This window comes from Phenylobacterium sp. (genome assembly GCF_024508875.1).
Taxonomy (GTDB): domain Bacteria; phylum Pseudomonadota; class Alphaproteobacteria; order Caulobacterales; family Caulobacteraceae; genus Phenylobacterium.
This window is the reverse complement of sequence record NZ_JANINU010000092.1, coordinates 1-44,167: the sequence shown is the minus strand read 5'-3', so window position 1 is coordinate 44,167 and position 44,167 is coordinate 1. Positions and strand designations below refer to the sequence as shown.

Here is a 44,167-nt window from a genome sequence, read left to right as displayed (position 1 = left end):
CGTTGGAGGCGCGAGATGGACAAGAAGAAGCTGATCGTTGCGGGGGCCATCGGGGCGGTCCTCAGCGTGGCCGCCGCCGGCGGCGCGGCCTGGGCGCACCACGCCTTCGCTGCGGAGTTCGACGGCAAGGCGCCGGTGCTGCTGCGCGGCAAGGTGACCCGCGTCGAGTGGATCAACCCGCACGCCTGGGTCCACATGAACGTCGTGGACTCCAAGGGCCAGACCACGGCCTGGATGGTCGAGGGCGGGACGCCCAACACCCTGATGCGTTCGGGGATCACGAAGGCCTCGCTGCCGGCCGGCACCGAGATCATCGTCCGCGGCTACCAGTCGAAGGACAAGCTCTGCAAGCCGGCCTGCAAGGCCAACGGCCGCGACGTGACGTTCCCGGACGGCAAGAAACTGTTCATGGGCTCGTCGGGCACCGGCGCGCCGCAGGACGGCGCCGATCCGACCGAGAAGAAGTAGTCCCGGCGCACGCCGGATACGGAAAGGGGAGCCGCGAGGCTCCCCTTTTTCGTTCGGGCAGTGTCGACCTGGAAGATTAGCGGCTCTGGATCTTCAGCAGCGAGTCCCACATGTCCTGGGCGAAGCCGATGACGCTCAAGTTGGCCGAGAAGGCGGTCTTGGCCTGGATCATGCCCACCGTCTCCTGCGCGAGGTCGACGTCCGGTTCGCCCTCCACGCCCATGCGCGCGACGTTGGTCGCGGACGTCTCGAAGCGGCGGCTCGCCGCCATCAGGCCGTAGCGGGCGGTGGAGATCGGGTCCATGCCAGCACGCTGCGCCCGGCGCAGTTAAGGCCGCGCTCAGGAACGTGGTGAACGACCGCTGTTTTTCCGGGGCTTGGGCGGCCTGGGCGCCAGGCTGGCGGTGAAGGCGCACGCGGCGGCGAGAAGCGCGCCGAACCGGTCCTCGTCCTCCATCACCGTCTCGGGCAGGGTGAGGTAGTCGCGCATCGGGCGGCCGGGCATGGGCTCGAACGGGCGGACGCCCTCGACCTCCAATTCGGCCCGCACGGTCGGCGGCGGGCGGATGAACGCGCTGTCCTGGAAGAGCCCGGCGCACATGTGGCCGTTCACGAAGGCGACCGGGTAGCCGAACATCTTGCGGCGCTCCAGGCCCGGCGTCTCGGGAAGGCTGATCTCGAACAGGTCCACGAGGCTCTTCGGCGATTTGGTCCAGGCCATGCGACGAACTTGCGACGAAGCCGGCCGGAGGTGAAGGCCTCTGGCCCCCAACCGCGCTATCCTGCCTGCGAAAGGAGCGCCCCCATGCGTTGCAACATCCTGGTCCCGCTGGTGCTTGCCGCCCTGGCCGGCCCGGCCCCGGCCCAGCCCATTGGCGAGAACCCGCCCACCAAGACCATCCAGTGCATCGACGTGGGCGGCCAGTCCGTCCCGCCCGTGTGCCGGGTCCCGGCCAGCCGCCTGGACCCGCGCGAGGACATCTGCACATGCCCGATTGGCGGCCAGCGGGTAGAGGCCTCGGTCTGCGCCAAGGGGCAGACGCCGCCGCCCGAAGGCAAGGCGCTCAACATCGCCCGGCGCACGGCGGCGCGCGACGGATCCCTGGTGGGCGACACCGTGGCCGGCAAGCCGATCTGTGTCGCCCCGCGGAATCCCCGCTAGGCGCGGCGGCCTCAGCCCAGCGCGCCGTAGACGATCTTCTGGAACATCGGGCAGCCGATGCGGCCGGTCGGGCGCTGGCCTTGCATCGCCGTCACCGCCTCGGGGCCCAGCGGCATGGAGTCCTGGATCAGGTAGATCAGGATCATGTCGTTCACCGGGTCGGCCTGCCACCAGGTGCCGAAGGCGCCGGGCCAGCCGAACGAGCCCTCGCCGCCGGCTCCCATCCACTGGTGCTTCTCGGCATCCATGATCATCGAGGTCCCGAGGCCGAAGCCTTGGGACAGCCAGTAGGGCATGCCAAGGAACGCATGGCTGCGCTGTTCCTCGGTGAGCCGGTTGGAGGTCATCAGGTCGATGGTCTCGGGCTTCACCAACCGCACGCCGTCGACCTCGCCGCGGCCCAGCATCAGGCGTGCGAACTTCAGGTAGTCGTCCGCCGTGGAGATGAGGCCGCCACCGCCGGCCTCGAAGGCGCTGGGAGTCTCGGGATCGGACCACGAAACGTCCTTTAGGCCGCCTTCGGGCTGCGCCTGGTACAGCTTCGCCAAGCGGCCGCGCTTGTCGTGCGGTGTCCAGAAGCCGGTGTCCTTCATGCCCAGCGGGTCGAAGATCCGCTCCTTCAGCACCTGTCCCAGCGGCTTGCCCTCGATGGCGGCGACCAGGAAGCCCAGCACCTCGGTGGCATGGCTGTAGTGAAAGCGTTCGCCCGGCTGATAGCTGAGGGGCAGGGCCCCCAGGCGAGTCATCCACTCGTCGGGCGAATGGGGGTGACCGAGCGGCGAGCCCAGCTTCTCCTCGTGCGCATGGGCGATCGGGCCCATCGAGGTGAAGCCGTACGCCAGGCCCGCGCGGTGGGTCATCAGGTCCTCGACCGTGATCTCCCGCCGGGCGGGGACGGTGGAGTCCAGTGAGCCGGTGGCGTCGGTCAGGACGCTCATGTCCTTGAAGTGCGGCAGCCACTTGGTGATCGGGTCGCTGAGCTTGAGCTTGCCCTCTTCGACCAGCATCAGCGCCGCCAGCGTAGTGATCGGCTTGGTCATCGAGGCGATGCGGAACATGGTGTCCCGCTCCATCGGCAGGCCGGCCTCGATGTCGCGCTGGCCCACGGTGTCCACCTGGACGACCTCGCCCTTGCGCCAGACCAGGGTGACCATGCCCGAGAGCAGCCCCTGGTCGACGAGCCCCTTCAGCGCTGGCGCCAGGCCGGCCAGCATCTCGCGATTGAAGCCCGTCGGGGCCTGAGCGCCGTCCATGGTCGCCTCCCTTATCGTTGTTCACTCACATACCGCCTCGGGGACAAGGCCGGCGTCAAGCCACCGCCGGCGGATGCGAATGGAAAACCTGCGGCGCTGCGGCCGCCCGGCGCCTGCATCCCCGTCACGGAATCGTCCGTAGAGACGGCGGGGGCCGACGAGAGTTGCGCGCCGGTCCCCGCGTTCGTATCGGGGAGCCCATGCCGCCATTCGCCGCGACAACGCGCCTGACCCTGCGCCTGACCCTGGCCGGCGCTGTCGCCGCCCTGACGGCTGCCTGCTCGCCGCTCAGCCTGTTTGCGACGCTGTCGCCCAAGGACCCGGCCCTGCTGGTCGCCCGCGACGAAGCCTACGGCGCAGGACCCCGGCAGCGGCTCGACGTCTATGCGCCGCGGGGCGGACGGACGCAGGCGCCGGTGGCGGTCTTCTTCTACGGGGGCTCCTGGGACTCGGGCCGGCGGCAGGATTACGGCTGGGTGGGCCGCGCGCTGGCCTCGCGCGGCTTCGTCACCGTGATCGCCGACTACCGGATCTATCCCGAGGTCCGCTATCCAGGCTTCCTGGAGGACGGCGCCAAGGCCGTGCGATGGGCCAGCGAGAACGCCGCGCGCTTCGGCGGCGATCCCGGCCGCATCGTCCTCCTGGGCCACTCCGCCGGCGCCTACAACGCGGTGATGCTGGGCCTGGACGGCCGATACCTCCGCGCCGCCGGCGTCGATCCCGCGCATGTGAAGGCCGTGGCCGGTCTCTCCGGACCCTACGACTTCCTGCCCATCCGCAGCGAGATCACCGAGCGGATCTTCGGCGGGACGCCCGACCTGCCAGGCACCCAGCCGATGGCCTATGTGACCAAGGCCTCGCCGCCGGCCTTCCTGGCTACGGGCGACGACGATCAGATGGTCTGGCCCAAGAATACAGTCGCGCTGGCCCGCGCGCTGCGCGAGGCGGGCGTCGAGGTGGACGAGCGGCACTATCCAGGCGTCGACCACGTGCGGATGGTCCTGGCGCTGTCTCGGCCGCTGCGGGGGCGGGCGCCGGTGCTGGACGAGATGACCGAATTCCTCAGGCGGCACGCAAGCTGATCGTGCTGCGGCCGCGAAGGCCGGCGCAGGGTGCGCGCGCCTGACCGGCGACATTCCTTACGTTGTAAGGGCCTGCTTCGCCGGGCGCCGCAACGGGAGGCACGCTGCGATGCCGCATTGAACGTGGTTCGCGTCGTGCGTATATGCGCGCCGCTGCTCCGACAGGGGGCGAAGGCTGCAAGGACGCGACACCGCCCATGTTGCTCACGCTGATGAAGGCCAAGCTGCACCGCGCCACGGTGACCCAGGCCGACCTCGACTACGAAGGCTCCATCGCCATCGACCGCGACCTGCTGGACGCCTCGGGCATCCTGCCGCACGAGCAGGTGGACGTCCTGAACATCACCAACGGCGCGCGCTTCACCACCTACGCCATCGAGGCGCCGCGCGGCTCCAAGGTGATCGGCGTCAATGGCGCGGCCGCCCGGCTGGTGCAAAAGGGCGACAAGGTCATCGTCGTGACCTATGGGATGCTGCCCGCCGAGGAAGCCCGCAACTATGCGCCGACCGTGGTCCTGCTGGACGACGCCAACGAGATCAAGAAGGCCGCCTGAGGTCGCGGCGGCCCTCGTGGCCGCCCTCGGCCTCGCCGCCTGTTCTCCCACCGCGCCGCCCGGCGTGGACCGCGACGAACTGGACGCGGCGATCTCCAAGGCCGTGGGCGATCCCAACACCTGTGTGCTCATCGCCGAGGCCGACTCCGGCAAGCGGCTTTATCGCTACAACTCGGCCACCACCTGCGCGAAGACGTTCCCCGCCTGCGACGGGCCAGGAACGCGCAAGATCGCCGACCTGCTGGACGAGACGGCGAAGGACCGCCGGGCGCGGCAGCTCTCCTGCAACACCCTGGCCGACGCCTCGCGCGGCGTGGGCTGGGCGGCCGGGCCGATCCAGGGCACGAACCTGGTCTACGCCGCGATGATGGAGGGCGACCGCGCCTTTCCCGGCCGCATGATGGCCGAGCGCCTGGACGGCGCGTTCCGCAGGGCCAAGGTCAGCAAGCCATAGGGACGCCGGCGGGCCGGCGTCCCGTCTCGCCGTCTAGCGTGCCAGTTCGTACAGGCCGCTGATGTCGATGCGGACCTTGAGCTCGCCGCCCGAAACCGAGGTTCCTGCGTCCATCTCTGCGCCACGCTTGGCGGCGTAGGCCATCATTGGCACGGGCGGCGGAGGCGCATAGCCGCCGCCCTCACTGAGGCTGACCAAACGCGCGATCTTGTAGCCGGTCGCCCGGGCATAGAGATCGGCCTTGGCGGCCAACGCCTTCACCGCGGCCTCGCGCGCGGCGTTCTCGGCGGCGGTCGAGTCCTGGAGACCGAAGCTGATCCCCTGCACCTGGTTGGCGCCGGCGTTGACGGTGGCGTCGACAGCCGGGCCCAGCTTCTTGAGGTCGTTCACCGTCACCGTGACGTTGTTCGAGGCCTGGTAGCCGACCAGCAGCGGCGGCTGGTTCTCCTGGTACTTGTATTGCGGGTTGAGGTTGAGGTTCGAGGTCTGGATGTCCTTGTCGGCGATCCCGGCCTTGCGCAGGCTGGCGACGACGGCGTTCATCCGCGTGGCGTTGGCCTGCATGGCCTCGGCCGCCGTCTTGCCCTCGGTCATTACGCCCAGGGTGATGGTGGCCATGTCCGGCGCCACCTTCGCCTCGCCATAGGCCGAGAGGTTGAGTGTCGTGGCGCGGAACATGGTGTCGGCGGCCGGCGGGGCCGCCTGAGCCAAGGCCGCGGGGGCGGCGGCGGAAGCGGCCAGCACCAGGCCGAGGCCGGCGGCGCGCATCAGGGTCTTCATGGATCGTCTCCAGTCCAAGGGGGAAGCCAACCGTGGCAATTCCCACCTGAACGCAAGCTTTAAGCCGCGTGCAGCCCATGGTAACGCGACGGTCCGCGCGAGCTATGGGCCTGTAGCTCAATGGTTAGAGCCGGCCGCTCATAACGGTCTGGTTGCAGGTTCGAGTCCTGCCGGGCCCACCAGCGCTCCTCCGCTGACCTCCTCTGAGGCCCGGACGACCATTGAATCTCTTCAGAGAATTGCCTATCCAAGCCCCAGCGGATGTCGGCGGGCGTGGCCGCATCCTCGAAAATTGGTGGTACGAGTTTAGGTCATACCAACGCCGATTTCGGGATACCAACCAGATGCCTCTGACGGATGCAAAGCTCAGAACCCTGAAGCCGGCGGCCAAGCCGTACAAACTTAGCGACTCGGAAGGCCTCCATATCCTCGTGACGACCACGGGATCGATGCTTTGGCGCCTCGCCTACCGCTTCGGCGGCAAGCAAAAGCTCCTGGCGCTGGGCTCCTATCCCTTCGTCACATTGGCCGATGCTCGGGAGGCCCGCTTCCAGGCCAAGAAGCTCCTCAAGGATGGCAAGGACCCCGGCCACGAACGAAAGATGGAGAAGCGCCGAAAGCGGGTCGCTGAGGGGCATACGTTTCGGGCGGTCGCGGACGAATGGTTTGAGCTGCGGAAAGACACCTGGGCCAAGTCCTACGCCGATCGGCTGCGTAGCAGGCTGGATGCGGATCTCCTGCCAGAACTTGGGGCGCGGCCGATTGCGTCGATCGAGCCGATCGAAGTCCTGGATGTCATCCGCAAGGTCGAGAAGCGCGACGCCGTGGAGATGGCCAAGCGCATCATGCAGATGGCCAGCGCGATTTTCCGATACGGCGTCGCCACCTCAAGGTGTCCGCGGGATCCGACCTTCGATCTCCGGGGAGCACTGAAGCCGGCCAAGGAGGTCAAGAGCCGCTCAGCGCTGGCGGCGTCGGAGCTTCCCGACTTCCTGCATCGGCTCGATGCATACGAAGGCGATGAGCTGACGCGGCTCGCTTTGGAGTTGGTGCTGCTGACGTTCGTCCGTACCGCAGAGCTCCGGTTCGCTGCGTGGGCGGAATTCGAAGGACTGGATGGCGACGAGCCGCTGTGGCGCATCCCCCCAGAGAGGATGAAGATGCGCCGCGCCCACCTTGTCCCGCTCGCTCCTCAGGCGGTCGCGGTGCTCAAGAAGCTTCGCAAAATCAGCGGACGGTTCGATCAAGTATTCCCTGCCCCGACGCGCTCGAAGGTCATTTCGGAGAACACGATGCTCTATGCGCTCTACCGCATGGGCTACCACGGCAGAGCGACCGTTCATGGCTTCCGCAAGACCGCTTCCACCGTGCTCAACGAGCAGAACTACAACCGTGACTGGATCGAGATGCAGCTCGCTCACGCAGAAGGCTCTGTTCGGTCGATCTACAATGCCGCGGAATGGCTTCCAGGCCGCCGAGACATGATGAAGTGGTGGGCTGATTACCTGGATCGCCGCCGCGCGGAGGCAGCGAGACCTGAGTGACACAGGGTAAGCTACCTCAGCGCGGCTGGATCGCCGGCGGGCTTCGCCTTCGCGTTGTCCTCTTCGAAGCGTGCCTGCGACGCTCAAAGCGCCTGCGGCATAAGCTTACGCCAGAGTTACTCGACACCGCTAAAGACGCGGTGCGGGCCGCACTAGAGCGCTATGGCGAAAAGAGAGTTCGTACCCCCTATGTCACGGCGACGGAACAGCAACGGCGCCTTCGGAAGATCGCAGTTGCCGCACGGCGCTTGGCCGCTTCTCCCAAGAACGCAAAGTGGCGGGAGCGCCTAGTTGCGGCCACCGATCCCCTCTTTCTGCGGGATCCCTCGACGGCTGATTTCGCCAACCACGTTCTCGTCCAGTTTGAGGCCGAGCTAGGCTTGGTGAAGGCGCGCGGGCTCCCCCAATTTGTGCGAACCCTGAAGTCAAGGAGACCGTTGGGGGTAAACGACGTTGGGAGATGCAGAGCGCTTGCTGCCGTAGAGTCCAGGAAGTGGGGGCCTGACTCAAAGCGGCGGTACCTGGCCAAGCAGATTTCCAACGACGCGCCTGTTCGCGATCCGCACGAACCTGACGTTCGCGACCAATATCTGATCGAACTGATCCGAGACTTAGAGAGCGTCTGGTTCGATCTGACAGGCAAGGGCGTCTTGGCTGAAGACCCAGTCGATAAGCGGGTATATTTCGCAGACTGGCTCTCGCTTGTCGTGAGGAAGGCGACGCGAGGGAGGCTGCGCATCCTGCCAGGCACCGTGATCGACGCCGCGGAGGCACTCCGAAAATCGAAAACTAAAGCCGGTGTAGCGATGGTCACGCCTGTGTGAATCACCACTGACGCCCGCCGGATTCCGGGCGGAGCCAATTGGAGATACGCACATGTTTGAAGAGCGTGAGGACCCCTTTCCCAAAGCAGTCCTTTCCGTGGCCGAGTTCTGCCGCACCTGCGCAATCGGCAAGAGCTCATTCTACACCCTCGTCGCGGCGGGCCGCATCCGCATCAAGAAGCTCGGGCGGCGCACCCTCGTGTCCACCGATCAGGTCGCGGCCCTGCTCGAGAGCCTGGACTAAGGCCGCAGAGATGTCGGAGCCCAAGCGCTTTGGGGCGACACCTAAAGTCTGGGCGCATTTCAAGCGCCTGGCGAAGCGCGATCTCCTGCCGGTGGTGAGCAACCCCAACCTCCCGCTGTCGCCGCACTCGAAGATGAAGGGCGTAGGGAAGACGCCCTCGGTGCTGAATCACAAGCGCGAGGTGATCGGGTTCAAGGAGTGGACGGATCACGAGGCGACCGTCCGCAACATCGAGGCCTGGGCCGAGGAGCCCGACTTCGGCATCTGCATCCAGACCCGGCGCGTGCGCGGCTTCGACATCGACGTGGAGGACGCCAACCTAGCCCGCAAGATTAGGCGCGGCTTCCTACAGGAGCTGGGGCGCGACAGCTTGCCCCGCCGTTGGCGGGCCGACAGTGGCAACGAGCTGCTCGCGTTTATCGTCGAGGGGGACCTGGAGAAGCGCTCCTTCGCCGTCAAGGAATGGCGAGAGTGGGACCGGGAGAAGGGTCGGGAGGTCACTAAACGATGGATCGTCGAGTTCCTTGCGGACGGACAACAATTCGTCGCGGTCGGCACCCACCCCAAGGGCGAGAGCTACCAGTGGGACGACGGCCTCCCCTCCGAGTTCCCGGTGATCTCGGCCGCCGACTTCGAGCGGGCCTGGGATGCGGTGGTCGCCGAGTTCGCCCGGGAGGGCCGCGACCGCCGCAGCTCCAGGCGCGATCCGACCCTGCCCGAGGACCTGGACGTTGACGATCCGGTCGCCGAGCACCTGATCGAGACGTGGGACACCTACGGCATCCACAAGGGGATGCTCTACATCGACTGCCCCTGGAAGGAGAACCACTCCAGCGACAACGGCGAGACGGAGACGGCCTGGATGCTGGCCGGGACCGGGAAGTACCGGAACGGTCACTTCGCCTGTCGCCATGCTGGGTGCGCGGAGCACACCGACGCCGACTTCCTCCAGGCGGTCGCGTACAGGCCCGCCAAGGCCGAGAGCTTCGAGGACCTGACCAAGGACGACCTGGCGCTCGCCGCCTACGAGAAGCTCGCTCCTGGGGCCTCGGCTAAGTCGAAGGAGCTGAAGGCCGAGCGCAAGGCGATGGGGTCGCCCCTGCCTGGGTTCGACCGCGACGACAAGGGCCGCATAGAGACGAACCTGAAGAACATCAGGGCGGCGCTGCTGGCGCCGCAAGCCTGCGGTGCAGTGCTGGTCTATGACGAGTTTAGGGGCGATCTGCTCGTTGGGTGGGACGGGGGTTCGCTTCAGCCCTTCGACGACAGCGACGCAGTCGAACTGCGCATCCGGCTGGAGGATCTGGGTTTCAAGGAAAAGATCGGTCGCGAGCTAATGCGCGACGCCCTCACCAAGATCGCCCGTGAGCGTCGCTTCGACAGCGCCAACGAGTGGCTGCGGAGCTTGCCCGACTGGGATGGGGTCGAGCGGATCGAGCGGTTCTGGCCCGATTACATGCAGACCGACGACACGCCCTACACAAGGGCGCTCGGGCTCTACACCTGGACCGCCCAGGCAGCGCGGGTGCTCGATCCAGGCTGCAAGGTCGACATGATTCCAGTGCTTGTCGGGCCAGAGGGCGTTCGCAAGTCGACCGCGGTGCGCCTGCTATCCCCCAGTTCTGAGTACTTCGGCGAATTCAGCTTCCACGAGGATGACAAGGAACTGGCCCGCAAGATGCGGGGGAAGCTGGTCGGTGAGCTGGCCGAGCTGCGCGGGATAACCGCCCGTGACGGCCAGGCCATCCTGGCTTGGATCACGCGCCAGGAAGAGGAGTGGAACCCGAAGTTCAAGGAGGCGAACACCAAGCTAAAGCGTCGCCTTCTCTTCTATGGCACCACCAACGAGCAGGACTTTCTTCAGGCCCACATGGGCCTGCGGCGCTGGCTACCAGTCATGATCAACAGCCCTATCGCCACGGGGGCGATCCAGCGCGATCTCCATCAGCTCTGGGCCGAGGCGCGGGACCGCTACTGGGCCGAGGGCATCGAGCTCGAGGTAGAGCAGCTCGCAAAGGCTGAGCGAGCCAGCTACGAGTACACCGATCCCTGGCACGACCAGATTGCCAAGTGGCTAGACGAGGACGTCCACGGCGACGGTCACCTGACGCCGCGCGCGAGCGGCAAGCTGCGGACTGAAGACGTGCTCGTCGAGTGCTGCGGAATGGAGCGCTCGAAGATCCGGAAGGCCGACCAAATGCGTATCGCGGCGGTCCTATCCGCCTTGGAAATGGTGCGCGTCCAGAAGTGGGTAGGCGGTCGCAATCAGAAGGTCTGGGTCGATGCGAGGCGGGGGTCGTGATGCGCAAGCTATCCACCAAGGCAACCACCTCTAGCCACCTCAAGACTGGCGAAAAGCCTATGGAAAACAGAACTCTATCCACCTCATCCACCTACTCTCCAGAAATAGACTGGGGAGGGGGAATGAAAGAAATATGGCCCAGGGGACAACAATGGGGACTCAGGCGGATAGGCGGATAAGCGGGGGCCAGAAGGGGACCCCTGGCGGGCGCGCCCAGGTGGGCCACCCACACCCGGTGAGACGCTTCGTGGCGTTCAACGAGGAGGGCACCCAGCGGATCGGCGAGTACCATGGGCGGGCCAAGCTCAGCGACGCCCAGGTGGAGCAGATCAGGGACATCTACGAGGCGGGGGTCGAGGGCACTGGCCCGCGCATCGGCTACCGGCTCCTGGCCAGGGAGTTCGGGGTGAGCAAGCGCACGATCCGCGACATCGTGAGCTACACCTCGCGGAACCGGTGGGCGACGCGGTGGAAGCGCGTGCGGTAATCGCGTTTGTTGCAACTCGACCCGGGGCGAAGTTTTGAGACCTGCACGCGCACGCGCACGCGCACGCGCGCGCGAGGATTCACTGAAGAATTTCGCCTGGCGGCGTTGGTTGCGACGAAAGCGCCGCTAGTTTTCAGACAGGTCGCGCGGGCGCGCGCGCGAGCGGGGCTTTCGCGAAACAAGCTGCCGTCGTCGGGAGCTCCAGGTGACGCAGGCGGATCCCAAGCGTGCAGAACCGGCCGACTATTCGCGAAGCAACTCCGATGGGCTCACGTTCAACGCCGCGGCGAGCCGGGCTATCGCTTTCACGCTCGGGTTCCGGGTGCCGCGCTCAAGATCGCTGACGTAGCTGCGCTTCATGTCTGCTTCGAACGCGAGCTGTTCCTGGGACATGCCGGCGCGGTGCCGAGCCTCGCGCACGTTCCGCCCAAGAATCTCCGGCAGTTCCATACGCGGAGTTGGCGAAACCTGACATCTAGATGCTGTCCCCTAATCGTGTCATTTTTCCGGGGTCGGAATGGGCGAAGGCGTCAGCAACATGGCGGATCGGCAAGGTCCTGTTGGAGGGCCATTCCTTTCAGGTGAGGAGGCCGTGGCGGCCCTGTCCAAGCTCCCCGATGAAGCGCTCCAGTCGCTCCTGGACAAATTCGCCGAGATTTCCGCGGCCGCGGCCGCCAACCCCGGGACTGGACCAAAACAGCACGACGAGCATCGGAGGTGGCAATTGCTGAGCGCTGCATTGAAGGAGGGCCGGCCCGGTGCAAGCGCAAGCGTGCGAGGTGAGCTGAACGCGTGGGTGTCCGGCCCCAGCTCGCCCTTCAACCCGCACGGGGCCAAGGCCATCCCTTCTCCGATGCTGACCCGGGGACGTCGCCTTCTGATCGCAGGCTTGGGTTTGTGGACCGTGTTCGTCTTCTACCGGACCAGCAGCAGCCACACCCTCGCCGGCATCTATCTGCAACAGTGGGATGAGGGCGACCTGATTTCCAACTGGCTTGTCCCGCCAGCGATTGCCTTGGGGCTCTACCTAATTGCTCGGTGGGTGGCGGGAGGGGGCGGCGGGCTCCGGATCGGGGGACGGTTTGTAACCTTCAAGCGACCTTCGTCCCTGAGGCCATCAGAGCGGATGCTGCACCTTATCGTCTACCCGCTCCTGCTTGTTCCCCTGGGGATCTATCTCGTTGTGACTGGCATGGCGGACGAGAGCCTCGGCAGGATGCTTTTGGGTGGGCTGGTGGGGTCGTCGCCCTTCTGGGTCCTGCTGAGGCTCCGTGAGGCCAGTCCGAACAACGTCCCGGCCCGGCGGTAGCGCGAACCCCATGTGGGGGCCCAGGCGACCGCTCTGCGTCACCGGCTAAGTCGATAAGGTTGGTAGTTGAGATGGTATCGAGATCCATGTCCAAGGCACATATCCCTATGAATGTGGGTCCCGGCATAGAAACCATCGCCCTTCAGGTGGGTTGTGGCTCGGCGGTGGTCGACCTGGGCCGGAACCCCAGCTGCTGACCGGGAGATCGTCCGGATGTCGACCGACAAGCGCCTGAACGAGGTCCGGAGCCTGCTCTTCGAGTACACGCGGAGCCCCTCGATCCAGCACATCAAGGATCCCTATTCGCTGGACGTCCTGGCGCAGCGGATCATGCGCGCCGTCGATGGGCCCAACACCATGTGGCGACGTTGGACTGGGCCTCGCGAGGATCTCCTGAGGGCCGCGGCGACGTGTTGGATCCCGACCGGGGACCTCCGCGACTTCCTGAACGAGATGGACGGGCCGCCGCTTACCAACACGGACGTGGCCCAGCGCCTGCGCGCCTACCTCGAGGAGGACTATTCGCCCTACCCGAAGGAAGCGCTGAAGGCGGGGTGCTTGGCGCTCTACGAGAAGGAGAAGGCGCTCGGGACGGAGTTGCCGGCCATCGTGGGCGCCATCCAGGAATTCGCGGAAGAGGAGAGCGAACGGCTCCGCATGGAGCAACAGGCGGAGTGGCGTCGGCAGGTCGAGGAGAGCCGGCTCAAGCTGGAGCAGCGCTTCCTGTCAGGTGCGGATTGCAAGTGGACCCCGTTGGGGAAGTCGCCCGACGTCTACTGCCGCACGAACGGGCGGGCCTATCGACTGTCGCCGACCAAGGACAAGCGCTGGAGGCTGCTCCGGATTGCCTCTGTCGAGGACCAGGAGGGCAAGGAGATCGGCGTCTACCAGTACCGGCGCGACGCCAACAAGGCGCTGGCCGAAGCCGCCTTCCAGCCTGAGCCGCGGTGGTAGCGGCAGGGCGGAGGCAGGACCTATTGCGCACGCTGACGCGCCAGGAGCTGTTCGAGGCGGCATGGGATCGACCGCTCACCAAGGTCGCGGCTGAGCTGGGCGTCACGTCCACGGCTCTCCGGAAGACCTGTGACCGCCACCTGATCCCAGTGCCTCGGCGGGGCTACTGGGCTGCGGTCGCCAGCGGCAAGGTCTTCCGCCGTCCCAAGCTCAAGCCGGTCAAGGATGGCCGGCTCGAGCAGATCCTGATCCGCGGCGCGACGCCTGCCATGACCGCGGCCATGGCCATCCGGAAGGCGCGGAAGGCTCCGCCCGCGAAGGACACGCCACAGGATCCTCCGCTCGAAGAAGCAGCGCCCGCCGCGCCTCAGCGCGAGGTGCTCCACGTCGTCGTCCCGACGCGTTTGAAATCGCCTCATCGCCTTATTGCAGCCTGGATCGACGGTGATCGCCGGATGCGAGAGTCCTGGGGGCGCCTGGGTGGGCGCGAGGTCAGTGAGCAAGAGGCCTTCATCAACGGCCGCCGCCAGCTCCTCCTCGACGCGCTCTTCAAGGTCCTCGAGCAACGCGGTCACAAGGTCGAGGCGGATCAATGGCTAAGCTACCAGGGGCAGCTTAGGATCGACCGCCAGGGCCTGGACTTTACGCTCCTGCCCCGCGTCACTTACCGGCGTGAGCCGCTCACGGCCGCGGAGCTGGCCGACCCCACGTACGGGAACGGCCGACGGCGATATCGGCAGATCCGAGAAGAGAACGGGGAGCTCGAGCTGGTCGTGAAGGACACCTTCGGCACGAAGGGAGCCTGGCATGACGATGGCGAACAGTTGCTCGAACTCCGACTTGGCGAGGTGGTCCTGGGGATCGAGGACCTCGGCCAGGCCGCCGCCGCTGTACAAGCGCGACGCAGTGAGGAAGAGCGCGTACGGCGAGAGGCGGAGCACCGTCGAGCTGAGCTTGAAAGTCAGAGGCGGCGTGACGCCAACCAATGGCGACGGCTACGGGAGCTCGCCCAACGGGATGAAGAGGTGCAGCGGGTTCGTCGCTTCATGGTCACGGTGCGAGCGCGCGCCGAAGCCGAGGGCGGGCTCGACGAGGAGATGCTGGCCTGGCTGTCGTGGGCTGACGCATGGATCGCGGCCTGGGATCCGCTGACGAACGGCGCGGGCCAGCTCATGCAGCGGGTCAAGCAGGTCGGCGAGCGTGACTATCGGGACTGACGTGGCGGCTACGGGGTTCGGACCCGGTTTGCGATGGCCGCAACGGCCGCGAGATTCAAACTGTAAAGCGGTGTGAAGATGCCGTCGTGACCGCGCTCGGTTCAGATCGCGACCGTCGGCTAGGGCAGGCAGCGTCGGGGAGGCGAATCAGCTGAGCATCATTGGATGCCTGGGTCTCAGCGAAAGGCGATCCCTCAAGCGGTGCAGTCGGCCGTGCTGGTCGGCAATCGGCATGCGTGCTGCGTCTGCCAGCAGCCTCGTGTGCAGCTGCATCACATCGACGGCAACCCGAACAACAACGACCCCGCGAACATCGCGGCCCTCTGTCTCACTCACCACGACATGGCCTCGATGGTCATCGGCCTTACGAAGAAGCTGCAGCCGGACCAGGTGCGACATTACAAGGCGACGTGGGAAGCCACCTGCGCCCGAGACATCTGGGCTCTGTCGCGAGAGCGCTTCACCTTCCACTACTGCGTCTACAAGAACCCACCGCGCATCCGCGAAGCGCTCATGTCGCTGTCGATGCGTGAGCGGCGGCAGGCCGTCGCGCGGATCAGGGACGCCCTCATCGACGAGCAGGACCCGAAGGATCGTGACGAGATCTGGGGGTACAATCTTGCGCCCGCTACGACTGAGGCGACCCACGTCGCTCTCACGTCGCTCTTTCATGGCGAGGACGCCCCGTCTTACCTGCCCGTCAAACACCCTCACCCCGAGGACCCGTACTATCCGTTCGGGATGTCCACGCAGGAGGCCATGACCACCTTCCACCACTATGACCTCTGGTGTCAGGTAGCATGCCAGGTATTGGCGGCGGCTCGCGGCGCACTTCCGCTGGAAGATGTCTACGACTGCGAGAGCGAGGAAGAGACGGACGGTTACGCTGGTCGGCTCGTCAGTTTCCGTCTCTCAATCCGGGGCGCCGGTATCAAGGTTCCTCGGATGTGGAAGACTCACCCCACCAGCTCAATCCGCGCTCGGGCGAAGCGCGGGGACCGCGTGATCACGGTTAAGATGGCGCTGCGGACCATGTACCTGTTCTCTGACACTGCGGCCATCAACCTCAGGTCAGGGCGGGTGTCCGGTCTCGGCATCTTCTCAGGCGCCACAGAGGGTCAGAGCGGTGGCTTGGAACTCTCAGTCGTACCCCTGCTGATCGGTACTGGCGGTTGGGTCACAGATCCCCAGCACTATCCGAAGGATTTCGCTGTTTCGCGATCGGCAACGACGGAAGAGGGCCGTGAGTAAGTGACGCCTTCGGGGCCGCAGTCAGACCAGGCAATCCGGGGACCTAGTTGACCTGCGCGCTCAGCCGGCTGTTCTAGGTCAGGGCGTGGGGACGACGGGGTGGACGCAGGTCTTCTCGAGTGGGCGAAGGTGATCCTCGCCGCCGTGGGCGGCGGGGCCGTCGTGAAGGTGCTGGACATCTTCTACGTCGAGGCGCGCCGGCGCGACGACAAGACTGCGGCTGCGACGTCGTTCGTCGACGAGCACCTTGATCCTTTGCTCAAGGCGGCCGACGAACTGGTCGGGAAGTTGCTGTCCCTGGGCAAGGAGGACTTCGTCAGCTTCTCACGACTGCCTCGCAATCCCCTGCAAGACCCGGACTTTGCCAGTACCACCTTCTTGGTGGCGCGGTTCTGGGCGCAGATCGAGATCCTGCGGCAGCAGGCGCTCTATGTGTCGATCTCGCAGGACGAGCGGGGACGCCGGCTGCAGATCTTCCTCGACACGCTGGAGGCGCGTCAGGTTCGGCTGATCGATCGTATTTCGCAGCGCGCGGCCGGCGAGACGCTGATCGTCGATGATAGCCCCAGCACCCTGCGCTACGTCGCCTTCATGCGCGCAGCGGCGGATCCTGAGGGCGATGTGGGGCGCTGGCTCGAGCCGTTGACGAGCCTGTTGCGGCGGGCGAACGGCACCGCCAGTCGCCAGCAGTTGCTGCAGTACGCCATCGTGCTGCACGCCATGATCGACACGCTAGATCCCGAGCATTCGGTGACCCGCGACCGGCCCGGCATGGTGGACGGCAAGCTCACGAAGCGGACCTGGCAGCACCTGCGCTACCGCGTCTTCAAGGTCTATCTGACGTTCGTGGAGGCGCCCGAAAAGTACATCGGCCGCCCGAGGCGCCCGGGCGGCCGACGAAAGGGGGAGGCGGCGCGTTGAGACTTTTTGCTCCGCGGGCTTAGCTGTTGTCAGCTTGCCGAAGAGGTTACGTCTGGTGCGTCGCCTTTATATCGTTGCCGTCTCTCGACGACTTACCCGCCTTTTAGCGCGATCGGCCTGAAAAGTCCAGAAATGGCGGGGCCCTCAGCGTCGCGGCGCAGGGCGCGGAGGCGCGCGTCTTACCGGCACCTGGCGCGCGTGGGGGTCGAACAGGGTCTGGCAGCCGGCCCGGGGCGCGGAAGGCGGCGCCGACCGATTCGGGTAGCGGCTCGGTTCCGACTTGAACGTCCTTCGGCCACCAGGAGGCGAACCCTTCGTTCAGGGCCGCCATCGAGCGGCCAGTGGCGGCCACGAGGGTCGCGACGCGGCCTTGCGCAGTGTCGAGTGGCTAGCCGCCCGGTCGGGGTGTCGCGGAGGCTGGCGTAGTAGCGCACCGTGCGGGCGAGGAGGCCTTCCTGCTGGAGGTAGCGGGCGAAGTAGCGCTCGGCAGCATTGGCCGCGCCCGCCCGGTCGCCGGTGGCGGTGGTCACCCCGGAAGTCCGTCACTTCGCCCATGAGTTCGCCGTCGAGGTACCAAACCTGATGGATGATGGCTTCGGCCAACGGGACCAGCGTGGGTCGGCACTTCAGCCAGGACCCGCGGTCGTTGCGATCGCCGACGACCTGACCGTTCACCACCACAGTCTGTACGGGATCCTCGTCGGTCTAGTCGGGCGCCTGGGACGCGAGCGTCGGTTCGCCGGCCGCTGGGAGTTCGGGTGGAAATCGCATCGTGTGCTCTCCGCCTCGGAAGGAGAGATAGTCGCCGCGGAATCCCAGGCCCGCGAGCACGAAGCGGATGAAGAGCTCGCGCAGAAAGATCACATGATCCCAGAGATCGCGCTCGGCGGGCGGGGGCGCGTCGGGATCGTAATAGTAGCCGCGGTGAACTACGCTGTTGCGCGCCTTGATCGCGGCCTCGAGGTCCTGGCGAGTTAAATCCAGCATCGGGACGTCCCAGCGCACGGCGAGGGCCAGGATCTTGTCCAGGAGTGGCCGACGATTGAGATCCGCCATTTTAGCGGGCAGCCCTTCCAGGAAGGCGGCGACGGTCGCCGTCGGCTCAGCGCCATCCGGGGCCAGGCGCCCGCGCGCCGCGGCGCGCATGTCGCTGGCGACCTTGCTGAAGCGCTTGGCGGGCAAGGCGAGGCGGTCCGTGTCCGGCAGGTTGGACTCCACGAGGTTCTCGAGCGCCGTCATGACGTTCAGGAGGCGAGTTTCGTTGTAGGTCGTCGCCATGCAGAACCACTCGAGGGCATGCGGCAGGTTTCGCACTGGGCGTGGCGGATCGAAGAAGGACGCGACCGCCGTGTCGAAGATCGGCTGCAGGCTCATGGGATGAAAGACCTGCGGGTAGGTCCGCGGGTGGGTCGACTGGTCGTAGACGGTGGCGGTCCAGATCTCGTCTCGCCAGAGATGCTCCACAGGCGCTCGGATCATCGCCGAACTGGCGAACCCCATGACAGATCGTAGGTGATCGCAAAGCGCCCGCGCCTGCGTGACCCACGCGTCGGTGTCGGTAGGCGGACGATCGGCGGTGACGCGCAACACGCCTGACAGGGCCCCCGAGGCCTTCAGGGGGTAGGTCCCCGCCATGACCACCTCGCCGAGCGGGCAGTTGGCGCGGACGTCTCGAAACGCCTCGTAGTCGCGCAGGAAGAACTGAAGGATCGGGCGGGGCTCACGCGCTCGCGCCTGCTGAAAGTCCGCCCTTGAGCAGCTGAGCTTGGGCGTAATCGTGCCGCGGGTGGGGGGCGTCCGTTCACCAATCCCACGGACGATGATGAAGTCTGACGCGAAGCTCATCCCGCTGTCGGAAGCGCCTTGCAGCGTGAAGAAGGCGGACTTTCCGCCCTCGCCGCGCCAGAGACGCTTGAGCTCAAAGGTGACCTTTGTCAGGGGGAGAGTGCGCACGCGCAGGCGCACCTCGCCGTCCTTGGCGATGGTGGCGCGGAACCGCACGGGGATCGACCAGTCGCCGTGCGTTAGGCGTCCGCGGAAGGCGACGCCCCGGCGCAGATCGTCTTCCTGATCGTTCATGCTGCTGTGTCAGCTGGCGGGGCCAACTGGCGAATGCCATCGAGCAGGACTCGCGTCGCGCGGCAGTCGTCCTCGTTGTAGTCGACGATGCGCTGTCGGATGGCTGGATCGCGCTCGCGCGTCCATCGATCAAACCATTCGATGGAAGCGGCGCCCGACGGATCGGTGTCGCGCCAGCGGAAGCCCAGGTACTTGGCCAGGGTCTTGATGGAATGGTCGTGCGTTGGCCACTCCGTGGCCCGGGTGACGACGTCGTTGTAGAGGTCAACGGCGCGAGCGGGATCGAAGAGACGCTCGATGTCGTCGGGCGAGCAGACGTCCGGATAGGCCTTCTGGAGCTTGCGATAGAGGGTCCGCTCGTACTTCGAGTAGTACCAAATGACCGCGTCGGGTTCCGCCCTCAGGCAAGCGTAGGCCTGGGCGAAGGCGTCGCGCTCGCCCTTGGGGGAGACCTCATCCGCATAGAAGGCGTGGAACGTCTCGGCGCTATTGTCGCCGCCGCGGCGGACAAGGACGCCGTGGAGGTAGGTGAAGTCCCGGAGGGGATCGACTTCGATGTCGAAGAATAGATCCACGCGCGGCGTCGGCAGGTCGACGGGGACGCGCAGCAAAGGCCTCGCGCTCGGATCGCACAGCAGGCGCGCGCGGAGCTGAAACAGCCGGAGTCGCTCCGCGCCCACGCCCCGAAACACCGTACGGCTCTCGGTTATGAAGGGCGTCAGGTCGGCGCTGGCCAGTGCGGTCAAGTTGGGGATCGTCGCCGAGACCTCGTCGCGAAGCGCGCGGCCCAGCGTTGGGATGAGGGTTAGGTCGCCTGCCGCTTCAAGCTCGCGAGTACAGACACCTCGCCAATGGCAGAGTTTGCACCCGGCGTTGGCGGCCGGTCGCGTCACTGTTCGGCGTGCAACGATGTCACGCGCCTGGGCAAGCAGCTCGAGATAGGCGTCCCAAAGGGTGCTCGGGTTGCGGGCGCCGCGCGGCGCGTCGAGCAGATAGTCGACCTCTTCGCCCCGCACGTCCCAGATGGCGCCGCGTAGGCCGGCCCCAAATCCCAGCGTCTGCAGAACGTCCACATAGAGGGCGAGCTGGACGGCGTAGTGGAGCTTGGGCTTGCCATCGCCCTCGTCGCCGCCGCCTTCTTCCCCACGGCCCGACTTGATGTCGATGGGGAGATAGCCGTCGCCGGTGCGACGGAGCAGATCGGGCACGCCCACCCGGTCTCCCGCCGTGATCCGGCCTCCATAGATGAGCGGCGCTCCCGCCTGCATCGCCTCGAGTGTGCGGGCCTCGCGAACGTCAGGCGCAAGGCCCGAGAGATCGAGGATGTCCGCGCCAGCGTCGGCTAGGACCTCGGCCTCCCAGGCTGCGCCGCGACGCCACAACATCTCGACGAACGCGCTGATCGGTTCGCGCTCTGTCGGGTCGCGGAACATGTCGAGTTCGACCCGCCTCGGACACTGGGCCAGGTCGTAAAGCAGGGAGGCGGTGATCGGCGCCGACGACATGTTCTGACTATAGTCACGCTTCTCGGCGGCGCCGAGGTGCGGCTCTGCAGTTCACAACCTGGGGTCTCCGCGACTACTGTGGCGGCGGGGGGTGTCCACATGCTGAGGTATCACCGATCGACTGTGGCGCCGCCGGGGTACCTACGGGAGCCGGAGGCTCAGTCACGCCGCGCTGCGCTGCTCGAGCTCTTCTCGAATGTCGAGCGTCGCGACCAGACCCGCATCCTTTCGGAACGGGTCCTGACGCATGCGACCGTGCACTCCGCCCTGCTGACGCTCTTCCATGGCAAGTGCGCCTTCTGCGAAGCGAAGGATTCGATCTCGGTCTACCGCTTTCGGCCGCCGGCGGAAGCCCGTCCTGCGCAGAAGCTCGGAACCGAGCACCTCTATTACACCTGGCTCGCCGACGCCTGGGAGAACCTCTTCCCGATCTGCAAGGGCTGCCACCCCGAGGATCCTGACTTCTTCCCGGTTCAGCGAAAGCGCGCTCGGCTCCCGACCTTGCCCGAGCTTCAAGCCTACGTAGACAACAGCACGGGGCATTGGGCGAACTACCCGCCCAGCGAAGCGGCCTTGTTGCTCGATCCCTGCGCTCAGAGCGCCTTCCATAGTCATCTGCACCCGCAGGTGAATGGCCAACTGATCGGTATCAGCCCGCGAGGCGTGGCGACGGTCGACCACTTCAAGCTCAATCGGACGGAGCGCGTTGAGCAGCGGCGCGCCGCCTTCGACGACTACTTGGAGAGGCTACTCCAGCTTTTGGGGCCCCGGTCCGGTGGCCATGAGCCGACACCGGACGAGGTATTCGGGTTCGCAGACCTCGAATTCGGTGGCGCTTGGAGCCTGCTGCTTCGCCGCTTGGCGCGCGCCCTGGTGCGCGATGAAGACGAGACGCCCCCGTCAGTGGCGAAGATTGGCGCCTTCTTTATGCGCTGGCAGGGTCGCCCTTCCGCGCGTGCTGACCTTTCGGCGGCGCTCGAGCGTGTAAAGGAAAATGATCGCGCGGGGCCGCCGCTGCCGACCGAACAACCCGTACCTCGCACCACGACGGCGCGGCTCACCGCGGTCAGCATCTCCAATTTCAAAGGCATTGAGCAGCTGTCGCTGAAGCTGAGCGACCCCAGCACGCCGCAGGATCCGAAGGCGCCCGCGCCGGCTTTGCTGATCATTGGCGAAAACGCGGCCTGCAAGAGCACCATCCTGGAGGCCATCGCGTTGGCGCTGAGTGGTCCGGAGGCGCGCAAAGCCTTGCCCGTCACCGAGGAGCGGCTGCGGCTCGATCCCGCCATGATGGGCGACGATCGGAGCCCGCAAAAGGAGCGCGCGGAGGTCACCCTCGATTTCGACGATGGCGAGGTCCGGCGGCTGGAGATCGACGCGCGCGGAATGCGCGCCAGCGGCCGAGCGGACTTGCCGCCGGTGTTCGGCTACGGCGCGTTCCGCCAGTATCTCAGCACGCGGCGGAACTATCGTCCTGAGAAGTCCATCATTACCCTCTTCCGAACCAACGAACTCCTGTCGAACCCGGAAGCTTGGCTCCTCAGCCTCGAGCCCGATCCGTTCAAGCTGGTCGTGCGGACGCTCCAGAGCATCTTCGCCGTGGACGGAGAGGTAGATGTCCTGCGGGCCCAACGGGACCGCAGCCGATGCGTGGTGGTGCACCAGCTCAAGGCGCCTGACGGCGGGATGATCGAGACAGAGACCCCGCTCTCGCTGGTCTCCTCCGGCTTCCGATCGATCCTGGCGATGGCGTGCGACATCCTGCAGGGCCTGATGGATGATCGGGTCAACCCGAACTTCGACAACTTCACGACGGCCCGCGGCGTGGTCCTGATCGACGAGATCGAAGCGCACCTGCACCCGCGGTGGAAGATGCAGATCATGACGGGACTTCGCGCGGCTCTGCCGCAAGTCACCTTCATCGCCACCACCCATGATCCGCTGTGCCTTCGCGGCATGAACGACGGCGAGGTGCTGGTCCTGCATCGCATCGCCGGCAAGGAGACGCCGAAGACCAAGTTGCCAGTCTTCGTCGAGGAGCTGGTGGGGCTGCCCGTCGTCAGCCGCCTGACGGTGGAGCAGTTGCTGACCTCTGACTTCTTCAGCCTGTTCTCAACGGAATCGCCGGCGGTGGAACAAGAGTTCTCCCAGATCGCGGACCTGTTGGCGCGGAAGCGTCGGAACGAGGATCTCAGCGTCGATCAAGCCAAGGCTCTGCATGACTTTGAGCTGATCGTCGCGCGGGGCCTGCCGATCGGCTCGTCGCCGGTCGAGCGGATCATCCAGGATGCCGTTGCGGAATATCTGGTGGGCCGGCGCAGCCAGTCCGCAGAGAACCTCGGAAAGCTGGAAGCCAAGGCGCGCGGAAAGATCCTCGATGCCCTGAGGACCCTCTGATGCGTCGGGTTCCTCGCGGTCAGGCGCCCGCCCCCAAGGCCCTGAGCGCGCTGAACAAGGGACTAACGGAACTGCAGCGCGCCGAGGCCCACTTCGGTGGGGCGCGGGTGAAGCCCGGTGCGTTCAAGTTCGCGGTCTACAAGGCTGACGAGGTGAAGGCGCGGCTCGATGCCCTCTTTCACGGCAAGTGCGCCTATTGCGAAACGGTCTACGCCTCGACCGCGCCCGTCGACGTGGAACACTTCCGACCAAAGGGGCGCGTCGAAGGGGACAAGACCCATCGCGGCTATTGGTGGCTGGCGATGGCTTGGGAAAACCTGCTGCCCAGCTGCATCGACTGCAATCGCCGCCGCAAGCAGCCGACGCCGAAGGTGTTCAGCCAGAGCCTGCAGCATCTCGATCGCCAGGCGCGCAAATCTTCACCGCTCGGTGTGATCCTCACGGGCAAGAAGGATCTCTTCCCGGTTGGCGGCGTCCGCGCGATGGGACCGAACGGCGACCTCGTCGCGGAGGCGGCGTATCTCCTCGACCCCTGCGTCGACGAGCCTGCGGACCATCTCGTCTTCCACACTGGGCCCCACATTCCGGTGGGCCTAGTCCTGGCAAAGTCCAATGGGGATGAGGCACCCCAACTGCCGGCCGCGCAGTCGAACCCCGAGGAGGTGGCGTTGGTCGCCGCGGCGGCGGGCGCCAGCGTGCGCGGCGCAGTCTCTATTCAGGTGTTCGGCCTCAATCGCTTGGCCCTGATCCAGGAACGCACGCGGCTCCTGCGGCGTCTGGAGTTCCTTGAGATGATGTCAGTGGAGATCGGCCTCATCGTCCAAAAGCTCGAGGGCAAGACCGATCGGGATGTCAAAGCGGCCGTCCAGCGACTCGAGCTGTTGCAGGACCAAATTCTCGGCGAGATGCGCGCTATGGCGGCACCGGAAGCGCCGTACTCGGTGATGGTGGCCACCTGGATCGAGGGCTTCAAAGCCCGCCTTGCCCAGCCTTGAGGAGCGGGCTTTCACGCAAGCCAAGGCCCTAAGGTCGCGTGACCGTGCGTTGAGCGGGCTGGCACGAGCGTCGCAGTGCGATGTCGCGGCATCGGCCGCGGGCCAGGTGCAGCCGCGCTCAAGGGATCTTAGACAGAAGTGGCTGGTCTCACGGCGGTCGCCGACTTTTTCCCCCTGCGCCGCCGGCGCATTCCTCGCGAGCCAAGAACACCGCACGCGTGCGAAGCGCGCCCGCACCGCACCCGTGGTCGGACTTGAGCTCGAACGGCGCGTGCATAGGCGAGCTGTATATGGCTCAGCGACACGCTATAGTTGGCCTTGCGCAGGCCGGGGGCGGTGATGGCGGATCAGAACCTCTTCTTACAGCGCCGGCCGGAGTTCGAGCCGGAGGCGCCGAGGCGCTACTACGCGCTGTTCGACCAGGCGTCTGGCGGTCATCTGTTTTTTGAGGCGGTGTCTGCGGATTTCTTCGACGACCTGCGGCGCAAGCCTGAGGGCGTACGGCAATGGGCCGAGTTCGCGCCAAAAGCGCCGATCTATGTGATCGAGCTGAAGGACGCCGTCGCGCGCAAGTTCGAGCGCTGGGCGGGTTGGACGCCCCGCGCGTTTCGCGGGCGGCCTGAGAAGCTGGAGGACCCGGTCGAGCCGCCGCCGACGTGGTTCGAGTTTTGGCTCCAGCCGGGCGCCGCCGACGCGAACCTCTATTTCAACCTCTATGGCGAAGGCCGTTGGGTGCAGGTCAATGCGCGGCGCGTCTCCGACCCGGTCGCGGCGCAGTTGTCGGCCGCGTTCTCTTTGCATGACTACGAGGCGACCCAGGACGAGATCGAACAGGTCTTGGCGAACCTCACCGGTACGATCGAGTGGGTGGGGGTTTATGACGTCGGCCAAGGCGGCGCCAATGGCCTCTGCGACTCGACGGCGACGCCACTGGCGTATTTTGACCTTGGTGGCGCGGTGCTGGCCAACACCAGCAGCTTCCCGGCCAGCTGGCTGACCGACTTCTGCTATGCGCAAGCGCCCCCGGTGGTCCTCTCTCATTGGGACTGGGACCACTGGTCGTCGGGCAACACCTTCCCGACCGCTCAGACACTGGACTGGATCGTGCCCAACCAATCGCTGGGCGCTGTCCACACGACCTTCGCCAGCGGGCTGGCGTCGGCCAACAAGCTGTGGGTGTGGCCAGCATCCTTGCCGGACGTCAGGGTGGGCAAGGTCACGATCCGCAAGTGCACCGGCTCGGGGCGCAACCACTCAGGCCTGGCGCTGGAGGTGGTCGGACCGCAAGGCCAGGAGCCCATTCTGCTGACTGGGGATGCGCGTTACACCGCGGTGCCGGGCGCGACTGGGCGGGACTACACGTCCGTTGTCGCGCCCCACCACGGCGCGGACATGAAGAGCAGCGCGGTGCCGACGGGCTTGCAGCTGCCGGGCGCGCGCACAGCTTATTCCTTCGGCCAGAACAACACCTTCCAACATCCTCGCCCGGTCACGCAGAAGAACCATCACAGCCAGGGCTGGCCCCATAAGAGCCAGGGGGCCCGGACGGGCCTCGAGATCGAGACGGTCGCGCTGCGGCCCGGCCTCGGCCACATCGGCCTCGGATGGGTGGCGCAGCCGAGGCTGCCGCAACACAGCTGCGGCGCCGCGTCGTGCGCGGTGGATTTGAAACAGACCTGAGGGTGCAAGACGCGGCCGTGCGCGGCGAATAGGGGGACGCTATGGCGGCAGAGTTGAAGGAGTGCGATCTCGTCATGAAAGGCGGGATCACCTCCGGCGTGGTCTATCCCTATGCCATTCTCGAGCTCGCCGGCAGCTATCGCTTCCGCTCCATCGGCGGGGCCTCGGCCGGCGCGATCGCAGCGGCGTTTGCGGCGGCGGGCGAGTACGCGCGGCAGACGGGCGACAAGGACGCCTTCGTGCGCTTCGAGGATCGCATCAACGATCTGCCGCAAAAGCTCGCGAGCCTCTTCCAACCTGACCCGCCATTCGAGCTGGTGATGAAGGCCGCGTTGGCGGCGACCGGCGACAAAACGGGACGGAGGGGGCGAGTGCTTCGCGCTCTGGGGCTTCCGCTGCGCGTCGGGGCGGGCGTCGGCGTCTTTGCTTTCTTCCTGCTGACCGCGCTGCCGCTCGCCTTCGCCTGGAGCTGGGGCGCGGGGCTAATTTGGCTGGTTGGCGCGCTGCTCGCCGCGTCCATCGGCGCTGTGGTGGTGCTGGGCCGTCACCTCGCCAAGGTGATCATTCACGATCTCCCGGCGCATGATTTCGGCCTGTGCAGCGGGATGCGCCCGGACGGCTCAACGCAAGAGGCCCTGACCGAATGGATCTACGACTCGTTGCAGATCATCGCCTTCGGCCCCGCTGGGCGCACGCAGCCGTTGACCTTCCGCGACCTGGCGGAAGTCGGCTTGATGCCTGACGCGATCAAGCGGGGCGAGAAGGCCATTCAGCTCGAGATGATGGTGACAAACCTATCGTTGGGACGACCGCACGCCGTCCCCCATTTTGGTTTGAAGCTGCTGTTCTCGCCGAAGGAGTGGGCCAAGCTCTTCCCGGATGCGGTGTTGGGCTGGTTGCTCGACGACGCGCGCTGCCCCGCGCTGCCGAACCCACCGCCGGAAACACCAGACCTGCGACAAGCGCCGCCAGATCTTGATCTGCCCGTCGTGGTGGGCGTGCGGATGAGCTTGAGCTTCCCGATCCTGATTCGGGCGGTCCCGATGCACATGGCCGACGTGGGAGCCGCGGCGCGCAATGAGCTGCCGCCCAAGACGAAGCCGCCTATTCGCCGCATCCTCTTTTCGGATGGTGGCATCACCAGCAACTTCCCGGTGCACTTCTTCGACCGCCTGTTCCCGGAGCGGCCGACCTTTGCGCTCAGCCTGGACGCCCTTCATAGCCCCACAGCGCCTCTCATCAGCATGCCGCAAGCCCCCGCGGATGGTGCCTTCTCGCCGATCCGCAGCTTCGAGGGGGTAGGCGGCTTTGTCGGCGCGATCCTTGGCGCGGCGAAGGATTGGCAGGACGAGATGATGAGCGTGATGCCCGGTCAACGCCAACGCGTGGTGCGGATCCGGCTCGACAAGGATGAGGGTGGCCTGAACCTCAACATGCCGGTTGAGCTGTCCGAGGAGCTCATGGCGCGGGGCGGCGAGGCCGGACGTGAGATCTGCACGTCCTTCAACTTCGATGAGCACCGCTATCGGCGGACCGTGGTCGCCTACGAGCACCTGGCCGACCTGGTGCGCGACTTCGCCGCCGCTTGGCCCCAGTACAGCAAGTGGTATCGACACTACTCTCCAGGGGCAAAGTCGTACGACGACATGATCCCGCGGGACGCGCGGGTGAAGATCGCAGATCATCTCGACGCTCTGGTGGCGGCCGAGAAGGCGTTCACGCCGGCCCAGAGGCGCTCGGTGAAGTTCCCGCGGCCAAAGGGGCGCTTGCGGATCGTACCCGATCTCTAGGCCCGGTCGCGCTCGCGACGGGCTTTGGGTTCGGGGGTCACGCTGCCGCCAGCTCGCCAGCCTTTGGCGCCGCGTCTAGGATGGCATCTTGGCCCGCCGGTTCGGGAGGCCTCGAGGCGGCGATCATGAGCCCCGCACTCCGGGTCGCACCGTTATGTGTGTACGATCTCTACCCACGACCGCGACCCGCGCGAGCAGAAGGGTTACGCTTTCTTCTCAACCTCGCCACGAAGCGCGCGTCGATCCGGGGCTTCGTCATCCGACCACGAGCCGCGCTATCACGAGGCGACCGCGGTGCTAGGGGCCCTCATCGAGCAGCGCAGACTGACCAGCGCCGTCGACCTGCAGCACGGTTTCGAGAACGCGCCCGCGACGCTGAACCGGCTGTTCGATGGGCTCAACCACCGGAAGCAACTGCTCTGGATCGCCGATCCGCCTCAAACCTCACGCAAGGTCGCTTTGCCGGCTCCCCAATGTCGGCTGCTGGCGCAACGCGGTCACTTTGCTGGTGAGAGTTTTGGTACCTGCCATCAGCATGTCCGCGGCTTAGCGGAGGTGTGGGTCCTGTTACGCCCACCACCGGCCCCCCGCGGCCGCTCCCCGGAAAAGTTGACGCGTAGGCATCGTGCAGCCCAGGATGAGCCCGCGCGCCCATGCAAGTAAGGGGTGTGTCGGGGGCGATTAGAAATTGGACGATAAGCGGCTCATTGAGCAGCGGCTTGAGCGACTTCGTCGTAAGCTGCTCGATCTTTCGACGACCAATCGGATGCTGAGCTTTCGGCACCCGAAGGCGTCGTGCATGCGGATCGTGGATGAACTTCCAGATCAGCTCTTTGAACAGCTCAGAGATGGCGCAAATCTCACATTTGAACCCGTGCCCGAGCCAACGCCACGCGAGCTTGAGGCGTATCATGCGCGGCGCCCTGATCAGGTACCTCGGGCCGGCGCCTCCGCGCCTCTGACTCGACCCGATGCGCCCAATTGGGCCCGCCATCTTGGGTTCAATGTGAACTACGATCTTCCGGTCGAAACCGACTCGTACCAGCGACCTGAGCGCCATTCCGACAGGAAGATCCAGACGCTCCACTATCCTGACGATCTGGACGCTCGGCTACGTAAGATCCGTTCAGCGGCGCGCACCGCCATCGAGGAAAGCGGCGCGAACATGCTGTACCTCGCCTTCGGATTTCTCGAGTGGCGCGACCAGCAGACGTCGAAGCCGCATCAAGCCCCTTTGGTAATGCTCCCGGTGGAACTGGAACGGGAGCCAGTTCGCGGCGGGCAGTTTCGTACACGGATCAGGTGGACGGGCGAGGAGCTGCAACCAAACCTCTCGCTTCAAAAGAAGCTCGAAGAGTTGAATATCGATCTCCCTCTTCTGGAAGAAGAGAGGGCTTTGGAGGCCTACCTAACGAAGGTCTCCCGAGCGGTGCGTCACAAGCCCGAATGGATGGTTCGGCGTTACGTAACGCTGGGCCTGTTCGAGTTCGGCAAGATACTTCTCTACCTCGACCTCGACCCCGAGCGCTGGCCGTCATTCGCTCCGCTCGCAGACAGTCGTCTAGTGAAAGAGGTCCTAGGAGGTCCTGAGGATTTCGATGGGGTCGGGGAGGGTGGAGCCTCCTGGGGCGCAGACGCGAAACCTTCCGCGAAGGCTGCCGAGGCAAGGGACTTGACCCTCGAAGTCGTAGACCGCGCGGACAGCTCGCAATGTGAGGCTCTTGAGGTAGCGCTCTCTGGTCGCAACGTAGTGATCCAAGGGCCGCCTGGTACGGGCAAGTCGCAGACGATCACCAACCTCGTCGCAGCGGCGCTCGCGCGGGGAAAGACGGTACTCTTTGTTGCCGAGAAGCTCGCCGCTCTCGAGGTCGTGCGTCGCAGGATGCGCGAGCTTGGTTTGGGTGACTTCTGCCTTGAGCTCCATAGCCACAAAACGCGGAAGACAGAGGTCGTCGAAGATATCGCAAGCCGCATACAAGCTGGCGCACGAATTCGGCCACCGAAGGAATATGAGGGCGCGCTTGCGCGGCTTGCGGACCGCCGCCTTAAGCTGGGCGCCTACATCGACATCGTAGGCCAGGCTGCGGCCGGCTTCACGAACCTCACCATCAGCGATGCCCTAATGAAAGCGGGCCAGGCGCGGAGGAAGCTCGGCGCCCAGGTCAAAAGCGTCGAGACGCTCCGAAGTGAATTTGCGGCCCCTGACACCATGACCTGGGCTGCTTTCGCGGACGCCAAAGGCCGTCTGGCGCAGGTCGCCGACGCGATCGACCAGCTCGATGTCGAGGGGTCGGCCTTCTCTCACGTCTGGGCCGGGGTATCGTCGTCCAGGGTTTTTCCGCAGGACAGCGACCGTGTCGCCCGGTTGGCGATCGATTGGGCAGATAAGATAGACGCGCTGGCCGAGACTCTCGCCGATCCGTGGCTCAGACCACTGGACCTTTCAGACTTAGCGTCGGCCCAAAGTGAGCTCCACGAACTCGCTGCGCGTCGCGAGGCGCTGGTCCACGCAGACCAGGTGAGAGATGCGCTTGAAGAGCTCCTCGCGATCAAGCTGACCTGCTCCGCAGACGGCGCCAGGGCTGGACTTTCGGTGATCGCTGCGGCCGCGGCGGCGCCGGTAGCGGACCTGCACGTCCGAACCCCGGCGCTGATCGGGGCCGGCGTTCTGCCAATGCTGCTTGAGCATCAAGAGCGGTTAAAGGCCCTAAATGCGGAGCGGGGCGAGCTCGACGGGATATTCCGCGAGTCTGCCTTCGTCGCGCACGTGGATGATCTCGAAGAATGGTCTGCAGCGCTTTCCCAACGGGGGCTGTTCGCGCGATTCGGCAAACGTTGGCGTGCCGCCCTCCAGGGCGCTGGCAGCCTCTTGCGGCCAGGACACCTGAACGACAAGGGCGCGCAAAAATCGACGTACCTGTCGCGCCTTCGGCAGCACTTGCTTGGGTTACGCGCGGTCCAGGAAAATAAGGCTGCAAGCGAAGTTCTGGGCGACGAATACGCCGATCTTTCCCTGAAGCTCGACAGTCATATTCGCATGGCGGAGTGGGCCGAGCTTGTGCGCGGCTCACTCGACGGGCGGCTCGCTTCCACGCTCCATGAAGCGCCGCGCGAAGCCCTCGTCGAAGTGGCCACCCTCTTCACCGAGAAAACGAAGTCTTCTTTCGAGACGGCGGAGTTCATCGGTGAGAACAAGACGGCGGTCTCTTTCTGGAGTGCGGGCGTCGACAAGCTCGTTTCGCCAGCACTTGCGCCGGCGGCCCATGTCGCCAACGTCGCGGAACACTGGACCCGCTTGGTCGAGGTTGTCAGGCAATCGTCCAATGCGGCGCAGCAGGCGATGCAAGCCGAGCAAGCGTTCGTCGCGGCGACGGACCTGGATCAGGATTACTGGTTCGGTTTGGACGGGCGTCCACACCTGGAAGGGGTGAGCGCGCAGGCAAGGCTGGCAGCCGCACATGCGGACAAATTGCCCGGCTGGCTAGACTTCGATCGCGCATTGAAGAGCGCGGAAGTCGAGTTCGAAGCACCGCTCGCCGTTGCCGCAGCAGACGGAACACTGGCCACCGACGCGTTGCCCCTGGCCTTCGACTTCCTGGTCTTCGACGCGATCGCGCGCGACGCTTTTGCCGCGAACCCGTCGCTCCTCAAGATGTCGGGGAAGTCGCTCGACGTGCTCAGAAGTGAATACGCCGCGCTCGATGCAGAAGTGATGGAGCTTCGCCGCGCTCACATCGCCGCAACGCTCCTGACAAAGCGACCGCCGGAAGGGCGGTCCTCAGGCCGTAAGGCAGACCTCTCCGATATGGCGCTCATCCGGGCGGAACTCTCCAAACAGAAGCGCCACATCCCTATCAGGCAGCTCGTGAACAGGGCCGGCAAGGCGCTTCAGACCCTGAAGCCCTGCTTCATGATGGGCCCTTTGTCAGTCGCTCAGTACATCGCTCCTGGCACCCTAAAGTTTGACTTGGTGATCATGGACGAAGCCTCCCAGATGAGGCCCGAGGACGCCATCGGGGCGCTCGCCCGTGGCGGCCAGGCGGTGATTGTGGGAGACACAAAGCAGCTGCCGCCCACGTCGTTCTTCGACCGCATCGCCGACGGCGCCTCGGACGACGAGGACGAGGAGATGACCCTCGCCGAGGATGCAAAGAGCATTCTTGAATTGTCGGAAGCGATCTTCACGCCCCGAATGCTGCGCTGGCATTACCGGTCACGACACGAGAGACTCATCGCGTTCTCAAACCGGAATTTCTACAAGAACGACCTGATCGTATTCCCATCGCCCTCAGGCCAGGGTGGTCGCTTCGGGATCGGCTGGCACTTCCTGGAGCAGGGCATAACCACGTCGGGGGTCAACCCGGTCGAGGCCCGTGCCGTCGCGCGCGCCGCGGCGCTCGCCCTGCTGAATGACCGCCGCCGAACCGTCGGCGTCGTGGCGATGAATATCAAGCAGGCTCAGCGGATCTCCGACGAGCTCGCGGCAATGGCCAAGGACGATGCCGCCCTCGCGAAGGTCTTGAACGAGGCAGAGAATAGCACTCGCGGCGAGCCCTTCTTCGTGAAGAACCTTGAGAACGTGCAAGGCGATGAGCGCGACCTGATCATCATCTCGATGACCTATGGTCCGAAGACGCTCGGAGGGCCGACGCCACAGAACTTTGGCCCGATCAACCTCGAGACCGGCTGGCGGCGGCTGAATGTGCTTTTCACGCGCGCGAAAGAGCGGATGGAGATCTTCAGCTCTATGCGCGCCAGCGACATTGTTCCGAAAGAAGGCGGCGACCGCGGGCCTCGCGCCCTCAAACTGTTTCTGGACTACGCGGAGACCGGCCGGCTCGGCGAGGAGCCGAAGATCAGCGATCGCGACCCTGACAACGACTTCGAAGACGCCGTCATCGAGGGGCTTCAGGAGTTGAACTTCGAATGCGTGCCGCAGGTCGGTGTTGCGAACTTCTTCCTGGACATTGGCGTGCGCGATCCGAACGCGCCGCATGAATTCATTGCCGCCGTCGAATGCGATGGGGCGACATACCACTCCTCGCCCTCGGCGCGCGATCGCGACCGGCTCCGCCAAGAGATCCTCGAAAACCTTGGCTGGAACATCATCCGCATCTGGTCCACGGACTGGTTCCGCGATCCGGTGGGCGAGCTCACCCGCGTCTCGTCCGAGCTGAAGCGCCTAATCGCGGCAAAGGTCGAACAGCGTGCGCGAACGCCGGCCCGACCGGTTGTCGACGTGGCTCCCCGCGCCACGCCGACCCAAGCGTCTCTTGATCTACCAATGGCGCCGCTGAGATCGCGGCCGGCGTCCAACGGCTTGTCGATGGATCAAGCCCGCGCTGAGCTGATCGATCTCCGCGAGAACAAGATCAAGGCTTCTTTTCCAGAATCTGATCCCGCCCGCGGCTTCCTCAGGAAGTCGATGCTGGACGAGCTGCTGAGGAAGCGTCCGAAGGACCACAGCGAATTCCTGACGAAAATTCCGATCGATCTGCGCCAGAACACTGATGCGGATCAGCTGAAGAAGTTCGGAGAGGATGTGTTTGAGATTTTAGAGCGCACAAACTGAGACCAGGGGCCAATTTGTTCGAACAAGAAGACAAGTTCAAACTGAGCAGTCTTGCTCTGCATAACGCGGAGGTCGCACGTCGTGAGCTTCCTGAGCGGATTGCGCATCTCAAAGAGGCCTATCTGACCGCTCTACGTGATGCTGTCGTCGATGGGGCCCCTTGGTCTGACGTCGCGCAAACGCGGCAATGGATCGAGGAGGCGTCGCTAGGCCGAGATCTCATCAACGACCTTCTCGGATCCCGCGAGTGAATCAGCAGTCTCTCTCCGCCTTTATCTGGTCCGTCGCGGACCTTCTCCGGGGCGATTACAAGCCGGCCGACTATGGCAAGGTCATCCTGCCGTTCACCGTGCTGCGCCGCCTGGACTGCGTGCTGGCGCCCACGAAGGCCGACGTGCTGGCCGAGCTGGAGGCGCGGTCGGCGGCGGGGGTGAACCCCGAGCCGTTCCTGCGGCGCAAGGCCAAGCAGACCTTCTTCAACACCTCGACGATGGACCTGAAGCGGCTCATGGGGGACGCCGCCAACGTGCGGCTGAACCTGGAGTCCTACGTGCAGGGCTTCTCGCCCGAGGTGCGCGACATCTTCGAGCGGTTCGACTTCGCGGTTCAGATCGACAAGCTCGCGAAGACCAAGCTGCTCTACCAGGTGGCGGAGAAGTTCGCGGGCATCGACCTACACCCCGACCATGTGTCGAACAGCCAGATGGGCCTGGTGTTCGAGGAGCTGATCCGTAAGTTCGCCGAACTGTCGAACGAGACCGCGGGGGAGCACTTCACGCCCCGCGACGTGATCCGCCTGATGGTCGACCTGCTGTTCATCGAGGACGACGAGGCCCTGACCAAGCCGGGCATCGTACGGACGATCTACGACCCCACGGCGGGCACCGGCGGGATGCTGTCGGTGGCGGAGGAACACCTGAAGGGCCGCAATCCGGACGCCCAGCTCACCATGTTCGGCCAGGAGCTGAACCCGGAGTCCTACGCGATCTGCAAGGCCGACATGCTGATCAAGGGTCAGGACGTGTCGAACATCGCCTTCGGCAACACGCTCAGCGAGGACGGCCACGGCGGCAAGACCTTCGACTACATGCTGGCGAACCCGCCGTTCGGGGTGGAGTGGAAGAAGGTCGAGAAGGAGGTCCGCCGCGAGCACGAACAGATGGGCCACGCCGGCCGCTTCGGTCCGGGCCTGCCGCGGGTGTCGGACGGGTCGCTCCTGTTCCTCCTGCACATGCTGTCGAAGATGCGTCCGGCAACGGAGGGAGGCTGCCGGTTCGGCATCGTGCTGAACGGCTCGCCCCTGTTCACCGGCGGGGCCGGCAGCGGCGAGAGCGAGATCAGGCGGCACCTGTTGGTGAACGACCTCGTCGAGGCCATCGTGGCCCTGCCGACCGACATGTTCTTCAACACCGGCATCGCGACCTACGTATGGATCGTGACGAACCGGAAGCCGGCGGCGCGGAAGGGCCTCGTGCAGCTCATCGATGGCTCCGGCTTCGGACGGAAGATGCGCAAGTCGCTAGGCTCGAAGCGCAAGGAGCTGGGGCAGGCCGAGATCGACGAGATCACCAGGCTGTTCGGGCGCTTCGAGGCCGCGGAGGTCGCGGTGGTGCTCGACGCTGCCGGTAAGGAGGTGGCGCGTGTCGCCGTCCACGACGGTGATGCTCCGCCAGAGGCACCCGGGGGCGGCAGGGTCAAGCTCGCGCCCCTGTCGCGCATCCTGCCGAACGCCGCCTTCGGCTACCGCGCCATCACCGTCGAGCGGCCCTTGCTGGACGACCTCGGCCGCCCGGTGCTGTTCGAGAAGGGCAGGAACAAGGGCAGGCCGCAGCCGGACAGCGCGCTCCGCGACACTGAGAACGTCCCGTTAGCGGAGGACGTGGAGGCCTACTTCGCACGCGAGGTGAAGCCCCACGCTCCGGACGCCTGGATCGACCACGGCAAGACCAAAGTGGGCTACGAGATTCCCTTCAATCGCCAGTTCTACGTCTTCGAGCCGCCGCGACCGCTGGAGGAGATCGACGCCGACCTGAAGCTGGTAACCGATCGCATCAAGGCGATGATCGCGGAGCTGGCGGCGTGAGCCTCCGGCGCTATGGCAGCTACCGCGAGAGCGGAGTGGAGTGGCTGGGCAAGCTCCCCGACCACTGGAAGGTCGAGCGGCTCAAGCGCCTCTGCGACGTTCGACCGAGCAACGTCGACAAGAAGAGCTATGACGGCCAAGAGCAGGTTCGCATCTGCAACTACACTGACGTGTACTACGGAGAGCAGATCACCCCTGCACTGGAGCTGATGGAAGCGACGGCGACAGCCGAACAGATTGAACGCTTTGGCCTCCGCGCTGGGGACGTGATCGTTACGAAGGACTCGGAGACCGCGGATGACATCGCGATATCGGCCCATGTGCCGGCGACGATGCCCGGCGTGGTTTGCGGCTATCATCTTGCTCTACTGCGGCCGCAAGCCCGCGTGGAAGGCGCCTTCATCAAGCGGTTCTTCGACAGCCACTTCGCAAAGGCGTCAGTGGCCGTGCGGGCAAACGGCCTAACCCGCGTCGGGCTCGGCCAATACGCGCTCGACAACCTGCTCGTGCCCACGCCTCCCGAACTGGAGCAGAGAGCAATCGCCGTCTTCCTCGACCGGGAAACGGCCAAGATCGACGCGCTGGTGGAAGAGCAGTGCCGGCTCATCGAGCTGCTCAAGGAGAAGCGGCAGGCCGTCATCTCCCACGCCATCACCAAAGGCCTCGACCCCACCGCCCCGATCAAGGACTCAGGTGTCGAATGGCTTGGCCCAGTGCCGTCGCATTGGACGATGAAGCGGCTGAAGCACCTCTCACCATCGATCACGGTGGGGATTGTTGTGAACCCAAGCGAGTACGTCTCTGACGAGGGCCTACCGTTCCTCTACGGAGCGGACATTAAGGAGGGGCAGATCGAATGGGAGACCGCTCGCCGGATTGCTCCGGAAGTTAGTGCGAGCCAAGGCAAGACGGCGCTCCGGGCCGGCGATCTGGTGACGGTGAGGGTAGGCGCGCCCGGTGTGACAGCAGTGATCCCGCCGCAATGCGAGGGCGGCAACTGCGCGTCTGTCATGCTGGTGAGGCAAGGGCCGTGGCCCTCTGAATGGCTGAGCTACGCGATGAACTCACGTGTGGTCCGGTTCCAAGTTGAGGTAGTCCAATACGGAGCCGCCCAGGAACAGTTCAACATCAGCCACGCGCTCAACTTCTTAGTCCCCACGCCACCTCTGGAGGAGGCGAAGCAGATCGCATCTGTTCTCCGGCGGGCGACGGAGAAGATTGATACGCTCCTCGGTGGCGCGGCAGACTGCGTTTCTCTCCTCCAGGAGCGTCGCGCCGCACTGATCTCCGCCGCCGTGACCGGCAAGATCGACGTGCGCGAGTCAGCGGCCACGCCGGCCAAGCTGGAACCGGCTTGAGGCGGTCATGGAGGCGCTGCATCAGGAGGTGAGCTTCGAGGACGAGGTCTGCACGGTCCTCGCGGCGAACGGCTGGCTCTATCGGCTCGGGGACGCGCAGGCCTACGACCGCGCCCGCGCACTCTTCCCGGCCGACCTGATCGCCTGGGTGCAGGAGACCCAGCCGAAGGCCTGGGAGGCGCTGCAGAAGTCCCACGGGGCCGCCGCTGAGGCCACCCTGCTGGACCGCGTGCGAAAGTCCCTGGACGACCGCGGCACGCTGGACGTGATCCGCAACGGCGTCGAGATGATCGGCGTGCGGGGCGCGCTCCAGGTGGCGCAGTTCCGGCCGGCCATGCGGATGAACCCCGACATCGTGGGCCGCTACGCCGCCAACCGGCTGCGCGTGGTCCGCCAGGTGCGCTACTCGACGGCCAATGAGAACTGCCTCGACCTCGTCCTCTTCCTGAACGGCATCCCGCTCGCCACCGTCGAGCTGAAGACGGACTTCACCCAGAGCGTCGGCGACGCGGTGGACCAATACAAGTTCGACCGCTTGCCCCACCCCAAGGGCGGCAAGGCCGAGCCGCTGCTCTCCTTCCCCTCCGGCGCGCTTGTCCACTTCGCGGTGTCGAACCGCGACGTGATGATGACGACCAAGCTGGAGGGCCCGAAGACCACTTTCCTGCCGTTCAACCAGGGCGACGAGGGCGGGGCCGGCAACCCGACACCGCCCTTCGGCCACCCGACGAGCTACCTCTGGGAAGAGGTCTGGCAGCGCGACAGCTGGCTGGAGATCATCGGCCGCTACCTCGTCACCCAGAAGGACGAGAAGAAGCGGATCACCCGCATTCTCTTCCCGCGCTACCACCAGCTCGACGCCACCCGGAAGCTCCAGGCGCAGGTGCTCGCGGAGGGCGCGGGCGGGCGGTTCCTCATCCAGCACTCGGCCGGGTCGGGTAAGACCAACTCCATTGCGTGGTCGGCGCACTTCCTCTCCGAGCTGCACGACGCCAACGACGAGAAGCTGTTCTCGACGGTGATCGTCGTCTCCGACCGCCGCGTGATCGACGGCCAGCTCCAGGAGGCGATCTTCGACTTCGAGCGCACCCAGGGCGTGGTCGAAACGATCAAGAACGAAGGCGGCGCGAAGGGCGGGCAGCTCGCCAAGGCGCTGGCGGCCGGCAAGAAGATCATCGTCTGCACCATCCAGTCCTTCCCCACCGCCCTGGCCGCCGTGCGGGAGCTGGCGGCGACGCAGGGCAAGCGGTTCGCCGTGATCGCCGACGAGGCCCACTCCAGCCAGACGGGCGAGGCCGCAGCGAAGCTGAAGGAGGTGCTGTCGCCCGAGGAGATCGCCGAGCTGATGGACGGTGGCGAGATGTCCGGCGAGGACATCCTGGCCGCCCAGATGGCCGCCCGCGCCAGCGACAAGGGCATCACCTACGTCGCCTTCACGGCGACGCCGAAGGCCAAGACGCTTCAGCTCTTCGGTCGCCCTGGACCCGACGGGTTGCCCGCGCCGTTCCACGTCTACTCGATGCGCCAGGCCATCGAGGAGAAGTTCATCCTCGACGTCCTGAAGAACTACACGCCCTACAAACTGGCCTTCAAACTGGCCCACGACGGCAAGGAGCTGGACGAGGTCCAGGTCGAGCGCAGCGCCGCCACCAAGGCGATCATGCGCTGGGTGCGGCTGCACCCGTGGAACATCGCCCAGCGCGTCCAGATCGTGGTCGAGCACTTCCGCGAGAACGTGGCCCCGCTGCTCGACGGCAAGGCCAAGGCGATGGTGGTGCTCGCCAGCCGTCAGGAGGCGGTGCGGTGGAAGCTCGCCATCGACCGCTACATCAAGGAGCAGGGCTATGGCCTGGGCACGCTGGTGGCGTTCTCGGGCGAGGTGAACGACCCGGAGTCGGGGCCGGAGCCCTTCAGCGAGACGAGCGCCGCCCTGAACCCAGGCTTGAAGGGCCGAGACATCCGCGACGCCTTCAAGGGCGACGAGTTCCACCTCCTGCTGGTGGCGAACAAGTTCCAGACCGGGTTCGATCAGCCGCTGCTCTGCGGCATGTACGTGGATCGGAAGCTGGCGGGCATTCAGGCGGTGCAGACGCTCTCCCGCCTCAACCGCGCCCATCCGGGCAAGGACACGACCTACGTCCTCGACTTCGTGAACAGCTCGGAAGACGTGCTGGCGGCCTTTAAGACCTACTACGAGACGGCCGAGTTGGAGGCGACGACCGACCCGAACCTGATCTTCGACCTGCGCGCCAAGCTAGACTCCGCCGGCCATTACGACGCCTACGAGGTAGACCGCGTGGCCGCCGTGCTGATGAACCCCAAGTCCACCCAGGGCGACCTCGTAGCCGCCATGGAGCCCGTCGCCGACCGCCTGCTGAAGCTCTACGCGGCGGCGAAGGCGCGTTGGGTGGCCGCGGTCGAGTTGGAGGACGAGAAGGACGCGAAGGCCGCCAAGGACGAGATGGACGCGCTGGTGCTCTTCAAGGGGGACATGGCGACGTTCGTGCGCGTCTACACCTTCCTGTCCCAGATCTTCGACTACGGCTCGACCGAGATCGAGAAGCGCTTCCTGTTCTTCAAGCACCTGATCCGGCTGCTGGAGTTCGGCCGGGAGCGGGACACGGTGGACGTCTCGCAGCTCGTGCTTACGCACCACACGCTCAAGAGCCAGGGCAAGCAGCGCTTCGCGCTCGGCGAGGGCGAGACGCCCAAGATCGCCCCCGTGGGCGACGTCGGCTCGGGCGCGGTGCAGGACAAGCAGAAGGCCCTGCTGGCCGAGATCATCGCCAAGGTGAACGACCTCTTCGAGGGCGAGCTCACCGAGGACGACCGCCTCGTCTATGTGAACAATGTGATCAAGGGGAAGCTGCTGGAGTCCGACGCCCTAGCGACCCAGGCGAAGAACAACACCAAGGCCCAGTTCTCGAGCTCCCCCACCCTGGATGAGGCCATCCTGGACGCCGTGATGGACGCCCTGGAAGCCCACCAGACGATGAGCCGCCAGGCGCTGGACTCGGCAAAGGTGCGAGCGGGGTTGAAGTCAATCCTCCTGGGCCCGGCGCAGCTCTACGAAGCGCTTCGGGGCCGGCAGGACGAGGCGGAGCCGGTCCTGTGAAGAACCCGTATCTCGAGGAGCGCCGACTTGAGCACGTCATCGCTGCACTTACCGCGATGGGCACATACCCGTTCTACAAGCAGACTGCCGCGGAGTGGTCGGATCGAATTTCAGGCAATAAGGACCGAGGGTCCTTTTGGAAGAGCATATTCGAGGAACATCCAGAGTTCTTCCGGCGCGCATCTACGGAGGCTGACTATTCGCTGGTCTGGCGTCGACAGTTCCCGCGCAGCTTCGATGTGCGTGACCTGAAGGAGACCTTCCCGGATCACTACGTTGAGAAGACATCAAGGGACCCTGTGGGACGACGCCCCCTGGAACCCAGCGAACTCACCCAATTGATCGGTGTGGCCATTCGCCTTCACGAAAGCGCTCTTGAGCACAGAAAGGCGAGCACTTGGTGGGTGCCTCTGGCAGCGGCCGTACTGGCATTTGCGGGGGCCGTCGTGGGGGGCGTCATCCACCGCTAGGCGGCCGGACTGACTGCCAGTGGATCATTGAACGGAGGTGGCAGGGGTGGCGCTTTTCACGACTACGAATTACCCGATCAGCGCGCTGATTGAGGACATCGATCTTGGCAAGATCGGACTACCAGAGCTTCAGCGCCCGTTCGTATGGCCTAACGTAAACGTCCGCGACCTCTTCGACTCCCTCTATCGCGGCTATCCAGCGGGCTTCCTCCTATTCTGGGATACCGGCGTCGACGGGGGGCTAAGGGGCATCGGAACGAAGAACGCCAACGTCGTTCCCCGATTGGCGATTGTCGATGGTCAACAGCGCCTCACTTCCCTCTATGCGGTCGTCAAAGGCGCGGAAGTCCTGCGAGCCGACTTCCGGCGCGAGCGCATCCAGATCGCGTTCAATCCGCTGTCTGAGCGCTTTGACGTAGCTGATGCTGCGATCCGGAAGGACAAGGCCTACATCCCCGACATTTCAGTTCTCTGGAGCCCAGGGACGCGGCTGATCGCCTTCGCGCGGCAGTTCATTCAAGACCTCGCCACGACCCGCGAACTCAGCTCAGCAGATGCGGAGCAGATCGAGGAGGCCATCAGCAAGCTACATAATCTGCCGCAGTACCAATTCGTGGCGTTGGAGCTGGCTTCGTCCGTCGACGCCGAAACGATCGCGGAGGTGTTTGTCCGCATCAATGGCTCCGGCAAGAAGTTGAACCAGGCCGACTTCGTGCTCACCCTGATGTCGGTGTTCTGGGATGAGGGCAGATCGGAGCTCGAAGCGTTCGCCGCTTCCGCGACGCGACCGAGTGATGGTGCGCCGTCCCCCTTCAACCACTTTATCAAGCCGTCACCCGACCAGATGCTCAGAGCAACGGTCGGGCTTTCGTTGAAGCGCGCTCGTCTCGAAAACGTCTACAGCGCCCTCCGCGGTCGCGACGCTAAGACAGGGTTGGACAACCCAGAAAAGCGGGACGAGCAGTTCGCTCTCATGCGGAAAGGGCAGGCCGCCGCGCTCAACCTTGCCACGTGGCACCACTTTCTGAGCGGCCTCAAACTAGCGGGCTATCTGGGTGCGAAGATGATCAGCTCAGAGGCGGCGATCATATTCAGCTATGTGCTCTATCTGATCGGAGTGACCGAATTCGGCCTTGAGAAGGCGAGGGTGCGTCAGGCCATCGCAGAGTTCTTCTTCATGGCGGCTCTGACCGGTCGTTACACTAGCTCTCCAGAAACGAGGTTCGAGTCTGACCTTTCACTGATTCGAGATCTCTCCGATGGTGAGGCGTACCTCGAGAAGCTTCGCGAAATCTGCCGGACGACGCTCACGGGTGATTATTGGGACATAACGTTACCGCAGCAGCTTGCAACCTCCGCTTCGAGGAGCCCCTCGCTGTTTGCGTACCAGGCATCTCTTGCGTTGCTCGACGCTACAGGGCTGTACAGCCCCGCTAAATTCACAAGCCTTGCCGACCCATCAATCGCAGGGACCAAGGCGGCACTGGAACAACACCACCTCTTCCCCCGTGGCTACCTCGAAGATGTGGGGGTGAAGGACTTCAAGCAGATCAACCAGATCGCGAACTTCGCACCGGTCGAATGGCCGGAGAACATCCGGATCGGGAAAAAGCCCCCGGCCAGCTATGTCCCACCGTTGGATGCAGCCCTCACGGCCGATCGTCGCGAACGAATGTACTTCTGGCACGCGCTTCCACCGCTCTGGTGGGACCTTCCGTATGAGATGTTCCTCGTCGAGCGACGGGCGAGGATGGCCCAGGTTGTCAAGACGGCATGGCTCAAGCTGACGGGCGTGGCGGAGGCGGCCGAACCTGCACCGGTAGACGTCAGCGCGCTGATTGCGCAGGGCGAGCACGGCGCCACGGAATTCAAATCGACACTTCGCGTGAACCTACACACTGGCCAGGTCGATGAGAAGATTCACCTCTCCGCACTAAAGACCATCGCAGGGTTCTTGAACGCTAAGGGCGGCACCCTCCTCATCGGCGTCGACGATGACGGGGAAGTCCTCGGCCTTGATGCCGACCGTTTTCCGAATGAAGACAAGATGAGCCTTCATCTCGTGAACCTGATTAGGGAACGCCTGGGTGACGTTTTCCTTCCCTATGTCCACCCCCGCTTTGAAGACAGCCGAGGCCAACGGGTATTGGTTGTGCGCTGCGAACGCGGCCCGCGAGCCGCCTTCGTGAAAGACGGTCAGGTACAGCGGTTTTACGTGAGAGGTGGCAACGCGACCGCTGAATTGAGTGGCAACGCAATCACGGAGTACGTCAGTCAGCGGTTCAAGGCGCATTCGCCGCCCGCGCCAGCGCTCTCCTGAGTTTGTCTTCACAGCGGGAAATCGCATCGCCCAACGGGAGGAGATTGGGGCGGTATCCAAATACCGCAAATGCAACGCGGGTTCGTGGACGTTGTAAAAAAAGGACCCATGGTACCGCTGTGGGTAGTAAATTCCGGAATTTGGAATTTCACTAATAACAACAGATATCCGTGAGTCCTGCCGGGCCCACCAGCCGGCGAGCGGCGCCGGCGCGACCCGAGGCGTCGTCCTTGCATAGATCGCGGTGGCGGGCCTCCTGAAACTCCGGGCGCTGGCGCCGCGGGCAGTTTGCCGTTTTGGCGCGTTCGGGATCGCTGGACAGGGGCCGGTTCGAACGCCCCCTTCGGATCGATGGCCGGGCGTTCGGAGGCCGAAAAGAATTGTGGCCGGAACGCGGGAGCGCTCCGGCCACAGGGGAGGGCCGAGGGGCCGGGGCGCCTGCGCGTCCCAGCTCCCCGGTTGGGGTCTCGATTAGAAGTCGTAGCGCAGGGTCGCGGACACCGTGCGGCCGTTGTACGCGCGGCCCAGGACGACGCCGCTGGCGGGGATCGTGCCCTGCTCGACGTCCGAGAGCGCGAACTTGTTGAACAGGTTGTTGACGTTGAGCATCAACTGCACCCGTTCGGCCGGGCGCACCTGCACGAAGGCGTTCACCAGCGTGTAGGCCGGCAGCTTCAGCAGGTTGACGTCCTGCGCGTAGCTGCTGGTGGTGCCGATCACGTTCACACCGAACGTGGCGTAATCGAGCTCCACCTGCGGGGTCACCGCGTAGATGAAGTCGGCCTGGTGACGCGGCGTGTTGCCGATCAGCGCGGCGTTCGTGGCGTCGCTGGAGATCTTCGCGTCGGTGTAGGTGGCGCCGGCGGTGACGCTGAACGGACCGTGGCGGACGCCGGCCTCGAGTTCGACACCCTTGGCCTTGTAGCCGCGAACGATGTTCAGGACCGAGGCGGAGCCGTCGGCGCCGCTGACGATCTGGGTGTTCCGTTCGCCGGTCCGCGCCGAGAAGCCCGTGACGTTGAAGGTCACGCCGCCGGCCCGGTACTTCAGGCCGAGTTCGGCCTGCTTGACGGTGTCGTAGCCGCTGTCCGAGTTGACCAGCTTGCCGGTGTTGTAGTTGACCGCCGGGGTGAACAGGATCTTGTCGGCCGAGGCGCGACCGCCGCGGCTGTAGCGACCGAACACCGCCAGTTGCTCGGCGACGCGATAGTTCACGCCGGCCGAGTAGCTCAGGTAGTGGTAGTCGTAGTCGACGTGGCCAGGCTGGCCCAGCGGCAGGAGGGCCACCTTGGTTTCCGCGGTGGAGATCACGCCGTTGCGGTTGATGTCGAACGAGGTCTGGCCCACCCGGCCGCCGCCGAGTTCGGCGCCGTAGAGCGTGCCCTTCACGTTGCCCATGTCGTAGCGCAGGCTGCCGCCCACGGCGATTTTGCCGACGTGGTAGTTGATCGAGGCGTACGGCGCATTGACGCCGTAGTTCATGTCGTAGCTGCGGTGGAAGGTGTTGCCGAGACCGTAGGCGAGGTAGCCGTCCTGGGTGAACGGGACGCCCGCCGCTGTCGAGACGTTGATCAGGGTGGCCTGGCCGTCGCCGGCGACGCCCGCCAGGACGTTCAGGAACGACAGGTAGGTCGAGTAGTCCTGCGACGACTTGTAGAAGCCGACCGTGGTGGTCAGGTCGCCGCCGCCGATGTCCCATACGCGGCTGGCGCGGATGTCGTTGGCGGCGTTGTCGAGGCTCTTGATCTTGGTGTCGAGCTGCAGCGAGTTGGTCAGCAGGCCGTTGCCGTTGAGCGCGGCCGGGCTGGCGATCGTCTGGCCGGCTTGCGGGCCAGTGGCGTAGCTGAGGACGCCGCCCGGACCACCGTAGGTGACCGCGAGCGTGGCGGCCGGGGCCACGGCGATGGGGCGGATGGTCCGGTTGCTGCCGCCGATGTCGGCGAAGCGGAACTTCTCGGTGATCGTCCAGCCCTGCACGTCGAACTGGGCGTCGAGGC

Annotated in this window: 34 protein-coding genes and 1 tRNA gene; 27 read left to right on the top strand and 8 right to left on the bottom strand. The window is 65.3% G+C overall.

Going from position 1 to position 44,167, the window contains the following annotated elements; all coding sequences use genetic code 11:
• The coding region (locus Q0L11_RS08400; protein WP_296596640.1) for a DUF6152 family protein at positions 1-468 on the top strand (468 nt) is incomplete at its 5' end.
• 76 nt (positions 469-544) lie between these two features.
• On the opposite strand, the gene Q0L11_RS08395 is transcribed toward Q0L11_RS08400, so the two are convergent.
• Together Q0L11_RS08395 and Q0L11_RS08390 are read right to left on the bottom strand one after the other, a co-directional pair.
• On the bottom strand, positions 545-772 hold the full coding sequence (locus Q0L11_RS08395) for a flagellar basal body rod C-terminal domain-containing protein (RefSeq protein ID WP_296596639.1): 228 nt from the start codon (positions 770-772) through the stop codon (positions 545-547).
• Between the two features lie 36 nt (positions 773-808).
• A complete protein-coding gene (locus Q0L11_RS08390) occupies positions 809-1,189 on the bottom strand; it encodes a TfoX/Sxy family protein (RefSeq protein ID WP_296596638.1) in 381 nt (126 codons plus the stop codon).
• 84 nt (positions 1,190-1,273) lie between these two features.
• Between Q0L11_RS08390 and Q0L11_RS08385 the strand changes: the two genes are divergently transcribed.
• Entirely contained in the window at positions 1,274-1,630 is a 357-nt protein-coding gene (locus tag Q0L11_RS08385; protein ID WP_296596637.1) for a hypothetical protein, read from the top strand.
• 11 nt (positions 1,631-1,641) lie between these two features.
• Here the strand turns inward: Q0L11_RS08385 and Q0L11_RS08380 are convergent, their stop codons facing one another.
• A complete protein-coding gene (locus tag Q0L11_RS08380) occupies positions 1,642-2,883 on the bottom strand; it encodes a serine hydrolase (protein ID WP_296596636.1) in 1,242 nt (413 codons plus the stop codon).
• Positions 2,884-3,083: 200 nt separating this feature from the next.
• On the opposite strand from Q0L11_RS08380, the gene Q0L11_RS08375 reads away from it, so the two are divergent.
• The 3 genes from Q0L11_RS08375 to Q0L11_RS08365 all read left to right on the top strand — a co-directional run bounded on the left by Q0L11_RS08375 (position 3,084) and on the right by Q0L11_RS08365 (position 4,973).
• Complete coding sequence (locus Q0L11_RS08375; protein ID WP_296596635.1) at positions 3,084-3,965, top strand: alpha/beta hydrolase; 882 nt, start codon at positions 3,084-3,086, stop codon at positions 3,963-3,965.
• 197 nt (positions 3,966-4,162) lie between these two features.
• Complete coding sequence (panD, locus tag Q0L11_RS08370; protein ID WP_068874269.1) at positions 4,163-4,519, top strand: aspartate 1-decarboxylase; 357 nt, start codon at positions 4,163-4,165, stop codon at positions 4,517-4,519.
• Between the two features lie 16 nt (positions 4,520-4,535).
• Positions 4,536-4,973: a hypothetical protein gene (locus tag Q0L11_RS08365; protein ID WP_296596634.1), complete on the top strand. Its 438-nt coding sequence runs from the start codon at positions 4,536-4,538 to the stop codon at positions 4,971-4,973.
• A 33-nt stretch (positions 4,974-5,006) separates the two neighbouring features.
• On the opposite strand, the gene Q0L11_RS08360 is transcribed toward Q0L11_RS08365, so the two are convergent.
• Positions 5,007-5,753, bottom strand: coding sequence for an SIMPL domain-containing protein (locus Q0L11_RS08360; protein WP_296596633.1), 747 nt, complete (start codon positions 5,751-5,753; stop codon positions 5,007-5,009).
• Positions 5,754-5,859: 106 nt separating this feature from the next.
• Here Q0L11_RS08360 and Q0L11_RS08355 point away from each other — a divergent pair.
• The 6 genes from Q0L11_RS08355 to Q0L11_RS08330 all read left to right on the top strand — a co-directional run bounded on the left by Q0L11_RS08355 (position 5,860) and on the right by Q0L11_RS08330 (position 11,154).
• Positions 5,860-5,935, top strand: a tRNA-Ile gene (locus tag Q0L11_RS08355).
• A 162-nt stretch (positions 5,936-6,097) separates the two neighbouring features.
• Positions 6,098-7,297, top strand: a complete 1,200-nt coding sequence (locus Q0L11_RS08350) for an integrase arm-type DNA-binding domain-containing protein (RefSeq protein WP_296596632.1) — start codon at positions 6,098-6,100, stop codon at positions 7,295-7,297.
• Positions 7,294-8,121, top strand: coding sequence for a hypothetical protein (locus Q0L11_RS08345; RefSeq protein ID WP_296596631.1), 828 nt, complete (start codon positions 7,294-7,296; stop codon positions 8,119-8,121). Before Q0L11_RS08350 ends, Q0L11_RS08345 begins: the two co-directional genes overlap by 4 nt.
• A gap of 52 nt (positions 8,122-8,173) precedes the next feature.
• Positions 8,174-8,365, top strand: coding sequence for a helix-turn-helix domain-containing protein (locus Q0L11_RS08340; RefSeq protein WP_296596630.1), 192 nt, complete (start codon positions 8,174-8,176; stop codon positions 8,363-8,365).
• A gap of 10 nt (positions 8,366-8,375) precedes the next feature.
• On the top strand, positions 8,376-10,667 hold the full coding sequence (locus tag Q0L11_RS08335) for a VapE domain-containing protein (RefSeq protein WP_296596628.1): 2,292 nt from the start codon (positions 8,376-8,378) through the stop codon (positions 10,665-10,667).
• 247 nt (positions 10,668-10,914) lie between these two features.
• Entirely contained in the window at positions 10,915-11,154 is a 240-nt protein-coding gene (locus tag Q0L11_RS08330) for a hypothetical protein (RefSeq protein WP_296596627.1), read from the top strand.
• A 243-nt stretch (positions 11,155-11,397) separates the two neighbouring features.
• On the opposite strand, the gene Q0L11_RS08325 is transcribed toward Q0L11_RS08330, so the two are convergent.
• On the bottom strand, positions 11,398-11,604 hold the full coding sequence (locus Q0L11_RS08325) for a helix-turn-helix transcriptional regulator (protein WP_296596625.1): 207 nt from the start codon (positions 11,602-11,604) through the stop codon (positions 11,398-11,400).
• Positions 11,605-11,746: 142 nt separating this feature from the next.
• Here Q0L11_RS08325 and Q0L11_RS08320 point away from each other — a divergent pair, with 142 nt between their 5' ends.
• The 5 genes from Q0L11_RS08320 (at position 11,747) to Q0L11_RS08300 (ending at position 16,806) form a co-directional block, all read left to right on the top strand.
• Entirely contained in the window at positions 11,747-12,463 is a 717-nt protein-coding gene (locus Q0L11_RS08320; protein WP_296596624.1) for a hypothetical protein, read from the top strand.
• Between the two features lie 213 nt (positions 12,464-12,676).
• Positions 12,677-13,417, top strand: coding sequence for a hypothetical protein (locus Q0L11_RS08315; RefSeq protein WP_296596623.1), 741 nt, complete (start codon positions 12,677-12,679; stop codon positions 13,415-13,417).
• Between the two features lie 23 nt (positions 13,418-13,440).
• Positions 13,441-14,634: a hypothetical protein gene (locus Q0L11_RS08310; protein ID WP_296596620.1), complete on the top strand. Its 1,194-nt coding sequence runs from the start codon at positions 13,441-13,443 to the stop codon at positions 14,632-14,634.
• Positions 14,635-14,835: 201 nt separating this feature from the next.
• Complete coding sequence (locus tag Q0L11_RS08305; protein ID WP_296596618.1) at positions 14,836-15,885, top strand: hypothetical protein; 1,050 nt, start codon at positions 14,836-14,838, stop codon at positions 15,883-15,885.
• A 129-nt stretch (positions 15,886-16,014) separates the two neighbouring features.
• A complete protein-coding gene (locus Q0L11_RS08300; protein WP_296596617.1) occupies positions 16,015-16,806 on the top strand; it encodes a hypothetical protein in 792 nt (263 codons plus the stop codon).
• Positions 16,807-17,511: 705 nt separating this feature from the next.
• Here the strand turns inward: Q0L11_RS08300 and Q0L11_RS08295 are convergent.
• Together Q0L11_RS08295 and Q0L11_RS08290 are read right to left on the bottom strand one after the other, a co-directional pair.
• Positions 17,512-18,771 carry a hypothetical protein gene (locus Q0L11_RS08295; protein ID WP_296596616.1) on the bottom strand — a complete coding sequence of 420 codons (1,260 nt, stop codon included), beginning with the start codon at positions 18,769-18,771 and terminating at the stop codon, positions 17,512-17,514.
• A gap of 110 nt (positions 18,772-18,881) precedes the next feature.
• The gene (locus Q0L11_RS08290; RefSeq protein WP_296596615.1) at positions 18,882-20,390 is read right to left on the bottom strand and encodes a TM0106 family RecB-like putative nuclease; all 1,509 of its coding nucleotides are present in this window, start codon (positions 20,388-20,390) and stop codon (positions 18,882-18,884) included.
• Between the two features lie 99 nt (positions 20,391-20,489).
• Between Q0L11_RS08290 and Q0L11_RS08285 the strand changes: the two genes are divergently transcribed.
• The 11 genes from Q0L11_RS08285 (at position 20,490) to Q0L11_RS08235 (ending at position 42,170) form a co-directional block, all read left to right on the top strand.
• Positions 20,490-22,787 (top strand): AAA family ATPase, encoded by a 2,298-nt coding sequence (locus Q0L11_RS08285; protein WP_296596613.1) that lies wholly within the window; start codon positions 20,490-20,492, stop codon positions 22,785-22,787.
• Positions 22,787-23,782: an HNH endonuclease gene (locus Q0L11_RS08280; RefSeq protein ID WP_296596612.1), complete on the top strand. Its 996-nt coding sequence runs from the start codon at positions 22,787-22,789 to the stop codon at positions 23,780-23,782. Before Q0L11_RS08285 ends, Q0L11_RS08280 begins: the two co-directional genes overlap by 1 nt.
• Positions 23,783-24,121: 339 nt before the next feature.
• Positions 24,122-25,462, top strand: a complete 1,341-nt coding sequence (locus tag Q0L11_RS08275) for a hypothetical protein (protein ID WP_296596610.1) — start codon at positions 24,122-24,124, stop codon at positions 25,460-25,462.
• Positions 25,463-25,503: 41 nt separating this feature from the next.
• On the top strand, positions 25,504-27,252 hold the full coding sequence (locus tag Q0L11_RS08270; protein ID WP_296596608.1) for a patatin-like phospholipase family protein: 1,749 nt from the start codon (positions 25,504-25,506) through the stop codon (positions 27,250-27,252).
• A gap of 688 nt (positions 27,253-27,940) precedes the next feature.
• Positions 27,941-32,824, top strand: a complete 4,884-nt coding sequence (locus Q0L11_RS08265; protein ID WP_296596607.1) for a DUF4011 domain-containing protein — start codon at positions 27,941-27,943, stop codon at positions 32,822-32,824.
• 14 nt (positions 32,825-32,838) lie between these two features.
• Complete coding sequence (locus tag Q0L11_RS08260; protein ID WP_296596606.1) at positions 32,839-33,075, top strand: hypothetical protein; 237 nt, start codon at positions 32,839-32,841, stop codon at positions 33,073-33,075.
• Positions 33,072-34,907: a class I SAM-dependent DNA methyltransferase gene (locus Q0L11_RS08255; protein WP_296596605.1), complete on the top strand. Its 1,836-nt coding sequence runs from the start codon at positions 33,072-33,074 to the stop codon at positions 34,905-34,907. Before Q0L11_RS08260 ends, Q0L11_RS08255 begins: the two co-directional genes overlap by 4 nt.
• The gene (locus tag Q0L11_RS08250; protein WP_296596604.1) at positions 34,904-36,265 is read left to right on the top strand and encodes a hypothetical protein; all 1,362 of its coding nucleotides are present in this window, start codon (positions 34,904-34,906) and stop codon (positions 36,263-36,265) included. Before Q0L11_RS08255 ends, Q0L11_RS08250 begins: the two co-directional genes overlap by 4 nt.
• 7 nt (positions 36,266-36,272) lie before the next feature.
• Entirely contained in the window at positions 36,273-39,380 is a 3,108-nt protein-coding gene (locus Q0L11_RS08245) for a type I restriction endonuclease (protein ID WP_296596603.1), read from the top strand.
• Positions 39,377-39,850 carry a hypothetical protein gene (locus Q0L11_RS08240; protein WP_296596601.1) on the top strand — a complete coding sequence of 158 codons (474 nt, stop codon included), beginning with the start codon at positions 39,377-39,379 and terminating at the stop codon, positions 39,848-39,850. The genes Q0L11_RS08245 and Q0L11_RS08240 overlap by 4 nt, the downstream gene beginning before the upstream one ends.
• Positions 39,851-39,896: 46 nt before the next feature.
• Positions 39,897-42,170 (top strand): DUF262 domain-containing protein, encoded by a 2,274-nt coding sequence (locus Q0L11_RS08235; protein WP_296596599.1) that lies wholly within the window; start codon positions 39,897-39,899, stop codon positions 42,168-42,170.
• Positions 42,171-42,641: 471 nt separating this feature from the next.
• Here the strand turns inward: Q0L11_RS08235 and Q0L11_RS08230 are convergent.
• Positions 42,642-44,167: TonB-dependent receptor (locus tag Q0L11_RS08230; RefSeq protein WP_296596598.1), on the bottom strand; the 1,526-nt coding region annotated here is incomplete at its 5' end.

Excerpts from the sequence above, each read along its gene's own strand:
- Q0L11_RS08395 (WP_296596639.1), bottom strand. The coding sequence starts at position 772 with ATGGACCCGATCTCCACCGCCCGCTACGGCCTGATGGCGGCGAGCCGC.
- Q0L11_RS08390 (WP_296596638.1), bottom strand. The coding sequence starts at position 1,189 with ATGGCCTGGACCAAATCGCCGAAGAGCCTCGTGGACCTGTTCGAGATC.
- Q0L11_RS08385 (WP_296596637.1), top strand. The coding sequence starts at position 1,274 with ATGCGTTGCAACATCCTGGTCCCGCTGGTGCTTGCCGCCCTGGCCGGC.
- Q0L11_RS08380 (WP_296596636.1), bottom strand. The coding sequence starts at position 2,883 with ATGGACGGCGCTCAGGCCCCGACGGGCTTCAATCGCGAGATGCTGGCC.
- Q0L11_RS08375 (WP_296596635.1), top strand. The coding sequence starts at position 3,084 with ATGCCGCCATTCGCCGCGACAACGCGCCTGACCCTGCGCCTGACCCTG.
- panD (WP_068874269.1), top strand. The coding sequence starts at position 4,163 with ATGTTGCTCACGCTGATGAAGGCCAAGCTGCACCGCGCCACGGTGACC.
- Q0L11_RS08360 (WP_296596633.1), bottom strand. The coding sequence starts at position 5,753 with ATGAAGACCCTGATGCGCGCCGCCGGCCTCGGCCTGGTGCTGGCCGCT.
- Q0L11_RS08350 (WP_296596632.1), top strand. The coding sequence starts at position 6,098 with ATGCCTCTGACGGATGCAAAGCTCAGAACCCTGAAGCCGGCGGCCAAG.
- Q0L11_RS08340 (WP_296596630.1), top strand. The coding sequence starts at position 8,174 with ATGTTTGAAGAGCGTGAGGACCCCTTTCCCAAAGCAGTCCTTTCCGTG.
- Q0L11_RS08335 (WP_296596628.1), top strand. The coding sequence starts at position 8,376 with ATGTCGGAGCCCAAGCGCTTTGGGGCGACACCTAAAGTCTGGGCGCAT.
- Q0L11_RS08325 (WP_296596625.1), bottom strand. The coding sequence starts at position 11,604 with ATGGAACTGCCGGAGATTCTTGGGCGGAACGTGCGCGAGGCTCGGCAC.
- Q0L11_RS08315 (WP_296596623.1), top strand. The coding sequence starts at position 12,677 with ATGTCGACCGACAAGCGCCTGAACGAGGTCCGGAGCCTGCTCTTCGAG.
- Q0L11_RS08290 (WP_296596615.1), bottom strand. The coding sequence starts at position 20,390 with ATGTCGTCGGCGCCGATCACCGCCTCCCTGCTTTACGACCTGGCCCAG.
- Q0L11_RS08285 (WP_296596613.1), top strand. The coding sequence starts at position 20,490 with ATGCTGAGGTATCACCGATCGACTGTGGCGCCGCCGGGGTACCTACGG.
- Q0L11_RS08280 (WP_296596612.1), top strand. The coding sequence starts at position 22,787 with ATGCGTCGGGTTCCTCGCGGTCAGGCGCCCGCCCCCAAGGCCCTGAGC.
- Q0L11_RS08275 (WP_296596610.1), top strand. The coding sequence starts at position 24,122 with ATGGCGGATCAGAACCTCTTCTTACAGCGCCGGCCGGAGTTCGAGCCG.
- Q0L11_RS08270 (WP_296596608.1), top strand. The coding sequence starts at position 25,504 with ATGGCGGCAGAGTTGAAGGAGTGCGATCTCGTCATGAAAGGCGGGATC.
- Q0L11_RS08245 (WP_296596603.1), top strand. The coding sequence starts at position 36,273 with ATGGAGGCGCTGCATCAGGAGGTGAGCTTCGAGGACGAGGTCTGCACG.